Origin of the sequence: Roseomonas sp. KE0001, from assembly GCF_016107285.1 — a bacterium.
Classification (GTDB): Bacteria; Pseudomonadota; Alphaproteobacteria; order Acetobacterales; family Acetobacteraceae; genus Pseudoroseomonas.
On the sequence record NZ_RCVQ01000008.1, the window covers coordinates 1 to 55,495 of the forward strand.

Annotated in this window: 52 protein-coding genes, 1 pseudogene and 1 riboswitch (1 of these 54 cut by a window edge); of the genes and pseudogenes, 21 read left to right on the top strand and 32 right to left on the bottom strand. The window is 73.4% G+C overall.

What is annotated here, in order from left to right:
- Positions 1 to 32: 32 nt before the first annotated feature.
- Genes D9598_RS15725 through D9598_RS15765 form a run of 9 tightly spaced genes read right to left on the bottom strand, consistent with a single transcriptional unit; the run spans position 33 to position 10,277 of the window.
- Positions 33 to 1,409: an MmgE/PrpD family protein gene (locus D9598_RS15725; RefSeq protein ID WP_198367496.1), complete on the bottom strand. Its 1,377-nt coding sequence runs from the start codon at positions 1,407 to 1,409 to the stop codon at positions 33 to 35.
- 24 nt (positions 1,410 to 1,433) lie between these two features.
- On the bottom strand, positions 1,434 to 2,348 hold the full coding sequence (locus tag D9598_RS15730) for an SDR family NAD(P)-dependent oxidoreductase (RefSeq protein ID WP_370592054.1): 915 nt from the start codon (positions 2,346 to 2,348) through the stop codon (positions 1,434 to 1,436).
- Between the two features lie 21 nt (positions 2,349 to 2,369).
- On the bottom strand, positions 2,370 to 2,768 hold the full coding sequence (locus D9598_RS15735; RefSeq protein WP_198367497.1) for a Zn-ribbon domain-containing OB-fold protein: 399 nt from the start codon (positions 2,766 to 2,768) through the stop codon (positions 2,370 to 2,372).
- 4 nt (positions 2,769 to 2,772) lie between these two features.
- Complete coding sequence (locus tag D9598_RS15740) at positions 2,773 to 3,945, bottom strand: thiolase domain-containing protein (RefSeq protein ID WP_198367498.1); 1,173 nt, start codon at positions 3,943 to 3,945, stop codon at positions 2,773 to 2,775.
- Positions 3,946 to 3,976: 31 nt separating this feature from the next.
- Entirely contained in the window at positions 3,977 to 5,002 is a 1,026-nt protein-coding gene (locus D9598_RS15745) for a tripartite tricarboxylate transporter substrate binding protein (protein WP_198367499.1), read from the bottom strand.
- Between the two features lie 52 nt (positions 5,003 to 5,054).
- A complete protein-coding gene (locus D9598_RS15750; RefSeq protein ID WP_232477316.1) occupies positions 5,055 to 6,230 on the bottom strand; it encodes an acyl-CoA dehydrogenase family protein in 1,176 nt (391 codons plus the stop codon).
- Positions 6,227 to 7,306 carry an acyl-CoA dehydrogenase family protein gene (locus D9598_RS15755; protein WP_198367500.1) on the bottom strand — a complete coding sequence of 360 codons (1,080 nt, stop codon included), beginning with the start codon at positions 7,304 to 7,306 and terminating at the stop codon, positions 6,227 to 6,229. The genes D9598_RS15750 and D9598_RS15755 overlap by 4 nt, the downstream gene beginning before the upstream one ends.
- Positions 7,303 to 8,151, bottom strand: coding sequence for a MaoC/PaaZ C-terminal domain-containing protein (locus D9598_RS15760; RefSeq protein ID WP_198367501.1), 849 nt, complete (start codon positions 8,149 to 8,151; stop codon positions 7,303 to 7,305). Before D9598_RS15760 ends, D9598_RS15755 begins: the two co-directional genes overlap by 4 nt.
- A complete protein-coding gene (locus D9598_RS15765; RefSeq protein ID WP_370592055.1) occupies positions 8,148 to 10,277 on the bottom strand; it encodes an acetate--CoA ligase family protein in 2,130 nt (709 codons plus the stop codon). Before D9598_RS15765 ends, D9598_RS15760 begins: the two co-directional genes overlap by 4 nt.
- A gap of 279 nt (positions 10,278 to 10,556) precedes the next feature.
- Here D9598_RS15765 and D9598_RS15770 point away from each other — a divergent pair, with 279 nt between their 5' ends.
- Positions 10,557 to 11,768, top strand: coding sequence for a serine hydrolase (locus D9598_RS15770; RefSeq protein WP_198367503.1), 1,212 nt, complete (start codon positions 10,557 to 10,559; stop codon positions 11,766 to 11,768).
- A 9-nt stretch (positions 11,769 to 11,777) separates the two neighbouring features.
- Here D9598_RS15770 and D9598_RS15775 read toward each other — a convergent pair whose 3' ends face one another.
- From D9598_RS15775 to coxB, 3 genes are read right to left on the bottom strand one after another with little or no spacing between them, the layout of a single operon-like run.
- Complete coding sequence (locus D9598_RS15775; RefSeq protein WP_198367504.1) at positions 11,778 to 12,152, bottom strand: hypothetical protein; 375 nt, start codon at positions 12,150 to 12,152, stop codon at positions 11,778 to 11,780.
- Positions 12,149 to 14,659, bottom strand: coding sequence for a cytochrome c oxidase subunit I (ctaD, locus tag D9598_RS15780; protein ID WP_198367505.1), 2,511 nt, complete (start codon positions 14,657 to 14,659; stop codon positions 12,149 to 12,151). The genes D9598_RS15775 and ctaD overlap by 4 nt, the downstream gene beginning before the upstream one ends.
- Positions 14,656 to 15,387, bottom strand: a complete 732-nt coding sequence (gene coxB / locus D9598_RS15785) for a cytochrome c oxidase subunit II (RefSeq protein WP_198367506.1) — start codon at positions 15,385 to 15,387, stop codon at positions 14,656 to 14,658. The genes ctaD and coxB overlap by 4 nt, the downstream gene beginning before the upstream one ends.
- A gap of 30 nt (positions 15,388 to 15,417) precedes the next feature.
- Here coxB and D9598_RS15790 point away from each other — a divergent pair, with 30 nt between their 5' ends.
- Entirely contained in the window at positions 15,418 to 15,912 is a 495-nt protein-coding gene (locus tag D9598_RS15790; RefSeq protein ID WP_198367507.1) for a DUF2231 domain-containing protein, read from the top strand.
- Here D9598_RS15790 and D9598_RS15795 read toward each other — a convergent pair.
- Both D9598_RS15795 and D9598_RS15800 read right to left on the bottom strand, forming a co-directional pair.
- Positions 15,879 to 16,382, bottom strand: coding sequence for a CopD family protein (locus D9598_RS15795; protein ID WP_198367508.1), 504 nt, complete (start codon positions 16,380 to 16,382; stop codon positions 15,879 to 15,881). The genes D9598_RS15790 and D9598_RS15795 overlap by 34 nt on opposite strands.
- 1 nt (position 16,383) lies before the next feature.
- Positions 16,384 to 17,118, bottom strand: coding sequence for a cytochrome c oxidase assembly protein (locus D9598_RS15800; protein WP_198367509.1), 735 nt, complete (start codon positions 17,116 to 17,118; stop codon positions 16,384 to 16,386).
- Between the two features lie 174 nt (positions 17,119 to 17,292).
- Here D9598_RS15800 and D9598_RS15805 point away from each other — a divergent pair, with 174 nt between their 5' ends.
- Positions 17,293 to 18,621 carry a carbohydrate porin gene (locus D9598_RS15805; RefSeq protein ID WP_198367510.1) on the top strand — a complete coding sequence of 443 codons (1,329 nt, stop codon included), beginning with the start codon at positions 17,293 to 17,295 and terminating at the stop codon, positions 18,619 to 18,621.
- Here the strand turns inward: D9598_RS15805 and D9598_RS15810 are convergent.
- The 3 genes from D9598_RS15810 to cobD all read right to left on the bottom strand — a co-directional run bounded on the left by D9598_RS15810 (position 18,618) and on the right by cobD (position 22,430).
- Entirely contained in the window at positions 18,618 to 21,041 is a 2,424-nt protein-coding gene (locus D9598_RS15810) for a helicase-related protein (RefSeq protein ID WP_198367511.1), read from the bottom strand. The two genes, D9598_RS15805 and D9598_RS15810, sit on opposite strands and share 4 nt — an antisense overlap.
- A gap of 52 nt (positions 21,042 to 21,093) precedes the next feature.
- A complete protein-coding gene (locus D9598_RS15815; RefSeq protein WP_198367512.1) occupies positions 21,094 to 21,303 on the bottom strand; it encodes a hypothetical protein in 210 nt (69 codons plus the stop codon).
- Positions 21,304 to 21,419: 116 nt separating this feature from the next.
- Complete coding sequence (gene cobD, locus D9598_RS15820) at positions 21,420 to 22,430, bottom strand: threonine-phosphate decarboxylase CobD (RefSeq protein ID WP_198367513.1); 1,011 nt, start codon at positions 22,428 to 22,430, stop codon at positions 21,420 to 21,422.
- A 21-nt stretch (positions 22,431 to 22,451) separates the two neighbouring features.
- Here cobD and cbiB point away from each other — a divergent pair, with 21 nt between their 5' ends.
- From cbiB to ggpS, 4 genes are all read left to right on the top strand, one after another.
- A complete protein-coding gene (gene cbiB, locus D9598_RS15825; protein WP_198367514.1) occupies positions 22,452 to 23,444 on the top strand; it encodes an adenosylcobinamide-phosphate synthase CbiB in 993 nt (330 codons plus the stop codon).
- 401 nt (positions 23,445 to 23,845) lie between these two features.
- Positions 23,846 to 24,949 (top strand): NAD(P)H-dependent glycerol-3-phosphate dehydrogenase, encoded by a 1,104-nt coding sequence (locus D9598_RS15830; protein WP_198367706.1) that lies wholly within the window; start codon positions 23,846 to 23,848, stop codon positions 24,947 to 24,949.
- Positions 24,946 to 25,695: an HAD-IIB family hydrolase gene (locus D9598_RS15835; protein ID WP_198367515.1), complete on the top strand. Its 750-nt coding sequence runs from the start codon at positions 24,946 to 24,948 to the stop codon at positions 25,693 to 25,695. Before D9598_RS15830 ends, D9598_RS15835 begins: the two co-directional genes overlap by 4 nt.
- On the top strand, positions 25,692 to 27,218 hold the full coding sequence (gene ggpS, locus D9598_RS15840) for a glucosylglycerol-phosphate synthase (RefSeq protein WP_198367516.1): 1,527 nt from the start codon (positions 25,692 to 25,694) through the stop codon (positions 27,216 to 27,218). The genes D9598_RS15835 and ggpS overlap by 4 nt, the downstream gene beginning before the upstream one ends.
- A 28-nt stretch (positions 27,219 to 27,246) precedes the next feature.
- Here ggpS and D9598_RS15845 read toward each other — a convergent pair whose 3' ends face one another.
- The 6 genes from D9598_RS15845 to D9598_RS15865 all read right to left on the bottom strand — a co-directional run bounded on the left by D9598_RS15845 (position 27,247) and on the right by D9598_RS15865 (position 32,235).
- Positions 27,247 to 28,002: an aspartate/glutamate racemase family protein gene (locus D9598_RS15845; RefSeq protein ID WP_198367517.1), complete on the bottom strand. Its 756-nt coding sequence runs from the start codon at positions 28,000 to 28,002 to the stop codon at positions 27,247 to 27,249.
- A 13-nt stretch (positions 28,003 to 28,015) separates the two neighbouring features.
- Positions 28,016 to 29,050 carry a transporter substrate-binding domain-containing protein gene (locus D9598_RS15850; protein ID WP_198367518.1) on the bottom strand — a complete coding sequence of 345 codons (1,035 nt, stop codon included), beginning with the start codon at positions 29,048 to 29,050 and terminating at the stop codon, positions 28,016 to 28,018.
- Between the two features lie 70 nt (positions 29,051 to 29,120).
- Positions 29,121 to 30,386, bottom strand: coding sequence for an FAD-binding oxidoreductase (locus D9598_RS15855; protein WP_198367519.1), 1,266 nt, complete (start codon positions 30,384 to 30,386; stop codon positions 29,121 to 29,123).
- Positions 30,383 to 30,511, bottom strand: a complete 129-nt coding sequence (locus D9598_RS21415; protein ID WP_255528779.1) for a hypothetical protein — start codon at positions 30,509 to 30,511, stop codon at positions 30,383 to 30,385. Before D9598_RS21415 ends, D9598_RS15855 begins: the two co-directional genes overlap by 4 nt.
- Before the next feature lie 13 nt (positions 30,512 to 30,524).
- Positions 30,525 to 31,493, bottom strand: coding sequence for a D-2-hydroxyacid dehydrogenase (locus D9598_RS15860; protein ID WP_370592056.1), 969 nt, complete (start codon positions 31,491 to 31,493; stop codon positions 30,525 to 30,527).
- Between the two features lie 34 nt (positions 31,494 to 31,527).
- Entirely contained in the window at positions 31,528 to 32,235 is a 708-nt protein-coding gene (locus D9598_RS15865; RefSeq protein WP_198367520.1) for a GntR family transcriptional regulator, read from the bottom strand.
- 497 nt (positions 32,236 to 32,732) lie between these two features.
- On the opposite strand from D9598_RS15865, the gene D9598_RS15870 reads away from it, so the two are divergent.
- Positions 32,733 to 34,316: an ABC transporter substrate-binding protein gene (locus D9598_RS15870; protein ID WP_198367521.1), complete on the top strand. Its 1,584-nt coding sequence runs from the start codon at positions 32,733 to 32,735 to the stop codon at positions 34,314 to 34,316.
- A gap of 26 nt (positions 34,317 to 34,342) precedes the next feature.
- The gene (locus tag D9598_RS15875) at positions 34,343 to 34,540 is read left to right on the top strand and encodes a hypothetical protein (protein WP_198367522.1); all 198 of its coding nucleotides are present in this window, start codon (positions 34,343 to 34,345) and stop codon (positions 34,538 to 34,540) included.
- 11 nt (positions 34,541 to 34,551) lie between these two features.
- Here the strand turns inward: D9598_RS15875 and D9598_RS15880 are convergent, their stop codons facing one another.
- From D9598_RS15880 to cobU, 3 genes are read right to left on the bottom strand one after another with little or no spacing between them, the layout of a single operon-like run.
- The gene (locus D9598_RS15880) at positions 34,552 to 36,015 is read right to left on the bottom strand and encodes a cobyric acid synthase (RefSeq protein ID WP_198367523.1); all 1,464 of its coding nucleotides are present in this window, start codon (positions 36,013 to 36,015) and stop codon (positions 34,552 to 34,554) included.
- Between the two features lie 5 nt (positions 36,016 to 36,020).
- Positions 36,021 to 36,629: a cob(I)yrinic acid a,c-diamide adenosyltransferase gene (gene cobO, locus D9598_RS15885; RefSeq protein WP_198367524.1), complete on the bottom strand. Its 609-nt coding sequence runs from the start codon at positions 36,627 to 36,629 to the stop codon at positions 36,021 to 36,023.
- A 10-nt stretch (positions 36,630 to 36,639) separates the two neighbouring features.
- Positions 36,640 to 37,149 (bottom strand): bifunctional adenosylcobinamide kinase/adenosylcobinamide-phosphate guanylyltransferase, encoded by a 510-nt coding sequence (gene cobU, locus D9598_RS15890; RefSeq protein ID WP_198367525.1) that lies wholly within the window; start codon positions 37,147 to 37,149, stop codon positions 36,640 to 36,642.
- 114 nt (positions 37,150 to 37,263) lie between these two features.
- Between cobU and D9598_RS15895 the strand changes: the two genes are divergently transcribed.
- Positions 37,264 to 37,506, top strand: a complete 243-nt coding sequence (locus tag D9598_RS15895; RefSeq protein WP_198367526.1) for a DUF3297 family protein — start codon at positions 37,264 to 37,266, stop codon at positions 37,504 to 37,506.
- Positions 37,507 to 37,637: 131 nt separating this feature from the next.
- Here D9598_RS15895 and D9598_RS15900 read toward each other — a convergent pair whose 3' ends face one another.
- The 3 genes from D9598_RS15900 to proV all read right to left on the bottom strand — a co-directional run bounded on the left by D9598_RS15900 (position 37,638) and on the right by proV (position 40,729).
- Positions 37,638 to 38,519, bottom strand: coding sequence for a glycine betaine ABC transporter substrate-binding protein (locus tag D9598_RS15900; protein WP_198367527.1), 882 nt, complete (start codon positions 38,517 to 38,519; stop codon positions 37,638 to 37,640).
- A gap of 73 nt (positions 38,520 to 38,592) precedes the next feature.
- Positions 38,593 to 39,504 carry a proline/glycine betaine ABC transporter permease gene (locus tag D9598_RS15905; RefSeq protein ID WP_198367528.1) on the bottom strand — a complete coding sequence of 304 codons (912 nt, stop codon included), beginning with the start codon at positions 39,502 to 39,504 and terminating at the stop codon, positions 38,593 to 38,595.
- 16 nt (positions 39,505 to 39,520) lie between these two features.
- Entirely contained in the window at positions 39,521 to 40,729 is a 1,209-nt protein-coding gene (proV, locus tag D9598_RS15910) for a glycine betaine/L-proline ABC transporter ATP-binding protein ProV (RefSeq protein WP_198367708.1), read from the bottom strand.
- A gap of 566 nt (positions 40,730 to 41,295) precedes the next feature.
- Positions 41,296 to 41,525: riboswitch (cobalamin riboswitch) on the top strand.
- A 133-nt stretch (positions 41,526 to 41,658) separates the two neighbouring features.
- On the opposite strand from proV, the gene D9598_RS15915 reads away from it, so the two are divergent.
- From D9598_RS15915 to cobJ, 7 genes are all read left to right on the top strand, one after another.
- Entirely contained in the window at positions 41,659 to 42,060 is a 402-nt protein-coding gene (locus D9598_RS15915; RefSeq protein WP_198367529.1) for a DUF1636 domain-containing protein, read from the top strand.
- A complete protein-coding gene (cobW, locus tag D9598_RS15920) occupies positions 42,057 to 43,088 on the top strand; it encodes a cobalamin biosynthesis protein CobW (protein ID WP_198367530.1) in 1,032 nt (343 codons plus the stop codon). The genes D9598_RS15915 and cobW overlap by 4 nt, the downstream gene beginning before the upstream one ends.
- Positions 43,089 to 43,181: 93 nt before the next feature.
- Positions 43,182 to 46,532 (top strand): cobaltochelatase subunit CobN, encoded by a 3,351-nt coding sequence (gene cobN, locus D9598_RS15925; protein ID WP_198367531.1) that lies wholly within the window; start codon positions 43,182 to 43,184, stop codon positions 46,530 to 46,532.
- A 10-nt stretch (positions 46,533 to 46,542) separates the two neighbouring features.
- On the top strand, positions 46,543 to 47,730 hold the full coding sequence (locus D9598_RS15930) for a precorrin-3B synthase (protein WP_198367532.1): 1,188 nt from the start codon (positions 46,543 to 46,545) through the stop codon (positions 47,728 to 47,730).
- The gene (locus D9598_RS15935; protein ID WP_198367533.1) at positions 47,727 to 48,359 is read left to right on the top strand and encodes a precorrin-8X methylmutase; all 633 of its coding nucleotides are present in this window, start codon (positions 47,727 to 47,729) and stop codon (positions 48,357 to 48,359) included. Before D9598_RS15930 ends, D9598_RS15935 begins: the two co-directional genes overlap by 4 nt.
- Entirely contained in the window at positions 48,356 to 49,138 is a 783-nt protein-coding gene (locus D9598_RS15940) for a precorrin-2 C(20)-methyltransferase (RefSeq protein ID WP_198367534.1), read from the top strand. Before D9598_RS15935 ends, D9598_RS15940 begins: the two co-directional genes overlap by 4 nt.
- Positions 49,135 to 49,884 carry a precorrin-3B C(17)-methyltransferase gene (cobJ, locus tag D9598_RS15945; protein ID WP_198367535.1) on the top strand — a complete coding sequence of 250 codons (750 nt, stop codon included), beginning with the start codon at positions 49,135 to 49,137 and terminating at the stop codon, positions 49,882 to 49,884. The genes D9598_RS15940 and cobJ overlap by 4 nt, the downstream gene beginning before the upstream one ends.
- Here the strand turns inward: cobJ and D9598_RS15950 are convergent.
- Positions 49,857 to 50,636, bottom strand: coding sequence for a cobalt-precorrin-6A reductase (locus D9598_RS15950; RefSeq protein WP_198367536.1), 780 nt, complete (start codon positions 50,634 to 50,636; stop codon positions 49,857 to 49,859). The genes cobJ and D9598_RS15950 overlap by 28 nt on opposite strands.
- Between D9598_RS15950 and cbiE the strand changes: the two are divergent.
- The 3 genes and pseudogenes from cbiE to cobM all read left to right on the top strand — a co-directional run.
- Positions 50,624 to 51,832, top strand: a pseudogene (gene cbiE / locus D9598_RS15955) (precorrin-6y C5,15-methyltransferase (decarboxylating) subunit CbiE); the annotation flags it as partial. The gene D9598_RS15950 and the pseudogene cbiE sit on opposite strands and share 13 nt — an antisense overlap.
- The gene (locus tag D9598_RS21180; protein ID WP_370592063.1) at positions 51,812 to 52,204 is read left to right on the top strand and encodes a cobalamin biosynthesis protein; all 393 of its coding nucleotides are present in this window, start codon (positions 51,812 to 51,814) and stop codon (positions 52,202 to 52,204) included. The pseudogene cbiE and the gene D9598_RS21180, both read left to right, overlap by 21 nt.
- Positions 52,205 to 52,271: 67 nt before the next feature.
- Entirely contained in the window at positions 52,272 to 53,030 is a 759-nt protein-coding gene (gene cobM, locus D9598_RS15960; RefSeq protein WP_198367538.1) for a precorrin-4 C(11)-methyltransferase, read from the top strand.
- A gap of 2 nt (positions 53,031 to 53,032) precedes the next feature.
- Here cobM and D9598_RS15965 read toward each other — a convergent pair whose 3' ends face one another.
- A complete protein-coding gene (locus tag D9598_RS15965; protein ID WP_198367539.1) occupies positions 53,033 to 54,106 on the bottom strand; it encodes a cobalt-precorrin-5B (C(1))-methyltransferase in 1,074 nt (357 codons plus the stop codon).
- A 41-nt stretch (positions 54,107 to 54,147) separates the two neighbouring features.
- Between D9598_RS15965 and cobA the strand changes: the two genes are divergently transcribed.
- The gene (gene cobA / locus D9598_RS15970; protein ID WP_232477317.1) at positions 54,148 to 54,936 is read left to right on the top strand and encodes a uroporphyrinogen-III C-methyltransferase; all 789 of its coding nucleotides are present in this window, start codon (positions 54,148 to 54,150) and stop codon (positions 54,934 to 54,936) included.
- A 45-nt stretch (positions 54,937 to 54,981) separates the two neighbouring features.
- Here the strand turns inward: cobA and D9598_RS15975 are convergent, their stop codons facing one another.
- A protein-coding gene (locus D9598_RS15975) for a hypothetical protein (RefSeq protein ID WP_198367540.1) crosses the window boundary here: on the bottom strand, positions 54,982 to 55,495 show its 3' portion. Its footprint extends 29 nt past the window's final position; the window shows 514 of its 543 coding nt (coding positions 30-543); its start codon lies off the right edge, out of view — the gene reads right to left on this strand; its stop codon occupies positions 54,982 to 54,984.

A 55,495-nucleotide genomic window follows, 5' to 3' on the forward strand; every position in this document is an offset into this window, starting at 1 on the left:
ATCCTCGATCGAATGGTCCATCTCGCTATCCTTCAGAGCGCCTCGGCCGGGCTGCGCAACAGGGGGGAAATGTCGTTCAGGCGATCGAGCCCGGAGATGGTGTCGGCCAGCGCCCCGGCCGCCTGCGGCCCCAGCACGGCATCGGCCAGGCCGCTGAACTTGGCGCGCAGCTCCGCCTCGGTCAAGAAATTGTCCGGCTCGCCCTTGGGCACGATGACCTTGCGCGTGAAGGTCTCGCCGCGCGCCCTGACGGTCAGCTTGCCGGACATATTGGCCGGGAACTCGGCCTCGATCTCGGGGTCGTTCTCGCAGCGCACCTTGCGCATCATGGATCTGATGGAAGGGTCGCGCAGCAGCGCGTAGCTGTCCCAGCCCATGGCGCCGGTGCTCAGCGCCGTGGCGATGACGAAGGGCCCGCTGAACTGGCCATCGACGATGTTCTGCGGATCGGCCTTGCGGTCGGCGGGTTCGCCCACCAGCAGCATGCCGGCGCGGGAAATGCCGAGCGTGACGCCCTCGATCTCCTCGGCCTTCAGGTCATGCTCGGCCCGCAGCGCGAGGGCCGCGTCGATGCCGGCATGGCCCCAGCGGCAACTTGGATAGGGCTTCACGCCGGTCTGCATCAGTTCCCAGACCTGGCCGAGATCCTGCAGCACGCGCCCTGGCTTCGGATCCGGCGCGTAGGAGCGCAGGAAGCCGTGCTTGCCCTCGATGGCATCGGCGGCGCCCTTGAAGCCCTCGCGCGCGAGAGTGGCGGCGGCGAGGCCCGCCATGCCGGCCCAGCCGACCTGGAACCGCTTGGTCCACGCCCCGTTGGCCAGGAACTGCAGGCTGCCGGCGCATTGGCTGAGCGCGATTCCCAGCGCCGAGGCCATGCCCGCCGCATCCAGCCCGAAAACCCGCCCCGCCGCCGCCGCCGCGCCGAAGGCGCCGCAGGTCGCGGAGGGATGGAAGCCCCGATCGTAATGCGCGCCCGCCGGCAGCGCCAGGGCGAGGCGCAGCGCCACCTCGTAGCCGGCGACGATGGCCACCTGCACCTCGGCGCCCGAGGCGCCGGTCATCTCGCCCGCCGCCAGCGCCGCCGGAATGACCGGCGCCCCCGGATGCACCACGGCGACCGCATGCGTGTCGTCGAAATCGAGCGAATGGCCGAGCGTGGCGTTGATCAGCGCCGCCCCGGCCGGGCTGTAGGTCGCCGTATCAGCGAAGACCCGGCTCTCGCCCTTGTCGAGGCCCAGCGCCTTCACCGCGGCGAGGAGGGCCGGGGTGCTCTCGGCCTCCTTCCGGGCGCGGACGATGTTGCCGACCAGATCGAGCACCAGGGCGCGGGTCCGCGCCGCCACCTCGGGTGGCAGCGCCTCGGCCCGCAGACCGGCGGCGAAAGTGGCAAGCTCATGGGTGATGCGCATGGTTTCCTCCGCCGCCAGGATGGATCAGACCGGGTCCCAGGAGAAGACGTCGGGGCTCCGGTCGAGCGGCACGGCATGGCCGCGCAGCGCCGGCCAGGCATGTTCCGCGATGAGCTCCGGCGTCCAGCCTTCCGAGCGGTGGGCGCTGCGCACCGGGCGGGGCTGGCTGAAGATGAAGAGCTCGTTGTTGCGGGCCGCGAAGATCTGGCCGTTCACGTCCTTCGCCGCGTCGCTGGCCAGGAAGACCGCCAGGGTGGCGTTCTTCTCCGGCGTCATGCGCTTCAGCTTCTCGACCCGGGCCTTCTGCTCCGGCGTCTCGGCCGGGATGGAGCTGGTCATGCGGCTCCAGGCGAAGGGCGCGATGCAGTTGGACCGCACGCCGAAGCGCTGCATGTCGAGGGCGATGGACTTGGACAGCGCCGCGATGCCGAGCTTGGCCGCCGAATAGTTCGCCTGGCCGAAATTGCCGATCAGGCCCGAGGTCGAGGTCATGTGCACATAGGCGCCCGAGCCCTGGGCGCGGAAATGCTCGGCCGCGGCGCGGGAGACGAAGAAGCTGCCGTTCAGATGCACGTCGATGACGGCGCGCCACTCCGCCTCGGTCATCTTGTGGAAGATCTGGTCGCGCAGGATGCCGGCATTGTTGACGACGATGTCAACGCGGCCGAAGGCCTCGATGGCCGAGGCGACGATGCGGCGGGCGCTGTCCCAGCCGGCGACGCTGTCGGTGTTGGTCACCGCCGTGCCGCCGCGCTGCTCGATGATGCCCTTGGTCTGCTCGCCCGGCGTGGCGGAGGTATCGCCCTCCCCGCTCAGCGAGGCGCCGATGTCGTTGATCACGACCTTGGCCCCGGCCTGGGCCATGGCCAGGGCGATCTCCCGCCCGATTCCGCCGCCAGCGCCGGTGACGATGGCGACCTTTCCTTCCAGCATGGACATGGATCGTTTCCTCTTCCTGGCTCAGACGGGCGTGAACATGGGCACGGGCTGGCCGTCGCCCTCGCTGGGCACGAAGGTGACGCGCACCTTCTGCCCGACCTCGATCCTGTCGAAGTCGCAATCGACGATATTGGTCATGATGCGCGGCCCCTCGGCCAGCTCCACATAGGCGATGGCATAGGGAACCTTCGCGCGCATGATGCTGAAGGTATAGATCGTGCCCTCGCCGCTGGCCGGCACGAACTCCACCTCGCCCTCATCATCGAAGGGGCAGATGGGGCGCGGCGGGTAGTGCACCTTGCCGGTCTTGGTGTTGCGGCCGATCAGAAGCTTGCCGTCCCGCGCCGCGTCCCAGAAGGGCCTGGTGGAGACGTCCGGGGTCGGGCTCGGCGGCACGCGCTTCGGGGTCTGTTCGCTCATGGCCTCACTCCCTCTCCAGGATCAGCGTCGCGCTGCCATGGCGGGTGCCGAGCGAGCCGCCCGTGCCATGCGCCAGCGCCAGGTCGCAATTCTTCACCTGCACCGCCGGATGCGCCTCGCCGCGCAGCTGACGCACCGCCTCGATCACCTTGGTGATGCCGCCGCGATTGGCCGGGTGGTTGTTGCAGAGCCCGCCGCCATCGGTGTTGAAGGGCAGCTTGCCGACGCCCGAGATCAGGTTGCCGTCGGAGACGAACTTGCCGCCCTGGCCACGCTCGCAGAAACCGAGGTCCTCGAGCTGCAGCAGGACGGTGATGGTGAAGCTGTCGTAGATGCTGGCGTACTTGATGTCCGCCGGCCTGACGCCCGCCATCTCGAAGGCGCGGGCGCCGGAGTAGCGCGCGCCGGTATAGGTCAGGTCGAGCTGCCCGCCCATCTGGTGCTTCACCGTCTCGCCGGCGCCGCGCACCGTGACGACAGGCCGCTTCAGGCTGCGGGCGACCTCCGGGCTGGTGACGATCAGCGCGCCGCCGCCGTCGCTGATGACGCAGCAATCGAGGCGGTGCAGCGGATCGGCCACCAGCGGCGAGTTCACCACATCCTCGACCGTCACCACCTTGCGCAGCATGGCATGCTCATTGTGCTGCGCATGGTGCGAGGCGGCGACCTTGATCCAGGCCAGCTGCTCGCTGGTGGTGCCGAACTCGTACATGTGCCGGCGGGCGCACATGGCGTACATGTTCGCGATCGCCGCGCCATAGGGGTATTCGAACTGCACGTCGGGCTGCGCGGGATTGCCGGCGCGCGGCGCGGTGCCGGTCGCCATGCCCTCGGCGCGCGGCCGCCCGGCCAGCGTGATCAGCGCCACGCTGCACTTGCCGAGGGCGATGGCCTCGGCCGCGTGGGCCACATGCGCCAGATAGGAGCAGCCGCCGAGATCCGTGGCATCGACATGCTTCAGCCGGTCGAGGCCGATATAGTCGGCCATGCTCAGCGGGCCCATGCCGGGCGCGTCGCCGGCACAGAAATAGGCGTCCACGTCGCGGCGGGTCAGCCCGGCGTCGCGCAGCGCCCCCAGCGCCACCTCGGCATGGAGTTGCGCGGTGCTCTTGTCCTCGGCCTTGCGCGTCGGATGCTCATAGGCGCCGACGATGCAGGCCTTGCCTCGGATACTCACAGGCAGCCTCTCCTTCTCATGCGTTCCATACTCATTGCACCACGATACGGCCGGCCCGCGCCACCTCGGCCCAGCGCGCGATCTCCTCGCGGATGAAAACCTCGAAAGCCTGCGGCGTGGTGCCGCCCTCCGGCGTCAGCCGTGGCTGCTCGGCGGCGAAGTCCTGCATCCGCCGGGTCCACCCCGCCTCGCGCACCACCGCATCGATCTCGCGTCCCAGCCGCGCCACGACGGGCGCCGGGGTCCTGGCCGGCGCCTGGATGCCGAACCAGGAGACCGCGTCGAAATCCGCGATCCCCGCCTCCTGCAGCGTCGGCACGTCCGGCAGCACCGGCGAGCGCATGGCGCTGGTCACCGCCAGCGCGCGGATCTGCCCCTCGCGGATGAAGTTGAGCGCCGAGGGGATGTTGTCCATCGCCAGCTCGATCCGGCCGGAGACCAGTTCGGTCAGCATCGGGCCCGAGCCGCGATAGGGCACGTGCTGGATGTCGATGCCGGTGCGCGCCTTAAGCAGCTCCATGCAGGCATGCGGGCTGCCGCCGATGCCGGAGGTGCCGTAGTTCAGCCCGCCGGGGTCCTTCCTCGCCGCCGCGAGCATGCCGGCGATATCGGTGATCGCCATCCCCTTCGCCGCCAGCACGACATTCGCGACGCGCGTCACCAGTCCGACGGCGGCGAGGTCCTTCGGCTGGTAGGGCATGCGCGACCCGTAGGCGGCGTAGTTGATGGCCGCCGTGCCGATCGAGGCCATCAGGATGGTGTAGCCATCGGGCTCCGCCTTGGCGACCGCGTCGGCGCCGATATTGCCGCCCGCCCCGCCGCGGTTCTCGACCACCACCGCCTGGCCGAGCCGCGCCGAGAGCTGCTCGGCCAGCAGGCGACCGATGAGGTCGGTCGTGCCGCCGGGCGGGAAGGGGATGATCATGCGGATGGTCCGCTGCGGCCATGTGCCCCCCTGGGCGTCCGCCGTGGTGCCCGGCTGGGCGCGCGCCACGGCCGGCAGGGCGAGCAGGCCCGCGGCTGTCAGAAGGCCGCGGCGGTTCGGGGCGATCGGCATCATTCCTCCTTCCGCGCGGGGCGGCCTTGTCACCGGCCGCCTCCGCCGCGCATCAGCCGGGCAGCTCCAGCACGTTCTTGGCCAGGATGCCGCGCTGGATCTCGGAGCTGCCGCCGTAGATCGTCGTCGGCCGCGCCTCGATGAACTGGCCGGAGGGGTGGAGATCCCGGTTGCCGCCCATCGGCTCCAGCAGGCCGGCATTCTCTCCGGCGATGTCCATCATCACCTCGGTGATGCGCTGGAACAGCTCGGCCTGATGCAGCTTCAGCATGGACACGTCGGGGCCAAGCGATTCGCCGCGCCGCAGGATGGCGACATAGGTCTCGTAGAGCGCCTTGTGGTCCTCGAGATCCAGCCGCAGCCTCGTGTAGCGCTCCTGGAAGTCCGGCTCGTCGAACACGCCCATCCGCTCGGCCAGGTTCTTCAGGCGGCCCAGCGCGTAGCCCGACTGGCGCGGCGAGCCCAGGAAGATGCGCTCGAAGCCGAGCAGCGCCTTGGCCATGCTCCAGCCCTTGTTCGGCTGGCCGACCAGGTTCTCCCGCGGCACGCGGACATTGTCGAAGAACACCTCGCAGAACTCGTCATGCAGGCCGAGATTGATGATCGGCCGCACCGTCACGCCCGGCGTCTTCATGTCGATCAGCAGGAAGCTGATGCCTTCCTGCTTCTTCGCCGTCTTGTCGGTGCGGACCAGGCAGAAGATCCAGTTGGCGTCGGTGGCCAGCGTGGTCCAGATCTTCTGGCCGTTGACCACGTAGTGGTCGCCATCCAGCACCGCCTCGGTGCGCAGCGAGGCGAGGTCGGAACCCGCGCCCGGCTCGGAATAGCCCTGGCACCAGATGTCCTCGCCCGCCAGGATGCGCGGCAGGAAGCGGCTCCGCTGCGCCTCGGTGCCGAAGCGGATCAGCAGGGGGCCGAGCATGATCACGCCGTGATCGGGCAGGCGCGCCACGCCATGCCGCTCATACTCCTCGATCAGGATGATCTGCTTGGCGGCGCTGAGGCCCATGCCGCCCAGCTCGCGCGGCCAGCCCGGCGCCACCCACCCCTTGGCCTTGACCTTCTCGAACCAAGCCTGGCCCTGCTCCCAGTGCAGCCGGTGCTGCGGATTCCGCAGCTCGGCGGGATACTCGCTCTCGACGAAGCGCCGCACCTCGGCGCGGAATTCCTCGTCCGACAGCGCATCCCAGTTGGTGCCGGCGGAACTCATCTCGGCGGACTGGCTCATGCCTCTTCCTCCCGCGCCTCGGCGGCAAAGCGGCGGCGGTGCAGCGCCGCCGGGCCGAACTGGTTGAACAGCACCATGGTCTTGCGGAGATAGAGGCTGATGTCGGCCTCGTCGGTGTAGCCGATGCCGCCGTGAAGCTGGATCGACTGCTTGGTCACCAGCATCGCCGTGTCCGAGGCGCGTGCCTTGGCGCGGGAGACGGCGGCGCGGCGCGCGGCGCGCGGCGAACCCTCCCGGTCCAGCGTGGCGGCGGCGGATTCGATGCTGGCGCGCGTCAGGGCGAGCTGGATCTTGAGATCGGCGGCGCGGTGCTGCAGCGCCTGGAAGCTGCCGATCGGCTTGCCGAACTGCTGCCGCGTGCGGAGATAGTCCAGCGTGACCGTGAAGGCCTGATCGGCGACGCCGAGCAGGTAGGCGGCGGTGCCGAGGGCCGCCTCGTCCAGCGCGTCCTCCACCTCCGCCACGGCGACCGTGCCGAGACTCTCCCCGCCGGACGGGCGCAGCGTGCCGAAGAACCCGCCATCCTGCGTCTTCTCCAGCGTCAGGTCGGCCCCCGCGCGCGGCTGCAGGCGCAGCGACAGCCCGTCGCCCTCGCGCACCGGCACCAGGAAGGCCTCGGCGCCGCCGGCCTGGCCGATGAACAGGCGCGGCGCATCGGCGGTGCCCGGCACATCCAGCCGCCCGGCGGCCTCCTGCCAGGCGGTCAGCACCAGGGCCTCGCCGGAGAGCAGCCGCGCCAGCGGCGCCTCCGCGCCCACGGCCGAGAGCAGCCGGGCCGACAGCGCCGCGCCGACCAGCGGCTCCGGCGCCAGGGCCGCGCCGAGTTCCTCGGCCACGGCGCAGAACTCGCTCATGCCGAGCCCGGCGCCCCCCCGCTCCTCGGGCACGCGAAGGCCGATCCAGCCCTGCTCGCCCATCTGCCGAAGCACGCCGGCATCGAAGCCCGGCGCCTCGAAGCGCAGGGCGCGGATGCGCTTGCGGTCACCACCGCGCGGCGCGAGGCCGGCCGCGCTGTCGCGGATCATGCGAATCGATTCGGCCCGCTCCTCCGCCGCCTGATCGAGCGCCGCGCTCATGCGAAATCCGCCTTGCCGTTGTTGACCACCACCACGTCGCGCTCGACCACACGGGCGCGGAAGGCGCCGCTCTTCCAGATCTCGGTGCGGATCGTCTCCCCGGGATAGACCGGCGAGGAGAAGCGCAGCGCCAGGCCCTTCATCGCCGCCGCATCGTAGTTGCCGAGTTCGCGCACCAGCGCGTGCGTCACCACGCCGAGTGTGCAGAGCCCGTGCAGGATTGGCCGCGGGAAGCCCGCGCGCGCCGCGATATCGGGGTCGGCGTGCAGCGGATTGTCATCGCCGTTCAGCCGGTAGTACAGCGCCTGTTCCGGCCGCGTCGCCAGGTCCAGCGTGATGTCGGGCGCCGTCTCCGGCACCGGATGGACCGGCTGCACCGGGCCCGCCGGGCCGCCGAAGCCGCCGTCGCCGCGCAGGAAGGTGGTGCTGCCCGTCACCGCCAGCAGCGCGCCGGTCGCCGCGTCGGTGATCTCCTTCTCGGAATAGAGCAGCGCGCCCTTGCCCTCGCCCTTGTCGACGATGCCGGTGACGCGGGTGCGGCCGATGACCTCGCCATCGACCGGCAGCGGGCAGTGCAGGGTGATGCGCTGCTCGCCATGCACCACCTTGACCGCATCGACACCGGTCTCGGGATTGGCCAGCCAGAAGCCGGGATGGGCGATCACCACCGCCATCGAGGGCATCACGCGCAGGGCGCGGTGCGCGTCGACATAGTCGAGCTGCCGCTTGTCCATCGGGTCCTGGCCGAGCCCGATGGACAGGGCGTAGAACACGGCGTCGCGCGGCGTCACGCGCTGCCGCACCTCGGGGATCGGGAAGTTGAGAAGCTTCTCGTAGTCGATCACGCTTGGTCCTCCGCGATGTCGATCACCGCATCGGCGGCGAAGGCGCCCTGCCCCTCGGGCATGGCGAAGACGGGGTTGAGGTCGATGCCGGCCAGGCCGGGGCCGGCCTGGTGGGCGAAGACGGACAGGCGCGAGAGCATGGCGGCCAGCGCCTTGATGTCGGCCGGCGGGCGGCCGCGGGCACCCTGCAGCAGCGGCGCGCCGCGGATCGAGCGGATCAGCGCCTCGGCCTCCGCCTCGCCAAAGGGGCAGCGGCGGAAGGCGACGTCCTTCAGCACCTCGACGAAGATGCCGCCCAGGCCGAACATGGCGACCGGGCCGAAGACCGGGTCGCGATGCACGCCGAGGATGCATTCGACGCCGCCCGAGAGCTGCTTCGCCACCAGCACGCCCTCGATGCGCGCCCGCGGCGCCGCCTCCGCCGCGCGCCGCTTCAGCAGGGCGAAGCCCTCGCGCACCGCCTCGGCCCCGGTCACGTTCAGCAGCACGCCGCCGATCTCGGACTTGTGCAGGATGTCGGGCGAGAGGATCTTCAGCACCACCGGATAGCCGAAGCCCTCGGCGGCGGCGACCGCCTCCTCCACCGTGGCGCAGGCGCGCTCGGGCGCGGCGGCGATGCCGGCCTCGCCCAGGATGCGCTTGGCCTCGGCCTCGCTCGGCGTGCTGGACGGCAGGGCGACGGGCGGCAGGGCCGGTGGCGCCGCGGGCGCGGCGGCGGCGAAGGCGTCGCCGAAGCGGCCCATGGCCTGGATCGCCACCACGGCGCGCGAGGGATCCTCGAAGACGGTGAAGCCGTCGCTCTCGAACTCGCGGATCTGGTCGGGATTGGCGAGGATGGACAGGACGAAGAGCCGGTCCGGATGCGCGCGGCGCACCGCGCCCAGCTCGCGCCGGAGATGCGGCGCGACCGAGGCGGCGCCGCCGGTGTGGGTGAAGAAGCAGAGCGCCGACTTGTAGCCGCCATCGACCACCATGGACTCGGCGAAGCGGCCGACCAGCGTCAGGTCGTTCAGCGCCTGGGCCGTGCAGTCCACCGGGTTCTGCGGCGCCGAGAAGGGCACCAGGCCGCGCAGCTTCTCCTGCGCCGCCTGCGGCATGGGCGGCATGGCGAGGCCGGCGGCCTCAGCCGCGTCCGAGATCAGCACGCCCGCCCCGCCGCTGATGGTCAGCACGCCGAGCGTGTTGCCCACCGGATAGATGCGCTGCGTCGCGAGCCGCGCGATGTCGAGCAGTTCCTCCGTGGTGCGGGCGCGCACCACGCCGTACTCGGCCAGCACCGCGTCGGTCACGGCGTCGTCGCCGGCGATGGAGGCGGTGTGCGACTTGGCGGCGGCGCTGCCCACGGTGCTGCGCCCGACCTTCATCATCACCACCGGCTTGCGGTTCCGGCGCGCCAGCTCCAGCGCGGCGAGGAAGCTCTTCGCGTCGCGGATGCCCTCCGAATAGGCGGCGATCACCTCGGTCCCGTCATCCTGCGCCATCCAGCCGATCATGTCGCCGACATTGAGGTCGGCCTCGTTGCCGGTGGTGACGCAGCAGGAGATGCCGAGCCCGTGGTCGCGCGCCATGCCGAAAAGGTGCATGCCATAGGCGCCGGACTGGCTGGCGATGCCGATCGGGCCCGGGGTCGGCATGCCGCGCTCGAGGCTGGTCGAGAAGGTGCCGAAGAAGGCGGTGCGGGCATTGAACAGGCCGAGGCAGTTCGGCCCCAGCACGCGCATGCCGTCGGCGCGGGCCCGGGCCACGATGCGCGCCTCGGCCTCGGCGCCCGCCTCGCCCATCTCGGCGAAGCCGGCGCTGAACATGATGGCCGCCTTGACGCCGCGCGCGCCCAGCTCCGCCATGGTCGGCGCCACGGCGGCGGCCGGCACGGCGACGATGGCGACGTCCGGAACCTCCGGCAAGGCCGCGACCGACTGCCAGGCGGGCAGGCCCTGGATCAATCCGCTCTTGGGGTTCACCGGCAGGATCTTGCCCTGGTAGCCGGCCTCCAGCATCGAGGCGATGGGGCGACCGCCGATGCGCGTGGCATCGGCCGAGGCCCCGACCACCGCCACCGAGCGTGGCGAGAGCAGGGCCGAGAGCGCCTCCATGGGCAGCGCGTCCTGGGCAGTCGTGTCTGGCACCGGCGGCATCCTTGTCCGGGCGGGAGGCCGCGCCGCGCCCTCGGCCCGGCCGCCGCCACCCGCCTGCTTTCCTTCCCCGGGCCCGCCCGGCTGTGGACCGGCCCCTCTGAACTTGGCGCGCAGGCTAGACGCCTCCCCGCATCTATTCAATATGCGGAATACCATTCCGATGCGGGAAGATCGGGGCTCTCAAAGCCCCCCTTGGGGCCCCGTGGGCTCGACGCGGCGAAGCGGCTGGCGCAGGATCCTCCTCCCTCTTTCCGGCCGTGGAGCCCGCCCATGGATCTCGTCCCGCCCGAGAGGCTCGGCCTCTGCCCGCAGCGCCTGCGCCGGATCGAGGGATGGGCGGAGCGGCTGGTGGCCGAAGGCAAGCTGCCCGGCCTCACCACCATGGTCGCCCGGCGGGGGCGGGTCGCGCATCTGCACAGCACGGGCCTGGCCGAGATCGCGTCCGGCACGCCGATGCGGCCGGAGACCATCTTCCGCATCTATTCCATGACCAAGCCGCTCACCAGCCTGGCCATCCTGATGCTCTATGAGGAAGGCGGTTTCCAGCTCGACGATCCCATCACCCGCTTCCTGCCGGACTTCGCGAACATGCGCGTCTGCACCGGCGGCGCGCGCGGCCGGCTGGAGACGGTGCCGGCGCGGCGCGACATCACCTTCCGCGACCTGCTGACCCACACCTCCGGCCTGACCTACGGCTTCATGCAGGCGACACTGGTCGACGCGCTCTACCGGGAGCGCGGCGTGGACTTCCAGACCGCCGAGAGCAGCCTGGCCGCGGTGGTGGCCGAGGCCGCGCGGCTGCCGCTGATCGCCCAGCCTGGCGAGGCCTGGAACTACAGCATCGCCACCGACGTGCTGGGCCATCTGGTGGCGGTGATCTCGGGCGAACCCTTCGAGGTCTTCCTGCGCCGGCGCGTCATCGAGCCGCTCGGCATGGTGGATACCGACTTCCACGTGCCGCCGGAGAAGCATCACCGCCTCGCCGCCAACTACGCCCACGGCCCGGACGGCCTTGCCGTCATCGATGCGCCGGCCGGCAGCCGCTACCTCCGGCCGCGCGCGGTCTGCTCGGGCGGCGGCGGCCTGGTCTCCACCGTCGCCGACTACTGGCGCTTCTGCCAGCTCATGCTGAACAAGGGGGCGCTCGAGGGCACCCGCCTGCTCGGCCGCAAGACGGTGGCGCTGATGACCGCCAACCACCTGAACGGCGACATGGCGGCGATGGGCCAGGCGCGCTGGTCGGAATCCACGGCCGAGGGCATCGGCTTCGGGCTGGGCTTCTCGGTCATGCTCGATCCGGCCCGGGCGCAGATCCTCGGCACGCCGGGCGAATATGCCTGGGGCGGTGCCGCCTCCACCGCCTTCTGGATCGATCCAGCGGAGGAGATGGCGGTGATCCTGATGACCCAGCTCACCCCTTCCTCGACCTGGCCGATCCGGCGCGAGCTGCGCGTGCTGAGCTATCAGGCGGTGATCGACTGAGGGGCGCCCTCACAGGCAGTCGGAGGCCAGGAACACCGGGAGCCCCGTCCAGAGCGTCGCCATCAGGCCGAAGGCCGCGCCGCCGATGGCGAGGACGCGGCGGAACTGGCGCTCGCCATTGTCGAGCGGCCCGGGCGCCCAGGCCCAGGCCAGCAGCCCCGCCAGCAGCAGCAGGTGCAGGCCCCAGACACCCAGCGCCACCAGCCGCTGCAGGCTGAGGCCGAACCCGCCCGCCCCGTCCCAGGGCCGGTCCCAGCCCCAGGCGCAGCCCAGCGAGACGGCGACGTAGAGCGCCAGGAAGGCGAGGCTCCAGAGGATGAAGGCCCCGGTGGCGACCAGGATGCCCGGAACGCGGCTCTGGACGGTGCGCCCCGGCGCGCTCATGGCGCGGCCAGCCAGGGCCAGAGTTGCAGCAGCAGCAGCGCCGCCACGCCGGAGAGGGCCGTATAGCCCTGCCACAGCCCGGTGTTGCGCGGCGCCAAGTCCCGCAGCGCCGAGACATAGCCCGCCCGGCAGCGCGCCAGGGTGAAGCCCGCCATCACCGCCCCCAGCCCGGCATGCAGCGCGACGTACAGGCCGAGGACCAGCGCCGTCGCCGCATAGGCATGGCCGGTGAAGTCCTGCCCCCGCCAGAGCGGCAGGGCCGCGAAGGCGAAGGCGGCCAGCAGCCCGGCCAGGGCGCCGAGGCCCATGAGCCAGGAACAGGCCCCGGTTCCGCCGCGGCGCAGGCTGGCCCGGGCCAGCAGCGTCGCCAGCGGCGCCGCCAGCAGCCCGGCGAGGCCGAGAGCGGAGAGCCAGGGATCGAAGGCCAGCAGCGCCGGCGGCGGCCAGCCGGGCGCGACCAGGGCGAGGAACAGCGCGCCGAAGGCCAGCGAGGCGAAGAAGGCGGCATCGGCCACCAGTAGCAGCCCCATGCCGAGGAAGCCCGGCTGGGCCGGCGCCACCATGTGCAGCGGCAGGAAGAGCCCCTCCCCCGCCGCCACCCGCGCCGGATCGCGCCGCGCCCCCAGGCTCCAGCACCAGATCCAGCCGACCGTCAGCACGCCGGCGAGGCCGAGGCCGGTCAGCCAATAGGCCTTGAGCAGCAGGCCCAGGAAGCAGAGGGCCGTGGCCAGGCCAAGCGCCAGCGGCAGGAAGCTCGGGCGCGGCAGCAGGATGACCTGCTCCGGCCGCCCGCTCACCGCCTCGACGCCCAGCGTCTCCATCCAGCCATGCCGGGGCGTGCCGAGGACGTGCATCCCCACCGCCGCCTCCTGGCCGAGGCGCGGGCGGTCCGCCAGCGGGTCGCGGCTCTCGGCGGGCGGCAGGCTGGCGAAGTTGTAGCTCGGCGGCGGCAGCGGCATGGCCCATTCCAGCGTCTCCGCGCCCCAGGGGTTGCGCGGCGCGCGGCGGCCGAAGCGGCGCAGCAGCAGCATGTCCACGGCGAAGAGGGCGAAGCCGATGGCGCTGAGGAAGCCGCCCACGGAGGAGAGCAGGTTCAGCCAGTCCCAGCCGATGCCGGCCGGATAGGTATAGACCCGGCGCGGCATGCCGAGCAGCCCGGTCAGGTGCATCAGCAGGAAGGTCATGTTGACGCCGATGAAGACCAGCCAGAAGGCGGCATGGCCCAGATGGTAGATGGGCATCCGCCCGGTGACGTGCGGCAGCCAGTAGTAGGCGCCCGCCATCAGCGGGAAGACGAAGCCGCCGATCAGCACGTAGTGCAGGTGCGCGACGACGAAGTAGCTGTCATGCACCTGCCAGTCGAAGGGCACGGCGGCGACCATCACCCCGGTCAGCCCGCCATTGACGAAGATGAAGAAGAAGCCGAGCAGATAGAGCATCGGCAGGTCGAAGCGCGGCCGGCCCTTCAGCAGCGTGGCCAGCCAGGCGAAGATCTGCACCGCCGTGGGGATCGCCACCGCCATGCTGGCCGCGGAGAAGAAGCCCAGCGCCATGTGCGGGATGCCGACGGCGAACATGTGGTGCACCCAGAGGCCGAAGCTCAGGAACCCCATGGCGACCAGGGCCAGCACGATCCAGTTGTAGCCGACCAGCCGGTGGCGGGCGAAGACCGGCAGGATGGTCGAGATCACCCCCGCCGCCGGCAGGAAGATGATGTAGACCTCCGGATGGCCGAACAGCCAGAAGAGGTGCTGCCAGAGCAGGGGGTCGCCGCCGCGCGTCGGGTCGAAGAAGGGCAGGCCGAAGGCGCGCTCCACCTCCAGCAGGATGCTGCCGAGGATCAGCGGCGGGAAGCCCACCAGCATCATCACCGCCGTCACCAGCATGTACCAGGCGAAGATCGGCATCCGCGCCAGCGACATGCCCGGCGCGCGCATCTTCAGGATGCTGGCGGTGATCTCCACCGCCGCGCTGACCGCCGAGATCTCGACGAAGGTGATGCCGAGCAGCCAGACATCGGCGTTGATTCCCGGCGTGTAGGTCGAGGAGGAAAGCGGCGTGTACATGAACCAGCCGCCATCGGGCGCGATGCCCAGCAGCATGGCGAGGATGATGAAGCCGCCGCCCAGCAGGTAGCACCAGTAGCCATAGGCGGAGAGGCGCGGGAAGGCGAGGTCGCGCGCGCCAAGCATCTTCGGCAGCAGGTACATCGCCAGCCCTTCGAGCATCGGGATGGCGAAGAGGAACATCATTACCGTGCCGTGCATGGTGAAGACCTGGTTGTAGAGGCCGGGCGGCATGAAGGTGTTGCCCGGCGTCGCCAGCTGGGCGCGGATCAGCATGGCCAGCACGCCGCCGATGGCGAAGAAGACGAAGGCCGTGACCATGAAGCGCAGCCCGACCACCGTGTGGTTCACGGCGGCGAGGCGGCCGAGGCCGGGCGGCGTGCCCCAGATCGCCTCCAGCGCGCGGTGGCGGCGGATCGGGTCGGGCGGAAGGGCGTTCATGGGCTGCGCTCCGGCACCGGATTGGCGGTCGGGGTGAGGCGCAGCCCGGCCAGGGCGGCGGCATAGTCCTCGGGCGCGTGGGCGCGCACGCGGAAGCGCATCCGCGTGTGCTCCAGGCCGCAGAACTCGGCGCATTGCCCCTCGTAGAGGCCGGGCGCGTCGGCCTGCAGGCGCAGCAGGTTCTCATGGCCCGGAATGGCGTCCAGCTTGCCGGCCAGGCGCGGCACCCAGAAGCTGTGGATCACATCCGCCGCCGTCAGCCGCAGGTCGACCGGCACGCCCACCGGGATGTGCAGCTCGTCGGTGGTGCGGATGGCGCGCCCCGCCGCGTCGTACTGCGTGAAGGTCCAGAACCACTGCCGCGCCTCGCCCTCGGCGCGCACCACGCGCGGGCCGGGATGCGGCAGCAAGGCCTCCCCCGCGCGCAGCGAGACGACCAGCAGCACGGCCAGCACCGCCAGCGGGAAGGCCAGCCCGCCACCGGCCAGGAAGCGCCCGGCATCCAGGCCGCGCCCGCGCCGGCGCGGCAGCACGGCATAGAGCGCGAGGCCGCAGACGCCGAGCAGGATCAAGCTGGCGCCGGCGAACATCACCCACCAGAGCGTGGCCACCGCCGCCGCGCCGGGCCCCGCCGGGTCGAGCACCGACTGGGGGCCGGAGCAGGCGGCGAGAAGCGGCAGGGCCGCCGGCAACCCCACCCGCCAGCCGCCGCTTAAAGCCGCATCCACGCCACGCCGCAGCCGGGAGGGCCGTGCCTCATGTCGAATTCGATTCCTGAACTCAGCGGCGACGCCGTCGGCTCCAAGGTCGCCGTCGCGGGTCATCCGATCCATGCCATGCTGGTCGCCTTTCCGATCGCGCTGGTGATGGCGACACTGGCCTGCGACGTTTTCTACTGGTGGTCGGCCGATCCCTTCTGGGTCCGGGCCGGGCTGTGGGCCAGCGGCGCCGCCTTCGGGCTTGGCCTGCTCGCCGGCCTGTCCGGCACCGCCGAGCTGCTGCTGGTGCGCGACATCCGCCGCCACAGCGCCGGATGGACCCATTTCGTGGCCGCGGTGATGCTGCTCTCCGTCGCCGGCGCCAACTGGGCGCTGCGGCTGTTCGAGGGGGGGCCGGCCGAGCTCGGCACGCCCCTGCCCTGGGGTCTGTTCCTCTCGGTCCTGGCCGCGGTCTTCGTCGGGCTGGCGGGCTGGCATGGCGGCAAGCTGGTGTTCGAGCATCAGATCGGCCTCATGCTCTCGGGCGACGACTGATAGAGCTCCTGCCCCTTCCCCGGCTGGCGCAGCCAGTCGGGGAAGACGCCGTCGCCGATCCCGGGCTTGCCCAGCACCAGCAGCAGCACCACCAGGATCAGCAGGCAGGCGGTGACGATCATCAGGATGCTGCGCCAGCGCGCGTAGCAGCGCTCCGGCTCCGCCAGCAGCCCGAGCACATGGCCGCAGTACATGTGCAGCGCCACCATCCCCCCCACCACCATCAGCTTCAGGAAGAGCCAGGGCACCAGCACGCCATAGGCGAAGATCAGCCCGGTGCCGGTGGTGATGGCCAGCACCGCCGCCGGCGAGACGATGGCGCGGTAGCCGACCCAGGTGAACTTCCAGAGCTGCCTCAGTTGCGGCCCGGACGGATGGCGGGCACGGCCGATGAAGAGGCTCGGCAGGAAGATCAGCCCGGCGCACCAGACGCAGAGCGTGGCGATATGCGCGGCCTTCAGCCAGGCCATCTCAGGCATCCCGCTCAGGCGCCGCCTCGTCCAGCCAGCGTCCGGCGCGAACCAGGGCGGCGAGCAGGTAGATCAGGCTGGCCGGCACCCACATGATCAGCCCGGCGAGCTGCTGGTCCTGCAGGGGCGAGAAGCCCCAGGCCTGGGTGGTGGCGAGATGCGGCGCGTAGAGCGCGGCGGGGGCGAAGGTGATCAGCGCGCCGAGCAGGCCCATCTGCGCCATCATCGCCAGCAGGCCGGAGACATAGGGCCAGGCCTCGTCCCGCCGGCCGAGGGCGGCGGCCCAGAACGTCAGCGCGCTGCCCAGCAGCGTGGCCTGCATGCCCCAGTAGACCGCGTCGCCCGACAGCGCGGCGGCATAGGCGGGCGGCGCGTGCCAGAGCCAGAGGATGACGACATGCAGAGGCAGCGCCAGGGACAGCCAGGCCCCGGCCCGCCGCCGGGTGCCGTCGCGCAGCGCCAGGGCGAGAAGCGGCGCCGCGACCCCGATCAGCAGGACATGATGCAGCGTGCGGGCGGCGAACAGAGCCGAGCTCAGCGCGCAGAGCGGCGAGACGAAGGCGACGACCAGGACCAACCAGGCCAGCAGCGCCATGCCACGCCGCGGGGCCGGCCGCAGCAGCGCCCACCCCAGGAGCAGCGCCAGGCCGGTCAGCAGGAGTGGGTCCGTGTTCCAGCGACTCCAGGCCTCGGCCGGCCCGGGCCCCGCGCCGCAATAGGGGATCGCATCCCACACCTCGCCTCTCCCCCGACTCTGCGTATCCTGGCGGCCAATGCGAGGCGGCGATGAAAGTTGCGGAAGCTTAAGTTTTAACCTCAGGTTGCTTTATGCTGGAATAATGCACGCGCCTTCACCGCCACCGGGGGCGCCCCCTTGGCCTGCCGCCGTCCGTATCGGGAACCGACCTCCATGCCGATCTCCACCGGGAGCCGCCGAGGCGCGCGTCGTGCCACCCTGCTCGTCGCGGTGGGCCTCGCCGTGCTGCTGGCGCCGCCGCTGCGGGCGCAGGAAGCCCCCGATCCCACCGAGGCCTGCGACGATCATGTCCTGGCCTCCGGCCTCTGCCTGGGCGCCGAAGCCCTGGCGGACGGCTTCGTCAATCTCGACGGCGGCCTGCGGCGGGGCGCCGCGGCGCTGGGGCAGGTGAAGCTGACCCTGCTGGCGGATCTGGACCGGATGGCGGGCCTGCGGGGCTGGAGCATCGGCCTCGGCGCCTATGCGCTGGTGGGGCGCCGCCCGACCGAGACCCTCACCGGCGGCCTGGCCCCGGCCAGCGGCGCCGAGGCGCTGCCGACCACCGCCCTGGCCGATGCCTGGGTGCAGTACGCGGTGCCGGGCCGGGCCTCGCTGCGGGTCGGGCAGATGGCGGCGGACAACGAGTTCGCCCGCGCCGACGCCGCGGAATACCTGGTGAACAGCACCTTCAGCTGGCCGGTCGCGCTCACCGAGGCGCTGCCCTCGGGCGGCCCGGCCTATCCTTTCGCCGCCCCCGGCCTCCGGCTCAGCCTGGCCGATCCCGACCAGGGCAGCGGCCTGCGCCTGGCGCTGTTCTCCGGCGATCCGGGCGGGCGCTATGGCGAGGAGACGGAGCCGCAGCGGCACAACCGCTACGGTATCAACCCGAGCTTCACCGGCGGCGCGCTGATGCTGGCGGAAGCCGTGGTCGGCGCCGACAGGCCGGGCGAGGCCCCCCGCCCCTGGGTGCTGCGGCTGGGCGGCTGGTACCACAATGGCGGCTTCGACGATGTGCGGCGCGACAGCGCGGGGCGTTCCCTCGCCGATCCGCGCGCCGGCGCGCCGCGCCGCTACGGGCAGAACTATGGCGGCTATGCCATCGGCGAGGTCGCCCTCGGCCCGGTCGCGATCTTCGCGCGCGGCTTCTACGCGCCGCCCGGCCGCAACACGGTGACGGCGCAGGGCGATCTCGGCCTGGCCTGGCGCGACCTGCCCTGGCGGCCGCAGGACACCCTCTCGCTCGGCGTCTCGCAGGCGCATATCGGCCGCGAGGCGCGGCGGCTGGACCGCGAGACCGCCTTCGTCACCCGCTCCGCCTGGCCGGAGCGCAGCCACGAGACGGTCGTCGAGGTCAACTACAACCTCCCCCTCGGCGCGGTGGAGATCCGCCCCCTGGTGCAATGGATGCTGAACCCGGCGGCGGGAGCGGCGGAAGAGCGGCGGGGCAACCGCGCCCTGTCCGATTCGCTGCTGGTCGGCCTGCGCCTGCAGATCACGCTCTAGGACCGGGGGGCGCTCCGGCCGGCCCGATCCGGCGCGCTCCGCCCCACCGCCTTGCCGCGCCGCTGCTGGCGCAGCACGGCCTCGATCCAGTCGTCGAGCCGCGCCGTCTCCAGCTCCGCCTCATCCCGGTCCGGATAGGCGGCGGCGAAGCGCAGCGCCAGCCAGCGCCAGGCGACCAGGCGCTTGTGCACCTTCTCGGCCTTCTGCAGCTCCTCGCCGCTGGCCTTGTCCGGCGGCGGCAGGCGCCCGGCCAGCGGCGGCCGCACCGGCCGCCCGGCGCCATGATCCACCGCCCAGCGCGCCAGGCGGGTGATGCCGTTGTCGCGCTCGTCCACCGGGCAGAGGGCATAGGTCCAGCGATCCATCAGCGACAGGCCGGCGACGCCGTCGATGGCGGCGGCGATGGCCATGGGCTGCGTCAGGTCGGCCAGGCGGTAGTTGGGATCGTCCTTGCGCAGAACGGCGCGCTTGATGCGCGCCAGCACGCCGAACAGGCTGTCCGAGCCGATCTCCTCGGCGACCGCGGCGATGATCTCCGCATCCGGCTGCACCTGCGGGCGCAGTTCGGCGGGCGGCGCGGGCGGCGCCTCCAGCATGGCGCGCACGAAGTCCGGGCTGCCGGCCCCGGACAGCACCGCGACCACGCCGCCCTCATGGTGGCCGAAGCGCCCGGCGCGGCCGCCGATCTGCTTCACCTCCTGGCTGGTCAGGTCGCGCCGCTCCTCGCCATCGAACTTGCGCAGGGTGGAGAAGACGACGCGGCGGATCGGCAGGTTCAGCCCCATGCCGATGGCATCCGTCGCCACCAGCAGGTCGGCCTCGCCCTCCCGGAAGCGCGCCGCCTCGGCGCGCCGCACCTCGGGCGAAAGCGCGCCGTAGACCACGGCGACCTTGCGGCCGCGCTTCACCAGTTCCTCGCGCAGGTCCATCACGTCGCGGCGCGAGAAGGCCACCAGCGCGTCCCCGGCGCGCAGCGTGCCGAAGCCGACCGGCCCGCCGGCGGCATGCAGCGGGCTCTTGCGCTGGAGCGAGATCTCCTCGACCTCGTCGCCGCAGAGCGCGGCGATGCGGCGGACCATCGGGATGCATTCCGGCGCGCCCAGCACGAAGAGCTGGCGTGCCGGCACACCCATGATGGCGGCGGTCCAGGCGGCGCCGCGGTCGCGGTCGTGCAGCAGCTGCGCCTCGTCGACGATGGCGACGTCGACCGGCATGTGGAAGGGGCACATCTCCACCGTGGCGGCGAGGTGGCGGCTGCCGGGGGCCGGGATGCGCTCCTCGCCCGTGGTCAGCGCCGCCGCCACGCCCCGCGCCGCCAGCGCCTCGCGGAACTCGTGCGCCAGCAGGCGCAGCGGCGCCAGGGCCAGGCCGCTCTCCGCCGCCGCCAGCCGGTCGAGCGCCAGGTGGCTCTTGCCGCTGTTGGTCGGGCCGGTGACGATGGTGATGCGGCGGATCATCGCCCGCGCGGTGACGAAATGCGCCGCGTAGCGGTCCAGCGCGGCGACGCGGGCGATGGCGGCATTGGCCAGCTTGCCGCCCTTGCCGGCGGCGGCCTCGGCCCGGGCCAGGGCCCGGGGGTCGAGCCGCTCGCCGCCCGACCGGCCGGGCCGGGCCGGCTCGGCCGACGGAGCGGCGGCGCGCTCGGCCTCGCGCCAGGAGAACACCTCACGGCGCAGCGGCGCGATCTCGGCCGGGTCGAACTCCCAGCGCTCGCGCCGGCCCTTCGCCTCGCGCACGCGGCGCGCCACCGGAACCAGCCCGGCGCCGACCCAGCGCAGCGCCTCCCGCTCGGAGCAGCGCAGCAGGCCGGGCAGCGCCTCGATGCCGACGAGGCTCTTCTCCCAGGCCCGCAGCCGCGCCACCTCCTCGCGCCGCTTCGAGCGGGCGGCCGTCTCGGCGGCGCGCAGATCCCGCCGGCGCCCCTCCTCGAGCCGCTGCGAATCGAGCACGAAGCGCGCGGCCGTGGCGGCATCGAGCCCGTGCGCCTGGGCCACGGCGAGGGCCAGCGCCGCATGGCGCTCGGCCGGGAGGGCGGTGCCGGCATCGGCCAGATCACCGGCCACCGCCTCCAGCGCCAGCTCGGGCGTCCGGCCGGCGGCGCGCAGCCGGGCGGCGCCGGCGGCCTCCAGCGCGAGGCGCAGGTCGGCCTCGTGCGGCTCGGGGTCGGTCAGGGTGGCGGCGGCGGCCTCGGCCTCCTGGGGGCGCAGCCAGGGCTGGCCGGCGCGGCCGGCCATGTCGCGCATCGCCGCCGCCCAGCTCTTGCGCCGCACCTCCGCCAGCGCCTCGCGCACCGCCGCGGCATCGGCCGGCAGGCGGCGGGCGACGCGGCGGATGAGCTGCGGCATCTCCCGCTTCTCGACCCGCAGGCCGGAGGCCTGGATGGCGGCCTCCGCGGGATGGACGGGGATGTCATCGGTCATGCGGGGGTCTTATCGAAAACGCCCCCGCCTCGCCATGGCGGTCTCGGTGGGCTCAGGCGGATGCGTGCGCCTCTCTCGCGTGCCCCCCTGGCGACGACGCGGCGGCGCGGCTGTCCGCCTCTCCCCCGGCGGCGGCCGAGAGGGCCTCCAGCAGCCGGTCGATATCCTTCTGGCACAGGCCGGTCGCGGCCTTCCGCGCGTCGCGATGCGCGGCCATCAGCGCGACGATCTGGGCGGCGCCGCAGGAACGGTGATGGAACATGACGGGCTTCCCCTTCCGGTGAGGCGATGGGGCCATGCTAAGCGATAATGAGAATTACTCGCAATAACTTTCGGCGAGGACCCGGCGCTGCGCGAAGGGTCGTGAAGCGAATCGGTTCAGCCGCTTCCGGCGGGGCGCAGCGCCGCCTCCAGCCGCGCCCAGCCCGCCTCGTTCCCCGGCAGGCCGAAGCGCAGCCAGTCCGGCCGGGCGGCGAAGGCGCGGGTCAGGATGCCGGCCCGGCCCAGCCGCGCATGCCAGGCGCCGGCCTCGCCCCGCGCCAGCCGGAACAGCCGGGTGCCGCCCACCACCCGCAGCCCCGCGTCTTCCAGCAACCCGTCGAGCCGCGCCGCGTCCCCCGCCAGCCGTGCCGCGGCCGCCCGGCGCCAGGCCGCGTCCGGCAGGGCCGCCCGCCCGATCGCCAGCGCCGGGCCCGACACCGCCCAGGGGCCGAGCGCCGCGCGGATCGCCATCGCCCGTTCGGGCGCGGCCAGGGCGAAGCCCAGTCGCAGCCCGGCCAGCCCGTAGCTCTTGCCGAAGGACCGCAGCAGGATCAGCGCCGGGTGCGGCAGCAGCGCGGCGGCCGGCTCCGCCTCGCCGGGCTCCAGGTCGGCGAAGGCCTCGTCCACCACCAGCAGCCCGCCCCGCTCCGCCATGCGGTCGGCCAGGGCCCACAGGGCGGCGCGCGGCAGGCGGCGACCATCGGGGTTGTTGGGATTGCAAAGCAGGGCCGCGCCGCCGCCCGCCAGCGCGGCGGCCTCCTCGACCTCCTCGACCACCGTACCGGCGGCGCGCCAGCAGGCGGCGTGCTCGGCATAGGTCGGCCCGAGGACGCGCAGCCGGGGTTGCGGGAACAGTCGCGGCAGCAGCTGGATCAGCAGCTGCGTGCCCGGCGCCGCCGCGACCATCGCGGGGTCGGCGGCGCCATAGGCCGCGGCGGCCACGGCCCGCAGCGCCGCCTCGGCCTCCGGCTCGGGCAGGCGCGTGAAGGCCGTGGGCGGCAGGGGCGGCAGGGGCCAGGGGACGGGGTTGATCCCGGTCGAGAGATCCAGGAAGGGCTCCGGCGCGCCGGGAAAGCGCCGCCGCGCCGCGTCCAGCCGCCCGCCATGTTCCAAGCCATCCCGCGTCATGTTAGCCCCCCTTCCCGCGCCATGATCCTTCCCCCGCCCCCCGACTCGCTGCTGATCCTGGCCGGGGCGCTGCTCGCCGAGGCGGCTCTCGGCTACCCCAGGCCGCTCTTCGCCGCCATCCGCCATCCGGTGGTCTGGATGGGCGCGCTGATCGGCGGGCTGGACCGCCGGCTCAACCGGGAGGACCTGTCCTTCCGCCGCCGGCGCCGCCGCGGCGTGCTGGCGGTGGGCCTGCTGCTCCTGGCCTGCGGCCTTCCGGCCCTGCTGCTGCAGGCGGCGATCTTGGCCGGGCTGCCGAAGCCGGCGGCGCTCGGCCTGCTGGCCCTGCTCGCCGCCAGCCTGCCGGCCCAGCGCAGCCTGCACCAGCATGTGCTGGCGGTGGCCGAGGGGCTGGAGGACGGCGGCCTGGAGGGCGGACGGGCCGCGGTCGCCATGATCGTCGGCCGCAACCCCGAGACGCTGGACGAGGCGGGGGTCTGCCGCGCCGCCATCGAGAGCCTGGCGGAGAACTTCTCCGACGGGGTGGTGGCGCCCGCCTTCTGGCTGGGCGCCGGGGGCCTGCCGGGCGCCGTGCTCTACAAGGCGGTGAACACGGCGGACAGCATGATCGGCCATCGCTCGCCCCGACACGAGGCGTTCGGCTGGGCCGCGGCGCGGCTCGACGACGGGGTGAACCTTCCCGCCTCCCGCCTCGCCGCGCTCTGGCTCGTCCTGGCCGCCTGGCTCTCCCCCGGCTTCGACGCGGCGGGCGCCTGGCGGGCGGTGCGCCGGGATGCCGGCCGCCACCGCTCGCCCAATGCCGGCTGGCCGGAGGCGGCGATGGCCGGCGCGCTGGGCCTGCGCCTCGCCGGACCGCGCGTCTATGGCACGGAGCGGGTCGAGGACGCCTGGATGGGCGAGGGACGCGCCCGGGCCGGGGTGGAGGACCTGCGGCGGGCCCTCCTGCTGTACCGCCGGGCCTGCAAGCTGCAGCTCCTGGCAGTGCTGGGGATGGCAGCCCTGCTGATGGGCTGACTCAGGCAGCAGAGACCTCGCCATTTATTCAGAGTAAATACCAACAAACGAACGCCATTACCCTAGAAATCATGTCATGTAACAACCAGAAATTTCGAAATTCCATCACCTTGTCTGCATTGCACCGCACCAAGTCAGAGATTTGACGGGATCGCGCTGAAAAGTTCTTTGTTGTATATTTCAAGTAATAACCAAATTGTACGCGTTCAGTTCATGAATTGTGGCATTCATGCCCGAATTTTCTTGAAATCGGGCAACGGATGCAACAAGTTTGCCGCTCCGCAACATCGAGCGAGTGACCATCCATAGCGGCCGTGTGCCGCCTCACCCGATCCTGTCCATCGCGGCGCCATGCCGCCCCAGCAATGGAGGGCCCATCCGTGGACGCCAACGGAGCCGCCATGCCGAGTGTCGATCTTCATGAACCGCTGCCCTATGCGCGCGTCGCCGTCATCGGCGGCGGGGCCTGGGGCAGCGCCCTGGCGCTGACCGCGCACCGCGCCGGCCGCCACACCAGCCTCTGGGTCCGCGAGGCCGATGCCGTGGCCGAGATCGCCAGCACCCGCCGCAACCCCTTCCTCCCCGACCATCCCCTGGCGCGCGACCTCCGCGTCACCGGCGCGCTGTCCGACGCCCTCGACGGCGCCGGGATGGCGATCCTCGTCATCCCCTCCCAGCATCTGCGCGCCGTCGCCGCCCGCGTCGAGGCGCTGCTGCCCGAGGGCGTGCCGGTGGTGGTCTGCGCCAAGGGCGTCGAGGCCGATACCGGCGCGCTGATGACCCAGGTCATCGCCGAGGAGATGCCGGGGCGGCCGCAGGCCGTGCTGTCCGGCCCCTCCTTCGCCGCCGAGGTGGCGGAGAACCAGCCGACCGCCGTGACCATTGCCGCTCCCGCCGGCCCCGGCCTGTTCAGCGGCGACCACCTGGCCGCCCGCGTCGCCGTGACGCTGGCCAGCGAGACCTTCCGCCCCTACCTCTCGGACGACCCGGTCGGCGTCGAGGTCAGCGGCGCGGTGAAGAATGTGCTGGCCGTCGCCTCCGGCATCATCGCGGGGCGCGGCATGGGCTCGAACCCGCGCGCCGCCCTGCTGGCCCGCGGCCTGGCCGAGATCAGCCGCCTCAGCGTGGCCCTCGGCGGCCGCGCCGAGACGGTGCTGGGCCTCTCCGGCGCCGGCGACGTGATGCTGACCTGCTCCTCCGAGCAGTCGCGCAACTTCTCCTTCGGCAAGGCGCTGGGCGAGGGTCATGCCCCGGCGAAGGGCCGCGCGGTGGTCGAGGGCGTGGCCAATGCCCGCTCGGTCCTGGCGCTCGCCCAGCGCCTCGGCGTGCCGATGCCGATCTGCGAGGCGGTGGACCGCATCGTCCATCACGGCCTCCCGATCGACCGCGCCATCGCCGCCCTGCTGACCGGCCCGCTGCGCGCCGAGCCGCGCGCGCTGGAGCACCGCGCCAGCATCGCCCATCCGGCCATCGCCGTGCCGCGCGCGGAGCGCGTCTTCGCATGAGGCCGGTCGCGGGGACCATCAACCTGGTGCTGGCGACCGACCTCGACGGCACTTTCCTGGGCGGCAGCGAGGCGGAGCGCCGCGCGCTCTACGAGGAGCTGCGCGCCCGTGACGACGCGCTGCTGATCTTCGTCACCGGCCGCGACCGCGACTTCCTGCGCCGCCTGGTGGAGCAGCCCGGCATGCCGCGCCCGCACTATGTCATCGGCGATGTCGGCACCTCGGTCTTCGACGGCGCCGACTTCGCGCCGATCGCCACGCTCGAGGCCGAGATCGTGGCGCGCTGGGACGATGCCGGCGACCGCGTGCGCGCCCTGCTGGCGGGGGAGCCCGGGCTGGAGCTGCAGCCCACGCCCTTCCGTCACCGCGTCAGCTACTACTACGATCCGGCCCGGCTGCGGGCGGAGACGGTGGCCAGGATCGAGGCCGCCGGCTTCGACTGCATCACCTCGGCCGATACCTTCCTCGACGTGCTGCCGCGCGGCATCGCCAAGGGCCCGACCCTGCTGCGGCTGGTGCAGGCGCTCGGCCTGCCCGCCGGCCGCGTGCTGGCGGCGGGGGACACGATGAACGACCTGTCGCTGTTCGAGACCGGGCTGAAGGCCGTGGCCGTCGGCAATTCCGAGCCGCGCCTGCGCGCCGCCCTGCCCGAAACGCCCCAGGTGTACCGCGCCCGCGGCCATGGCGCCGCCGGCATCGCCGAGGCCATCCGGCACTTCAACCTGCTTCCGGAGGTGGTGGCATGACCCAGACGAAGTCCTCTCTCCTCATCGTCTATCATCGCCAGCCCTACGAGGAGGTGGTGGTCGAGGGACGCACCGAGTTCCGCCCCAACCGCAGCCCGAACGGCATCGTGCCGACGCTGAAGTCCTTCTTCCGCCGCACCGATCCCGGCGCCGGCGCCTGGGTCGCCTGGAAGCTCGCCAAGCCTGGCGAGAGCTTCGAGCGCGTCGTGCACATCGACGACGTGAACGGCGGCTACGAGGTCTCGCGCCTACCGCTGACGGCGGAGGAGGTGGAGAGCTTCTACCACGTCACCTCCAAGGAGGCGCTGTGGCCGGTGCTGCACTCCTTCCCCTGGCTGTTCAGCTACGACAACGTGGACTGGGACACCTTCCGCGCGGTGAACCGCAAGTTCGCCGAGGCGGCGGCGGCGCAGGCGGCGGATGACGCCGTCATCTGGATCCACGACTACAATCTCTGGCTGGTGCCGGCCTATCTGCGCGCGCTGAAGCCGAAGGCGCGCATCGCCTTCTATCACCACACCCCCTTCCCGGCGGCGGATGTCTTCAACATCCTGCCCTGGCGGCAGGAGATCCTGGACAGCCTGCTGTGCTGCGACCAGGTGGGCTTCCACATCCCGCGCTACGCCCGCAACTTCGCCGAGCTGGCGCGCAGCGGCGCGGGGGCCGAGATCACCGAGACCCGCCCGGTCGATCCCGCCTTCGGCGCCATGGGCCAGGCGCTTTCGGAGCCGGACATGCCGGTGCGGCTGCGTGTCGACGGCCGCGAGGTGGCGCTCGATTCCGCCCCCGTCGGCACCGACGCCGGGCTGATCCGCGAGGTGGTGCGCCGGCCCGAGAGCCGCGCCCTGCAGGCGGAGATCCGCGAGGGCCTGGGCGGCCGCCGCATGATCATGGCGGTCGGCCGCACCGACTACACCAAGGGCATGGTCGAATCCCTGCAATCCTTCGAGCGGCTGCTGGAGCGCCGGCCGGGGCTGATCGGCGAGGTCAAGCTGGTCGTCACCTCGGTGCGCGCGGCGACGGCGATGAAGATCTATGACAGCACACAGCGCGACATCGAGGCACTGGTCGGCCGCATCAACGGCCGCTTCTCCAAGCTCGACTGGACGCCGGTGGTGCTGTTCAGCAACTCGATCCCCTTCGAGACGCTTCTCTCCTACTACCACGAGGCGGATATCTGCCTGACCACGCCGCTGCGCGACGGGCTGAACCTGGTGGCCAAGGAGTATGTCGCCGCCAAGGACCGCACGGCGGGCGCGCTGGTGCTCTCGGAGTTCGCCGGCTGCGCCGTGGAACTGCCGGATGCGGTGCTGACCAATCCCTATTCCCGCCGCAACCTCGACCGCGCGCTGGACGAGGCGCTGGACATGCCGGAGGCGGAGGCGGTGAGGCGCATGCGGCGCATGGACGATGCCGTGCACGGCTGCGACATCGCCTGCTGGGCGGACCATGTCTTCGCCGGCTTCGGCAGGCTCGGCCTGCCCGATCCGGCCGCGCGGGCCCTGCCCGTCGCGGCGGAGTGACGCGGCCGGACGCCGGACCGCCGCGCGATCAGCGCGGCGCGAAGGCGCGCGGCCGGAGGCCCGCGTGGAAGTAGGTGATCATCGAGTAGATGTCATAAACCGGCAGGCCCAGCTCCTGCCGCAGGGCCGCGGCATAGGGCGGCATGTTGGTGCATTCCAGCACGATGGCGCCGACCTCCGGATGCCGGGCGACGAGACGGCGGCCGGCATCGAGGATGTCCTGCTCGGCCAGGTCCACATCCATGTCGTCCTTCTCGGCCCGGATCAGCACGCGGAAGAACTCGCGGCCGCTCTCCGTCCCCTCGCGCGGGATGTCGGACGGGACGCCCGCCGCCTCCAGATGACGCGGCGTCAGCGTCGAGCCACTGACGGTGACGAGGCCGACGCGCTTCCCCGGCGGCAGCATGGCCTGCACCCAGGGCACCTGCATCAGGCTGCTGGTGGCCACCGGCACGCCGACATGCGCCGCCAGCTCCTTCTGGAACAGCGAGAGGAAGCCGCAATTGGTGGTGATGGCCTCGGCGCCCTGGCGCACCAGCTCCTCGGCCGCGTCGAGGAAGTCCTGCAGCAGGCCGGGGGCGCCGTCCAGCACCACCTTCTCCGGGCTGGCGCCGCGCACGACGCGGTAGAGCACGGGGAAGGGCCAGGTGGTGCCATTGCCCATGTCGCCCGGGATGCGCGGGAAGCGCGCCTCCAGCATGAGGATGCCGAGGGGGGCGCCATAGATGGCCTTGCCGCCCCGGGCGATGCCCCGCCGGGCGGCGGGGGTGCTGTCGTTGCTCATCGGTGCTGTGTCCTCAGCGGATCGGCGGCGAATACTGCAGCCCGCCGGCGGTATGGAGCTGGTTCTTGCCGCGCGGGAGGCCCATCGGCGCCACGTGGCGCTCCCAGATCTCGGCGTAGTTGCCGACGGCGCGCAGGATCCGCACCGCCCAGTCGGGCGAGAGGCCGAGCATGGTGCCGAAGTCGCCGCTCTGGCCGAGCAGGCGCTGCACGTCGGGGCGCGTGTCCTGCATCGCGGCGTCGAGCGTCTGTCGGGTGATGCCGAACTCCTCGCCCAGGTGCAGCACGTTCTGGGTCCAGCGCACGACGTCGTAGAAGCGATCATCGCCCTTGCGGACCACGGGGCCGAGCGGCTCCTTGCTGATCAGCTCGGGCAGCACGACGAAGTCCCGCGCGCGGTCGCCGAGGCCGGCGCGGAAGGCCGCCAGGGTCGAGGTGCCGACGGTGAAGGCGTCGCAGCGCCCGCCGATCATGGCGTTGCGGATTTCCTCCACGCTCTCGATCACCACGGGGTTGAGCTTCATGTTGCTGGCGCGGAAGAAGTCGGCCAGGTTCTTCTCGGTCGTGGTGCCGGGCTGCACGCAGACGCTGGCGCCGTCCAGCTCCCTGATGGAGGAGACGCCGAGCTTCCGCGAGACCAGGAAGCCCTGGCCATCATAGAACAGCACACCGGTGAACAGCAGGCCGAGCGAGGCCTCGCGCGGCATGGTCCAGGTGGTGTTGGAGGAGAGGATGTCGATCTCGCCCGACTGCAGCGCCGTCAGCCGGTTGGCATAGGTGGTGGTGATATAGCGCACCTTGGCCGGATCACCGAGGATGGCCGCCCCCAGCGCCTTGCAGAAGTCGATGTAGAGGCCGCTGTACTCCCCCCGCGCGTCCAGCTCGGCGAAGCCCGGCAGGTCGGCGGAGGTGCCGCAGACCAGCGATCCGCGGGCGCGGATGGCGTCGATCGTGGCGGAGCCGCTCGGCTGTTGCGCCGCGGCCGGGGTGCCGGCCAGCCCGGCCAGGGCCGCGAGGCCGGCGAAAGCGGAAAGCAGGAGGCGTCGCATCAGGGCAGTCTTCCTCGTCTCGGATGGTCGGAGCCGCCGGGCGCGGCGTCCCCGGTCGTTCGTGCGCGCCTCAGCGGAAGCGCGTCGGCGCGAAGGGCGCGATGGGGATCTCCGGCGCCCGGCCGGAGAGCAGCTGGGCCACGATCCGCCCGGTGCGCGGGCCGGCCACCAGCCCGACATGCCCATGGCCGAAGGCATGCACCACATCCGGCGTGGCGCTGGCGGGGCCGAGGCAGGGCATGCCGTCCGGCATGCTGGGTCGATGCCCCATCCAGACGCTGACCCGCTCGGCCGGGAAGGGATCGGGCAGGTCGGGGAAGGATTTCAGCAGGTGGTCGCGCAGGATCTCGGCGCGCTTCCAGTTCGGCGCCGCCGCCAGGCCGGCGATCTCCACCTGGCCGGCCGCGCGCAGCCCGTCGCGCATCGGGTTCACCACCATCCGGGCAGCTGAGAGGCTCATCGAATGGCGCGGGCCGATATTCGTGCCCCGCAGCATGACATGGTAGCCCCGCTCGCTCTCCAGCGGCACGCGGTCCCCCGCCTGGGCGGCCAGCGCCACCGAATGCGCGCCGCAGCAGATCGCCGCCGCCTCGCAGTCGAGCTGCGAACCATCGGCCAGCGCGACGCCGCGCAGGCGCCCGCCCTCGATGCGCAGGCCGCGCGCCGCGACGGGGCGCAGCGTGGCACCCTCGCGCTGCGCCTGCGCCACCAGGGCGGCGACATAGGCGCCGGGATCGAGGCAGCGCCCCGCCTCCTCCACCAGCACGCCAAAGCCATAGGCCGGATCGAGATCCGGCTCGACGGCCCGCAGCGCCTCGCCCTCCAGCTCGCGCCAGTCGATGCCCACCTGCCGCCGGATGCGCCAGCCCATCGCCTCGGCCTCGAAGCCGGCGCGCGTGTGGAAGGCGTGGATCAGCCCCTTCCGCTCCACCAGCTCCGGCACCCCCGCCTCCCGCGCCAGGGCCTCGTGCAGCAGCGGCGAATCCTTCAGCAGCGGCCGCAGCGCCTGGGCGATCCGGAGCAGCTTCGCCTCGCTCGCGCCGGCGCTGAGATAGCGCAGGAGCCAGGGCAGCACCTTCGGGAAGTAGCTCCAGCGGATCGCGAGCGGCCCCAGCGGATCGGAGAGGAAGCCCGGCACCTTCCGCCACAGGCCGGGCAGGCTGGGCGGCAGCACCGAATGCGAGGAGAACCAGCCGGCATTGCCGAAGCTCGCCGCCTGCTCGCCGCCCGGCCGACCCGGATCGAGCAGGGTGACGCGATGGCCGGCGCGCAGCAGCGCGAGGGCGCTGCAGGCGCCCTCGATGCCGGCGCCGATGACCGCGACGTGCCGGCTCACAGCGGCGCCCCCTCCGGCATGTCACGCCCGACGGACAGCGCCCGCGGGTCGGGGAAGCGGTGCGGCATGGCTACCCTGCCGGAGGCGCCGGCATGGCCACAGGCGCGGCGGTCGGTCCCGTTCATCCCCTTCGCCGCCTCAGACGATCTGGTTGCGCAGCGTGGCCTCGCCGCGCCGCAGCCGGTCGAGATTCTCCATCAGGATGTCGATCACATTGTCCTCGTAACGCTGCGTCTCGCCGGCGCTGTGCGGCGTGATGAAGACGTTCGGCAGGTCCCAGAGCGGCGAGGCCTCCGGCAGGGGCTCCTCCACCACCACGTCCAGCGCGGCGCCGGCGAGACGGCCCTCGGTCAGCGCCGCGCTCAGCGCCGCCTCGTCCACCACCTTGCCGCGCGCCACGTTCACCAGCCGCGCGGTGGGCTTCATCGCCGCCAGCGCCTCGGCGCCGATCAGGCCGGTGGTCTCGGGCGTCAGCGGGCAGGTCAGCGCCACGACGTCGGCCTGCGGCAGCCACTGGTGCAGGGCCGAGATGGCATGCACCTCGTCCGCCCCCTCGGCGCCCGCCGCCGGATCGCGCCGCAGGCCGATCACGCGCATGCCGAAGGCCTTGGCCAGCCGCGCCAGCCGGCCGCCAATGCGGCCGAGACCCACCACCAGCAGCGTCTTGCCGCCCAGCTCGTCCTCGCGCCGGGCGATCTCGCCGATCATGCCGCGCCAGTGGCGCTTCGCCTGGTTGTCGCGCGCCTGCGGCAGCAGCCGCGCCATGGCCAGGATCAGCGACATGGCATGCTCGGAGACGGCATTGGCGTTGACGCCCTGGGCGCTGGCCAGCCGCACGCCATGGGCGCGGAAGGCCGCCTGGTCGTACTGGTCGACGCCGGCGCTGATCGACTGCACGAAGCGCAGCCTCGGCGCCCGCTCCAGCAGCGCGTTGTTCCACAGGCCCGAGACGACGACGACATCCGCCTCTCCCACCCGGGCCGCCAGCTCCTCCCTCGACCAGGCCTGGATGGCGCGGATGCCGCTTCCCCGGGCCTCGAAGCGGTCCTGGATCTGGTAGGCGGCATGGGCGAAGAGGACGGTCAGGTCGTCGGGCTTGTCGAACACGCGGTGGTCTCCGGTCGGATGCGGAAAGGGGGCGTCAGGCGGCGTCGCCCAGCACATGGGCGGCCAGGGCATTGCCGGTGTAGATCTCGCCATAGCCGATGCGGATCACCTCGGTGATCTGGTCCAGGCGGCGGTTGATGTGGCGCCGCATCAGCGCGCCCGCGGCGGCGCCGTCCCGCGCGATCAGATGCCGGATGATCGCCAGATGCTCGCTCTGGGTGCCGGTGCGGCGGTCCTGCATGTCGATCCAGCGCAGGAAGCGCACGCGCTCGTTGATGCCGCGGATGGCGCGGATGAACTCGTCATTGCCCGAGAGGGCGGCCAGGCGCTCGTGGAACTGCTCGTCCAGGCGCAGCAGGCGCAGCGCCTGCGCGTCCTCGTCCGGCGCGTCGCGGCTCTGCAGGGCGAAGGCCTCGAGCTCGCGGAGCGCGGCATCGGAGGCCCGCTCGCAGGCCAGGGCCAGGCTGCCCACCTCGACGGTCGCGCGGAACTCGTAGAGATGCAGCACATCGGCCGGCGCCAGGGCCTTGAGGCGGTAGCCCTTGTTCAGGGTGGCCACCAGGAAGCCCTCGGAGGCCAGGCGGTTCAGCGCCTCGCGCAGCGGCGTGCGGCTGACCCCGAGCCGGCGCGCCAGCTCCACCTCATTGATCCGCTCCCCGGGCGAGAGGCGGTAGGTGCAGACCATGGCCTTGACCTGCTCGTAGACACGATCGGCGGAGCGGGGCGGAAGATCCGGGGCCATGAGGGCAAGCATATCCCTCGTGCGGGCAGAAGTGAATACACCTCTGCATCACGGCGCCTGCCTTCTCGCTGGCGTCAGCCAGCCCCGTGCCATCAGGACCTCGCGGCGATCAGGGACGACGGGCTCTCGGGCCCCTTCCCTGGCGGCGCCAGACCCAGCAGGTGGAGGACCAGCAGGCATGCGGCGACCGCCAGACCGGCGCGCAACAGCAAAGACATCATGTTCGGTCCCTCAGGGCGGCCAATGCCGTCCCCACGCGGGGGAATACGCCTTGCCCAAACGGGGCATAATACCAATTCTTGATCGTTATATAGAGAGTTCCTTCCATGCCCTCTTCTCCGCCGGCTTCTCCGCCAGCGGTTGGCCATCCAACATCCATCGATGAAGAGCCGCAGATCAAGGCCACGCATTGTCCTTGGCAGTATATTTTGTGGAATTATTGACACACTAGGATTCATCGTTATTAATCCTTCGCGCCACACCGGGAAGGAGCCGCCATGCCTGATCGCCACCGACCCGCCCATGCCCTCTGGCAAGGCGCCCTGCTGTGCCTGGGCGTGGCCTGCGGGGCCCAGGCGCAGGATCTCACCATCGGCGTCGCCAACCCCGTCGCCTCGATCGATCCGCACATCTCGAACACCACCTCGAACTTCGCCCTCACCGGCCATCTGTTCGAGGCCCTGGTGCGGCGCGACGCGAAGCTGAACCTGCGGCCGGGCCTCGCCGAGAGCTGGGAGGCGGTTTCCGACCGCGTCTGGGAGTTCCGCCTGCGCCGCGGCGTCACCTGGCACGACGGCCGCCCCTTCACCGCCGAGGATGTGGCCTTCACCATCGCGCGCGTGCCGACCATCCCGACCGGCGGCGGCTTCTCCTATGCGGTGCGGTCGATCCAGCGCGTCGAGGTCGTGGACGCCCATACCCTCCGCCTGCACACCGAACGGCCCAGCCCACTGCTGCCGAACGATTTCGCCAGTGTGCAGATCGTCGCCCGCCACGCCGTCGACGGCGGGCAGCCGGAGCAGTTCAACAGCGGCCGGGCGGCCATCGGCACCGGGCCGTACCGCTTCGCCGGCTTCAGTCCAGGCCAGGGCGCCCGCTTCACCCGCAACGAGGCCTACTGGGACGGGAAGGAGCCCTGGGCGCGCGTCGACTACCGCTTCCTGCCCAATGACGGCGCGCGCAGCGCCGCCATCCTGGCTGGCGACGTGGATGTCATCGACCAAGTGCCGGCCAACGACCTGGCACGCCTGCGGCGCGAGGCGCGGCTGCGCATCAGCGAGACGCCCGGCGTGCGCGTGATCTACCTGCAGCCCGACTTCTCGCGCCAGGGCGAGGTGCCGACGGTGACCGACCACCAGGGCCGGCCGCTGGAGAGGAACCCGTTCCTCGACCTCCGCGTGCGCCGTGCCCTGGATCTCGCCATCGACCGCGAGGCGCTGGCCGGCCGCGTGATGGAAGGCGCCGCCGTCCCGACCGCGCAATGGCTGCCGGAAGGCACCTATTCCCACAACCCCGAGGTCAAGGTCGGCCACGCCGATCCTGCGGCGGCGAAGCGCCTCCTCGCCGAGGCCGGCTTTCCTGAGGGGTTTCGCCTGACGCTCTCCACCCCGAACGACCGCTATCCCGGGGATGCCAAAAGCGCGCAGGCGGTCGCGCAGTTCTGGACACGCATCGGCGTGCGGACCGAAGTGGAGGCACTGCCCTGGTCCAGCTACCTGACGCGCGGCCGCAACCAGGACTTCGCCTTCCGGCTCGGCGGCTGGGGCAGTTCGACGGGCGAGGCCAGCTACCTGCTGCGCAATGTCGTCGGTACCTATGACCGCGAGAAGGGCTGGGGCTCGCCCAACTTCAGCCGCTACAGCAATCCGGAGCTCGATGCACTGACCGAACGCGCCATCACCACGATGGACGATGCCGCGCGCGAGAGGCTGCTGCGGGAGGCCGTGGCGCTGGAGGCGCGGGAGCTCGGCATCCTGCCCCTCTTCCTGCTGCAGAATGCCTGGGCCACGCGCCAGAGCCTGATCTACGAGGCCCGCGCCGACGAGCAGACCCTCGCCACCGCCGTCCGCCCTCTCCCCTGACGCCGCACCGCCCAAGGAGCATGCCCATGCCCGACCTTTCCCTGGCAACCGCCCCGCAGGCCCTTCCGCTCCCCGCGCCCGGCGCAGCCGTGCGGCGCCTGCTCGCCCGCGCCAGGACCGCCCTCGCCCTGTTGCCACGGCTCGCCGCGCCGGCCACGCCCCGGGCCGGGCTGGCCCCGGCGGGGCCGCCGGAATGCGGCGTCTTCCACGACGGGATCCTCTGACCGCGCCCCGCCTACCGCGCCAGGGCCAGCAGCGCCCCGAGATCCATCGTCGCCTCCAGATGGCGTGCCAGCGCGTCCAGCACCGCCTCCACCTCGGCCTCGTGGTCCCGCGCCGCCGCCGCGTGGCCGAGGCGGGCGAGCCAGGCCCGGCGCTGCGCGTCGGCCTGGAAGAAGCCGTGCACATAGGTGCCGGCGACACGGCCATCGGGGGAGGCGGCGCCCTCCTCGCGGCCATCGGCCAGGCGCAGCAGCGGCCGCGCCGCATCGGCCCCCGCGGTCCGGCCGAGATGCATCTCGTAGCCGGCGAAGGGCAGGCCATCGGCGAGGCTGACGCCCGTGGCCGGCGCGAGCCGTTTCTCCCCCGACAGCACCGTCTCGACATCGAGCAGGCCGAGGCCCTCGACCGCGCCGGCCGGCCCCTCGATCCCCCGCGGATCGGCGATGCGGCGGCCGAGCATCTGGTAGCCGCCGCAGAGGCCCAGCACCCGCCCGCCCCGCCGCCGATGCGCCAGGATGTCGATGTCCCAGCCCTCGGCCCGCAGCGCGGCGAGATCGGCGATGGTGGCCTTGGAGCCGGGCAGGATGACGAGATCCGTCTCGCCCGGCAGGGCCTCGCCCGGGCGCAGCAGGCGGAGATCGACGCCGGGCTCGGCGGCGAGCGGGTCGAGGTCGTCGAAATTGGCGATGCGCGGCAGCACCGGCACGGCGATGCGGCAGGGTGCGCCGGGGCGGCGCGGCAGATGCGTGGCGAGGTCCATCGCGTCCTCGGCCGGCAGGCGGCGGGCGGCGTCGAAGAAGGGCACGAGGCCGAGCGGCGCCCAGCCGGTGCGCGCGGCGATCTGCGCCATGCCCTCCGCGAAGAGGGTCGGGTCGCCGCGCATGCGGTTGACGATGAAGCCGCGCACCAGCGCCGCGTCGCCGGGCGGCAGCACCGCATGGGTGCCGACCAGGGCCGCGATGACGCCGCCACGATCGATGTCGCCCACCACGACGACCGGCGTGCCCGTCGCCCGCGCGAAGCCCATATTGGCGATGTCGCCCTCGCGCAGGTTGATCTCGGAGGCGCTGCCGGCGCCCTCCACCAGCACCAGCTCGGCCCCGGCCCGCAGCCGCGCGAAGCTGTCCAGCACGAAGGGCATCAGCGCGGGCTTCATCGCCTGGTACTCGCGCGCCCGCGCCGTCGCATGGATGCGGCCCCGCACCACCACCTGCGCGCCGGTCTCGCTCTGCGGCTTCAGCAGCACGGGGTTCATGTGCACGCTGGGCGCGACGCCGGCGGCTCGCGCCTGCAGCGCCTGGGCGCGGCCGATCTCGCCCCCCTCCGCCGTCACCGCCGCGTTGTTCGACATGTTCTGCGGCTTGAACGGCCGCACGGCGAGGCCGCGCCGGGCGTAGGCCCGCGCCAGCCCCGCCACCAGCAGCGACTTGCCGACGGAGGAGCCGGTCCCCTGCAGCATCAGCGCGCGGGCGGCCATGGCGCTCAGAACTCGATGCCGGACTGTGCCTTCACCCCGGCGGCGAAGTGGTGCTTCAGCGGCTTCATCTCGGTGACCATGTCGGCAGCCTCGATCAGCTCGGGCGGCGCGTTGCGGCCGGTGACGACGACGTGCAGGCCCTCCGGCCGCGCCGCCAGCCCCGCCAGCACCTCCGCCACGTCGAGATAGCCGTAGCGCAGCGCGATGCAGAGCTCGTCCAGGATCAGCAGGCCGAGATCGCCGCGCGCCATCATCTCCTGCGCGCGGGCCCAGGCCCGGCGGCAGGCGGCGATGTCGCGCGCCCTGTCCTGCGTCTCCCAGGTGAAGCCCTCGCCCATGCTGTGCCACTCCAGCATGGCATAGGCCTCCAGCACGCCGCGCTCGCCGGTGGACCAGGCGCCCTTGATGAACTGCACCACGCCGACGCGCCGCTCGCGCCCCAGCATGCGCAGCGCCAGGCCGAAGGCGGCGGTGGACTTGCCCTTGCCGGCACCGGTGTGGAGCATCAGCAGCCCCTTCTCGACGGTCTTGGAAGCCACCTCGGCATCCTGCACCGCCTTGCGCCGCGCCATCTTCTCGCGGTGGCGCGCGGCCTCCTCGTCGTCCTGCGTCATGTCGTCCTCCTCACGCCTCGCCCTTCAGCACCATCGGCAGGCCGGCCGCGACGAAATGCACCGACCCCGCCCGTTCCGCCATCCGCTGGTTCAGCAGCCCCGCCTGGTCGCGGAAGGCGCGGGCCAGGGCGTTGTCGGGCACGATGCCGAGCCCGACCTCGCTCGCCACCAGCACGGTGGCCGCCCGGCGCCGCGCCAGCGCCGACTCCAGCGCCTGGATGGCGCCCTCCACGTCATGCTGCCCCAGCATCAGGTTGGTCAGCCAGAGCGTTAGGCAATCCACCAGGGCCGGGCGCAGCGCATGGCGGTCCAGCGCCCCGGGAAGGTCGAGCGGCACGTTCACGGTGGCCCAGCCGGCGGCGCGGCGGGCGCGGTGCGCCTCGATGCGGGCGCGCATCTCCTCGTCCCAGGCCTCGGCGGTGGCGAGGTAGGACCAGGGGGCGGGGTGGCGCGCGATCAGCGCCTCCGCGTGGCGGGACTTGCCCGAGCGGGCGCCGCCGAGGACCAGGGTGAAGCTCATGGCCAGAGGGTTAGCGAAGCCCGGCGGCGCTGGCGAGGGGGAGAGCGGCGGTTGGCCTCGGCGCCCGGCTTGGCTATCACCCGCCGGACCACGACATTGCGACGGGAGCCGCCGATGACCGACACTCCGCCCGACCGACTCTCCGCCGATCCGGCGAGCCCCTTCTACGACGCGGCCCTGCTGGAGCGCGGCATCGGCGTGCGCTTCAAGGGCGTCGAGAAGAACAATGTCGAGGAATACTGCGTCAGCGAGGGCTGGGTGCGGCTCTCGGTCGGCAAGTCGCTGGACCGCAGGGGCAAGCCGATGACCATGAAGCTGCAGGGCACGGTCGAGCCCTATTTCCGCGACGCCGGCTGAGGCCGCGGGGCGCGCCGGAGCGCCCCTTCCCCTCCCCGCCGGCGCCCCGGCCCGCCCGGGACGCGTGGCGGGAGGGGACGGCGCACCGGGGAAGGGCCGGCGCCCCTCCCGCCGGGAAGGCGCGCCGCCGCTCAGGCCGGCAGCCAGCCCTTCACGCGCTCGCCATGCTCCGCGATGTACTGGGACACGGCGGTGTCGAAGTCCTTCTCCTGCGCCAGCAGCATGGACCGCTCCAGCTCGTCCAGCGGCAGGTTCAGGCGGGAGAGGAAGGCCGCGACCTTGGGGACCGCCTCGGTGAGGCCGGGACGGCCGAGGGCCAGAACCTGCTCCTCGCCGCCCAGCGCCTGCTTCGGGTCCGCCAGGTAGCGCAGCTCGTACTTGCCGAACATCCAGTGCGGGCTCCAGGCCGTGGCGACGATCCAACGCTCGCCCCGGATGCTGCGGTCCAGCATGCTGAGCATGGCGGCCTCGCTCGATTCCTGTAGCGTGTAGTCGAGCTCGTAGGCCTTCACGGCCTCCTGCGACAGGCGCGTCAGGCCGGCACCGGGCTCGATGCCCTGGACGCGGCCGCCGAGCCTGCCGCGCACCTCGGGCTTCGCCAGATCGGCAATCGAGGCGAGCTCGGCCTCCGGCACATACTTCGGCACCACCCAGCCCAGCTTGGCGCCGGTGTAGAGCGTGCCGAGCTTCTCCACCTTCCCCTCGACGCGCTTGAAGTAGTCGGCATGGGTCTGCGGCAGCCAGCACATCAGCATGGCATCGACATCGCCGCGCGTGATGCCCTGGTAGAGCGGCGCCACGTCGGTCTGCACCAGCTCGACCTTGTGGCCCAGCCGGTCCTCGATCAGCCGGGCGGCGAGGCGGGTGATGAACTCCGCGTCTGCCCAGGGGGCGAAGCCCAGCTTGATGGTGGCGCCCGACTGGGCGCGCGCGGGGCGGGGCAGGCTCATCGGCAGGGCGGCGGCACCGAGGCCGGCGGACAGGGTCAGGAAGGCGCGCTTGTTCAGCAGCATTCTGGCGTTCTTTCTTCTCTGTTGCGGATTTGCGGAATGGCGGAGGTGGGCCGCCGGTGCGGCCTCGCCGGTCTCAGCCGCGGGCGGCCGGCGCCGCGGCGGGCGCCTCCGAACGGCCGGCGAAGAGCTGGCGCAGGCTGAAGCCCAAACCCTTCCGGCCCTCCTGCTGGCCGAAGCTCTGCGTGATGCGGTCGAGCAGCACGGCGAGCACGACGACGGCCAGGCCACCCTCGAAGCCGGTGCCGACATCGAGCCGCTGGATGCCGGTGAGCACGGTGTTGCCGAGGCCACCGGCGCCGATCATCGAGGCGATGACGACCATCGACAGCGACAGCATGATGGTCTGGTTGATGCCGGCCATGATCGAGGGCAGCGCGTTCGGGATCTGCACCTTCCAGAGCAGCTGCGAGGGGGTGCAGCCGAAGGCGAGACCGGCCTCGATGAACTCCGCATGCACCTGGCGGATGCCGAGGTTGGTCAGGCGCACCACCGGCGGCATGGCGAAGATGACGGTCGCGATGGTGCCCGGCACGGCGCCGAGGCCGAAGAACATGGCGGCCGGGATCAGGTAGACGAAGGCCGGCATGGTCTGCATCAGGTCGAGCGTCGGGCGCAGCAGCATCTGCCCGAGCCCGCTGCGCGCCATGGCGATGCCGAGGGGGACGCCCATGACGATGGCGATGACGGTCGCCGCCAGCACCAGGCCGAGCGTCTCCATCATCCGGTCCCACAGCCCCATGCCGGTGATCAGCAGCAGCGCCGCGACGGCGAAGACGGCGAACCTCCAGCCCACGCGCCACAGCGCCAGCAGCGCGATGATCGCGATCATCGCCGGGGCCGGCAGCAGATGCAGCCCGGACTGGATGCCGCCGGTGACGAAGCCGATGACGGCCGCGATGGCGTCCAGCGCGGGGGTGAAGTGGTCGAGCACATAGTTGACGACGGCATCGGCACCCTCGCCGATGCGCAGATCCATACCCTGCATGATCTCTCCTCCCCCCTCAGTTGCCGGACCGGTCGAGCGTGCTGAGCAGCGCCGACTTGCTGATGGAGCCGAGGTAGCGGCGGCTCTCGTCCACCACCGGCACCGGGAAGGGGCTTTGCGCCACGCGGCCCATCACGTCGGACAGGGTCTCGGCGGCGGCGATGGGCTCCACCTCCGGCAGGAAGGCGCGGTGATAGGGGTCCGCCCCGCCGTCACGCGCCGCGCGGGCGAGGGATTCGGCGCTGACCATGCCGTGGTAGCGCTTGTCCCGCCCGACGATGATGGCGACGTCGCGGTCGTGCCGGCGCATCCGCTCCAGCGCCGCATGCACCGCCATGCCGCGCCGGTCGATCAGCGTCACCTGCGTCTCGCGCGCGATGTCGCCGGCGCGGAAGACCTGCGACACATCCACGTTGCGGAAGAAGGAGCGGACATAGTCGTTGGCCGGGTTGGTCACGATCTCGTCCGGCGTGCCGACCTGCACGACATTGCCGTGCTGCATGATGGCGATGCGGTCGCCGATGCGCATGGCCTCGTCGAGATCGTGGCTGACGAAGATGATGGTGCGGCTCTGCTCGGACTGCAGACGCAGCAGCTCGTCCTGCATCTCGGTGCGGATCAGCGGATCGAGCGCCGAGAAGGCCTCGTCCATCAGCAGCACGCTGGGCTCGCTCGCCAGGGCGCGGGCGAGGCCGACGCGCTGCTTCATGCCGCCCGAGAGCTGGTCCGGCCGGCTCTCGGCATAGGCGGCGAGGCCGACGCCCTCCAGCGCCGCCATGGCCTTGCGCCGCCGCTCCGCCTCGCCGATGCCGGCCACCTCCAGCCCGAAGGCCGCGTTGTCGATCACCGTGCGGTTGGGCAGCAGGGCGAAGGACTGGAAGACCATGCTCATGTCGCGGCGGCGCAGCTCGATCAGCTCGCGCTTCGACATCTTCGTGATGTCCTGGCCGTCGATGAGGATCTCGCCGGCCGAGGGTTCGATCAGCCGGTTCAGCAGCCGCAGCAGGGTGGATTTGCCGGAGCCGGAGAGGCCCATGATGACGAAGATCTCGCCGGCATGGATGTCGAAGCTGGCGTCGTTGACGCCGAGGGTGCAGCCGGTCTCGGCCTTGATGGTGTCCTTGTCGCGGCCCTGCCGCACCATGCGGAGCGCGGCGTCGGGATCGTCGCCGAACACCTTGTAGACATGCCGGAGGGCGATCTTCACCGGGGCCTGCTCGGCCATCGGGTCGGTGGTGGCCCCGCCGGGCCGGTCGGCCGGGATCGCCGCCGGGGATGACGGGGGGGTCTGCGCTGGATTGTCCATGTGTCTGCCTTGCGGTCTGCCCTCCGCCGGGCGGGGGCGGACACCTCCATGATCGGTTCCGAGGGGTGGCGGCCACGAGGGGCCAGGCCCGGCCAGTTTCAGCCGCGCCGCCCCGAAAATGACACAATTCTGTGCCGCCACGTCTATTGGTGAGGAAACCTAATACAGCCTCGTCTCAGAGTCTACCAAAAATCGCATTTCCGGCCGCGCCGCCGAATGGATTACCGCGATAACGCCGCCCTGGTAACATAGACTCTTCGTGATTTCTTTCGGAATCTTCCTATTCAAGTAATTTACACTTTATCCCTATTACATATTGCCGCGCTTGTTCCATTCCCGAAGTCATGGAAACTTCGCGGCCAAGCTGCGCCCGGAGGCGGGCCGGATCGAATTGTGTCCTTCGCCCGGGGCTGACCCGTTGTGGCGGCGGCGTCGCGGTTTCAGCCGGGCGGGGTGGCGGCGATTGACTCGCCGCCACCCCGCCGCCTAGGAGACGGCCAGATGGTCTCCCGCCATCGGCGGCTGCCGGGGCGGGGGTGAAAAGGGAATGCGGTGCGGGCTCCCCGGGGCCCCAGGCCGCGGCTGCCCCCGCAACTGTAGGCGGAGAGCGGCCCGCCGACATGCCACTGGCCGCGCCGCGAGGGGTGGCCGGGAAGGCCGGCGGGGCGCGCCCGATCCGTGAGCCAGGAGACCTGCCATCCCCATCGGATCGTGCCACCGGGCGGGGTGCCCCGGCGGGCGGCGATGTGTCCGGGGGTTCCGTCCTCCCGGCGCCTCGACCCGGTCGCCGCATGGCGCCGGGCGGTCGGCACTCCGTGACCGCCTCGCGACGGAGGACCGCCGTGCCGATGATCGAGCCGAACCGGGAGCCGCCCACGCTGCTGGTCTGTGTCACCTGCCGCGCCGACCGGCCGCTCGCCGAGGGTGAGACGCCGCCCGGCCGCCGGCTGCACGACGCCGTGGCGGCGGCGCTGGCCGCCCATCCCGCGCCGCCGGTCGCGCTGCGCCCCGTCACCTGCCTGGCCGTCTGCGAGCGCGGCTGCGCCGCCGCCATGACCGCGCCGGGCAAGTGGAGCTATCTGCTCGGCCATCTGGAGGCGGGGCAGGCCGCCGACCTGCTGGCCTATGGCGCCACCTACGCCGCCCATCCCAGCGGCGCCGTGCTGCCCTCCCGCCGCCCCGAATCGCTGCGCCGCGCCGTGCTCGGCCGGCTGCCCTCCCTCCTTCCCGCCCCGGAGTCCGCCGCATGAGCACGCTGGAGAAGACCCCCGCCACCATCGTCACCGGCTTCCTCGGCGCCGGGAAGACGACGCTGCTGCGCCAGGTGATGGCGCAGGCGGAGGGGCGGCGCATCGCCATCATCGTCAACGAGTTCGGCGCGCTCGGCATCGATGGGGAGACGCTGAAGAGCTGCGGCATCCCGGGCTGCGCCGAGGAGAACATCGTCGAGCTGGCCAATGGCTGCCTCTGCTGCACCGTGGCCGACGACTTCATCCCGACCATGCAGGCACTGCTCGACCGGCCGGAGCCGCCGGAGCACATCCTGATCGAGACCTCCGGCCTCGCCCTGCCGAAGCCGCTGATCAAGGCCTTCAACTGGCCCGGCATCCGCTCCCGCGTCACCGTCGATGGCGTGATCACCGTGGTCGACGGCCCCGCCGTGGCCGAGGGCCGCTTCGCCGACGACCCCGCGGCGGTCGCGGCGCAGCGCGCGGCCGACCCGTCGCTCGATCACGACAACCCGCTGGCCGAGGTCTACGAGGACCAGCTCGCCAGCGCCGACCTCGTGGTGCTGAACAAGGCCGATCTGCTGGATGCCGCCGCGCTGGAGCGGCTGACCGGCGAGATCGCCGCCGGCCTGCCGCGCGCCGTCAAGGTGGTGCCGGCCCGGGAAGGGGCGCTGGATGCGGCGCTGCTGCTCGGCCTCGGCGCCGCGGCCGAGGACGACCTCGCCGCCCGCCCCTCGCACCACGATGCCGAGGACGGCGCGCACGAGCATGACGACTTCGACAGCTTCGTCATCGTCCTGCCCGAGATCGCGGAGGCGGACGCGCTGGTGGCGCGCCTGCGGCGGGCGGCCGAGGCGCATGACGTGCTGCGGATGAAGGGCTTCGTGCGCCTGGCGGGCAAGCCGATGCGGCTGGTCGTGCAGGGCGTCGGCACCCGCTTCCGGCAGGAGTTCGACCGCCCCTGGCCGGACGACCGCGACGGCCATGTCGTCATCATCGGCCGCAGCGGGATGGACCAGGACGGCATCGCCCGGATCATCCTGGGCTGAGCACCCGCGGGGAGGCGGCCTTGGGGATGACCACCGGTCCGGCCCTCCCCAGATGCGGATGGATCGCCTGAACCTCGGGAGCGCCCCGGCACCGTGCATCTCCTCCCCCGCGAGACCCGATCCCTGGACGAGGCCGAGGCCGCCATCGACCTCGGCCAGAGCCCGGCCGAGCTGGTGCTGCTCTCCTTCACCGACAGCGACCTCGCCGCCGCCGCCGCGGCCTGGGACAGCCTGCCCGCCCCGCGCCCCTCGCTGCGGCTGGCCAGCCTGGCCCGGCTGCGCCACCCGCTCTCGGTCGATCTCTATGCCGAGAGCGTGCTGGAGCGGGCGCGCTGCATCGTCATCCGCCTGCTCGGCGGGCTGGACTACTGGCGCTACGGCGCCGAGGAGGTGGCGGCGCTCTGCCGCGCCCGCGGCATCCCGCTGGCCCTGCTGCCGGGGGATGGGCGGGCGGATGCGCGGCTCGACGCCCTCTCCACCCTGGCGGCGCCGCTGCGGACGCGGCTGGACGCGCTGCTGCGCGCCGGCGGCCCGGCCAACCATGCCGCCGCCCTGCGCCTCGCCGCCCATGCCGCCGGCCTCGGCCCGGATGACGGCGCGCGGCCGGCGCCGCTGCCCGCCGCCGGCGAGCACCCGCTGGGGGCGGAGGAGCCCGACCCCGAGGCGGTGGTCGTCTTCTACCGGGCGCATCTCCTGGCCGGGGACATGGCGCCCTTCGAAGCGCTGGCGGCGGCGCTGCGGGCCCGCGGCCTGCGGGTCCGCGGCCTCCACGCCGCCAGCCTGAAGGAGCCTGAATCGGCCGGCCTCGTCGCCGGCTGCCTCGCCGCCTGGCGTCCCGCCGTCGTGCTCAACGCCACCGCCTTCGCCGCCCGGCAGCAGGGCGCCTCGCCGCTGGAGGCGGCCGGCGCGCCGGTGCTGCAGCTCGTGCTCTCCGGCGTGCCGCGCCCGGTGTGGGAGGCCTCCTCGCGCGGCCTCTCGCAGAGCGACCTCGCCATGCAGGTGGCGCTGCCCGAGCTGGACGGGCGGCTGCTGACCACGGCCATCGCCTTCAAGGCCGAGGCCGAGCCGCATCCGGCGCTGGAATACGCCCCCACCCTGCTGCGCCCGGACCCGGAGGGCATCGCCCTCGTCGCCGACCGGGCGCTCGGATGGGCGCGGCTCGCCGCCACGCCGCGCGCGGCGCGCCGCCTCGCCGTGCTGCTCTCCGACTATCCCGGCGTGCCGGGGCGGGAGTCCGGCCAGGCCGGCCATGCGGTGGGGCTCGACAGCTTCGCCAGCCTCGCCGCGCTGATCGAGGATCTGACGGCCGCGGGCTACACCATCGGCACACCGCCGCCGTCCTCGGAGGACCTCGCCCGCGCCCTGACCACCGCGCCGCCGGCGCCCTTCCTCTCCCTGGAGGCCTACCGCGCCGGTCTGGCCACGCTCCCCGCCGCGCTGCGCGAGGCCGTCGAGGCCGCCTGGGGCCCACCCGAGGCCGATCCGCTGCTGCGCGACGGCGCCTTCCATCTTCGCCATCTCCGCCTCGGCCACCTGCTGCTCGCGGTGCAGCCCGAGCGCGGCGCCCGGCTGGACCGCAAGGCCGGCTACCACGACCCCGACACGCCGCCGCGCCACGGCTACATCGCCTTCTACCTGGCGCTGCGGGACGTGGCCGATGTCCTGCTGCACCTCGGCACCCATGGCACGCTGGAATGGCTGCCGGGCAAGGCGACGGCGCTCTCCGCCGCCTGCGCGCCCGCCGCCCTGCTGCGCGGCCTGCCCGTCGTCTATCCCTTCATCGTCAACAATCCGGGCGAGGCGGCGGTGGCCAAGCGGCGGCTCGGCGCCGTCACCCTCGGCCACCTGACCCCGCCGCTGACCCGCGCCGGGCATCACGGCGCCGGGCTGGAGCTGGAGCGGCTGATCGACGAATACGCCGCCGCCGACGGGCTGGACCGCCGCCGCACCGCCCTGCTGCGCCGCGCCATCCTGGAGCGCGCCGAGGCGGCCGGACTGCTGGCCGAGAGCGCCATTCCGCGCGGCCTGCCCGAGGAGGAGACGCTCGCCCGGCTCGACGCCTGGCTCTGCGACGTGAAGGAGATGCAGATCCGCGACGGGCTGCATGTCCTGGGCCGCGCGCCCGAGCCGGAGCGCCGCGCCGCGCTGCTCGACGCCCTCTGCCACGCCAGCCCTGCCCTGCCGCGCGCCGCGCTGGCCGAGCGGCTCGACGCCTCGGCCCGCGGCGAGCGGCAGGCGCTGCTGGCGACGCTGGATGGCCGCTTCGCCGAGCCGGGCCCGGCCGGCGCGCCGAGCCGCGGCCGCGCCGACGTGCTGCCCACCGGCCGCAACCTCTACGCCATCGATCCGCGCAACATCCCCACCCGCTCGGCCCTCGCCCTGGCGGAGCGGGCCGCCGCCGAGCTGCTGCGCCGCCACCGGCAGGACCATGGCGACTGGCCCCGCTCCCTGGTGATCGATCTCTGGGGCAGCGCCACGCTGCGCACCGGCGGCGAGGACCTCGCCCTGGCCCTGCTGCTGATCGGCGCCCGGCCGCTCTGGGACGAGGGCTCGGCCCGCGTCACCGGTATCGAGATCCTGCCGCTGGCCGAGATGGCGCATCCCCGGCTCGACGTCACGCTGCGCATCTCCGGCCTGTTCCGCGACGCCTTTCCCGGCCAGATCGCGCTGTTCGACGAGGCGGTGCGCGCCATCGCGGCGCGCGACGAGGCGGCCGACTGGAACCCGCTCGCCGCCGCCGCGCGCGGCCTCGAGGGCGCGGCCTGGCGCCAGGCCACCGCCCGCGTCTTCGGCGCCGCCCCCGGTCGCTACGGCGCCGGGGTGGAGGAGAAGCTGGCGCGCGGCGCCTGGTCGGACGCCGACGAGCTGGGCCAGGACTGGCTCGCCGCCTCGGCCAGCGCCTACGGGAAGGGGCTGGAGGGCACCCCGCTGCCGGAAGCGCTGCGCCGCCAGCTCGGCCGCGCCGAGGCCTATCTGCACAGCCAGGACCATGCCGAGGCCGACCTGCTGGACAGCCCGGACTACGCCGCCCATGCCGGCGGGCTGGCCGCCGCCGCGCGCGGCCTCGGCGCCGCCCCCGCCCTCTACCACGCCGACACCAGCCGGCCCGAGGCGCCGCGCCTGCGCGCCCTGGCCGAGGAGGTGGCGCGCGCGGTGCGCGGCCGCGCCGCCAATCCGGCCTGGATCGCCGGGATGATGCGGCACGGCCATCGCGGCGCGGCCGAGATCGCGCGGCCGGTGGAGGCGCTGCTGGCCTTCGCCGCCACCCTGCCGGCACGCTTCGACCGCCAGTTCGAGCTGATCCATGCCGCGACGCTGGGCGATGCGGCGGTCGCCGCCTTCCTGGCCGCGCACAACCCCGCCGCGCTCGCCGCGCTGCGCGCCCGGCTGGAGGAGGCGCGGGAGCGGGGGTTGTGGCGGCCCCTGCGGAACGACGTGCCGTGAGCGGGGGCCCGTGACCCGCATCCGGGGCTGGTGCCCCTCCCTCTACGATCCCATGGAAAGCGGGGACGGCCTGCTGGTCCGCGTCAAGCCGCCGCTGGCCCGGCTCTCGGCGGAGCAGGCGCTGGTTCTGGCCGAGGCCGCCGGCGCGGCGGGAAACGGGCGGATCGAGCTGACCCAGCGGGCCAATCTGCAGGTCCGGGGCCTGACCGCCGCCCGCCTGCCCGGCTTCGTCGCGGCCCTGCGCGGCGCCGGGCTGGCCGATCCCGATCCGGGCGTGGAGCGCCGCCGCAACCTGATCCCGCCGCCCCTGCCCTCCCCGGCGGCCGAGGCCCTGTGCCGGGCGCTGGAGGCGGTGCTGGCCGCCGCCCCCGCGGCCCTGCCGGGCAAGTTCGGCCTCGCCCTGGCCGAGGCGGCGGAGCCCTGCCCCGGCGCCGACATCATGCTGCGGCTCGCGGCCGGCGGCGTCACGCTACGGCTGGCGGGGGGCGAGGCGGTGGCGCGCAGCGCGGCGGCGGAGGCCCCCGCGGCGGTCGCCCGGCTGATCGCGGCGCTGCTCGACGGGCCGCCGGGCCGCATGGCCCAGGCGGTGCGCGAGCAGGGCGCCGCCGCGCTGTTCGCGCGGGCCGGGCTGACGGCCGGCGCGTCGCCGCCGCCTGAGGAAGCGCCAGCCGGGCCGCCAGTCGGGCCATCAGTCGGGCCATCAGTCGGGCCATCAGTCGGCGCCCTGGCGGGCGGCTTCGGCCTCGGCCTGCCCTTCGGCGTCATGACGGTGCCGGCGTTGCGGGAACTGGCCGCGCTGGCCGCGGCGGAGGGCGATGGCAGCCTGCGCCTGACGCCCTGGCGCAGCGTGCTGCTGCCCGGGGTTCGCCGGGCGGCGGTCCCCGGCCTGATCGACGATCCCGCCGATCCGCGCCTGGCGCTCCGCGCCTGCCCGGGCAGCGAGGGCTGCGCCAGCGGCCGCGCCCCAGTGCGGCGCGAGGCGCTGGCCCTGCTGGGGCTGTTGCGGGCGCCGCCGCCGGGCTTGCTGCATCTCTCCGGTTGCGCCAAAGGCTGCGCGCATCCCGGCCCGGCGGCGCTGGTGCTGGTGGCCGAGGCGCCGGGGCGCTACGCCCTGGTCCGCCACGGCCGCGCCGGGGATGCGCCGCTGGCCGCCGGCCTCTCCCTGGCCGAGGCGGCGGCGAGGATGGAAGAGAGATGAGCGGACCCTACGACTACATCCGCGACGGCGCGGCCATCTACGCCAAGTCCTTCGCCACCATCCGCGCCGAGGCCGACCTCGCCGGCCTCACGCCGGAGCAGGCGCGCGTCGCGGTGCGCGTCATCCATGCCTGCGGCCAGGTCGAGGTGGCACGGTCGCTGCGCTTCCATCCTGCCTTCGCCGCCGCCGCCCGCGCCGCGCTGCTGGCCGGCGCGCCCATCCTCTGCGACGCGCAGATGGTGGCGCATGGCATCACCCGCGCCCGCCTGCCGGCCGGCAACGCGGTGGTCTGCACCCTGTCGGAGCCGGAGGTGCCGGAGCTGGCGCGGCGCCTCGGCAACACCCGCTCGGCGGCCGCGCTGCATCTCTGGGGGGACCGGCTCGGCGGCGCGCTGGTCGCCATCGGCAACGCGCCCACCGCGCTGTTCCATCTGCTGGAGCGGATCGAGGCCGGCGCGCCGCCGCCCGCCGCCATCATCGGCCTGCCGGTCGGCTTCGTCGGCGCGGCGGAATCCAAGGCGGCGCTGGCGGCGCAGGACCGCATCCCCTGGATGATCGCCGAGGGGCGGATCGGCGGCAGCGCCATGGCGGTGGCCGCCGTCAACGCCCTGGCCTCGGAGCGGGAATGAGCGCAGCCCTCCACATCCTGGGCCTCGGCCCCGGCGATCCCGACCTCGTCACGCTGAAGGCCGCCCGCATCCTGGGCCGCGCGCCGGTTGTCGCCGGCTTCGCCAAGCGCGGGCGGGCGGGCCACGCCTGGAGCATCGCCGCGCCGCACCTCGACCCGGCCGCCGAGCGGCTGCGCTTCGACTATCCCTTCACCGTCGATGTCGGGGTGGCGGAGCCGCGCTACGCGCGCGAGATGGGCGCCTTCTACGACGATTGCGCCGCCGCCATCGCCGCGCATCTCGCCGCCGGGCGCGAGGTGGCGCTGCTCTGCGAGGGCGACCCCTTCCTCTACGGCTCGGCCATGTACCTCTTCGACCGGCTGCGGGCGCGGCATCCGGTCGAGGTGGTGCCGGGCATCATGGCCATGGCCGGCTGCTGGGCACGGGCCGGGGTGCCGATGGTGCAGGGGGACGAGACGCTGCGCGTGCTGCCCGCCACCCTGCCGGAGGCGGCGCTGGCCGCGGCGCTGGCCGGCACGGAGGCGGCGGTGATCATGAAGGTGGGGCGCCACCTGCCGAAGCTGCGCGCCGTGCTGGAGCGGGCCGGGCTGCTGGCGCGCGCCGTCTATGTCGAGCGCGGCACCCAGGCGGGCGAGGCGATCCAGCCCCTGGCCCTGCGGGACGACAGCCCGGCGCCCTATTTCTCCCTGGTGCTGGTGCCGGGCCGGCTGCCGCCCAGTGGGATGTCGGGCGGGATGTCGGGCGGGATGTCGGGCGGGATATCGGGCGGGGCGCCATGAGCCTCGACGTCATCGGCCTCGGCCCCGGCGATGCCGCGCTCCGCACTCCGGAGGCCGAGGCGGCGCTGGCCGCCGCCACCGACATCCTGGGCTATGGCCCCTATGTCGCGCGGGTACCGCCCCGGCCCGGCCAGCGGCGGCACGCCACCGACAACCGGCAGGAGCTGGAGCGCGCGCGCCACGCGCTGGAACTGGCGGCGGAGGGCGCGCGGGTGGCGGTGGTCTCCTCCGGCGATGCCGGCGTCTTCGCCATGGCCAGCGCGGTCTTCGAGGCGCTGGAGGCCGGGCCCGAGGCCTGGCGGGCGCTGGAGATCCGCGTGCTCCCCGGCATCTCCGCCATGTTCGCCGCCGCCGCCCGGCTGGGCGCGCCGCTCGGCCACGACTTCTGCGCCATCTCCCTCTCCGACAACCTCAAGCCCTGGGCGCTGGTGGAGAGGCGGCTGCGCCTGGCCGCCGAGGCCGGCTTCGTCCTGGCGCTCTACAACCCCATCTCCCGCGCCCGTCCCTGGCAGCTCGGCCGCGCCTTCGCGCTGCTGGCCGAGACCCTGCCCGGTACCACCCCGCTGGCCTTCGCCACCGCCATCTCCCGGCCCGAGGAGCGGATCGAGATCCGCGCCCTGGCCGAGGCCGACCCGGCCCTGGCCGACATGCGGACCCTGGTGCTGGTCGGCTCGGCCGCCACGCGGCTGATCCCGCGCCCGGGCGGGCGGCCCTGGCTCTACGCGCCGCGCTCGGTCCCGGCATGACGGCGCGCCAGCCAGTCCAGCGCCGCCCCGGCCTCCGCCACGGCCCCGAGCCCCGGCGGCGCGGCGGGGCGGGCCAGGAGATGCACCGGCAGGCCCAGCGCGCGCGCCGCCGCGAGCTTCGCCGCCACCGCCGTGCCGCCGGAATTCTTCGCCACCAGCACCTCGATGCGGGCTTCCCGCAGCAGGGCCAGTTCCGCCTCCGGGGCGAAGGGGCCGGTGTCCACGATCACCCGCGCGCGCGGTGGCAGGGCCTCGGCCGGGGGCGGATCGACGCTGCGGATCAGGTAGTCGTGCCAGGGCGCGGCGCGGAAGGCGGCCAGGTCCTTCCGCCCGACCGTCAGGAACACGCGGCGCGGCGCGGGGCCCAGGGCGGCCGCCAGCGCCTCCGGCGTGGCGTGCTCGCGCCAGTCGTCGCCGGGAACGGGGCGCCAGGGCGGGCGCTCCAGCCGCAGCAGGGGCGTGCCGGTCTCCGCCGCCGCCGCCAGCGCCTGGCGTGTCATGGCGGCGGCGAAGGGATGCGTGGCATCGACCAGCGCGCCGATGCCCTCCGCGCGCAGGAACTCCGCCAGCCCCGCCGCCCCGCCGAAGCCGCCGATCCGCAGCGGCACCGGCTGCGGCAGCGGCCGGCGCGTCACCCCGGCGAGCGACAGCAGGGGGGCGAAGCGGGCATCGCCCGCCACCGCGCGGGCGAGGTCCGACGCCTCGGTGGTGCCGCCCAGGATCAGCAGGCGCAAAGGGGATGAGCGGGCCATGGCTCGCCATCCTGGGGCTGGGCGAGGAGGGCGTCGAGGGCCTCTCTCCCGCCGCCGCCGCCCTGCTCTCCGGCGCCGAGGCGGTGTTCGGCGGCGCCCGCCACCTGGCGTTGGCCGCGCCGTTGCTGCGCGGCGCGGCGCATCCCTGGCCGAGCCCGCTCGACCTCGCTCCGCTGCTCGCCCTGCGCGGCCGGCGCGTGGCGGTGCTCGCCTCGGGCGATCCCTTCTGCTTCGGCATCGGCGCGCTGCTGGCGCGGCAGGTGCCGCCGGAGGAATTCCTCTGCCACCCGGCGCCCTCCGCCTTCGCCCTGGCCTGCGCCCGGCTCGGCTGGGCGCTGCAGGACTGCGCGACCATCTCCTTCTGCGGCCGGCCGCTGGCGCCGCTGCGGCCGCTGCTGCAGCCGGGCGCGCGCATCCTCGCCCTCTCGGCCGATGCCGCGACGCCCGCCGCCGTCGCGGCGCTGATGACCGGCCTCGGCTTCGGTCCCAGCCGCCTGCACCTGCTGGAGGCACTGGGCGGCCCGCGCGAGTGCATCTCCCGCACCACCGCCGGCGACTTCGCGGGCCACCCCGATCCGCTGAACATGCTGGCCATCGAGGTCGTTCCCGGCCCCTCGGCGCGGCCGCTGCCGCTGGCCGCCGGGCTGGCGGAGGATTTCTTCGAGCAGGACGGGCAGATCACCAAGCGCGAGGCCCGCGCCGCCGCCCTGGCCGCGCTGGCGCCCCATCCGGGCGAGCTGCTCTGGGACATCGGCGCCGGCAGTGGCTCGATCGGCATCGAATGGATGCTGCGCCACCCGGCCAACCGCGCCCTCGGCCTGGAGCCGAGGCCGGAGCGCCTGGCGCGGGCGGCGCGCAACGCCCTCACCCTTGGCGTGCCGGGCTACCGCCTGCTGCCTCTCGCGGCGCCGGCGGGGCTGGAGGGGCTGCCCACGCCGGACGCCATCTTCCTGGGCGGCGGCGCGGCCGCGCCGGGGGTGCTGGAGGCCGCCTGGGCGGCGCTGCGCCCCGGCGGGCGCCTGGTCGCCCATGCGGTGACGGTGGAGACCGAGGCGCGGCTCTTCGAGGCCGAGGCGCTGTGGGGCGGCGGGCTGACCCGGCTCTCGGTGGCGCGGCTGGCGCGGATCGGGCAGCGGCGCGGCTTCCGCCCGGCCATGACCGTCACGCAATACGCGGTGGAGAAGCCCCGCGCCGCCGAGGCGCCCACCGCCCTGGCCGGCCTCGGCTGCCGCCCCGGCGCCAGTGCCGAGGCCGTGCTGGCGCTGCTGCGCGAGGCGGAGGGGCGCAGCGGCCGGCGCATCGTCCGCCTGGCCGCGCCCTTCTTCCGCCAGGGCATGCCGGCGCTGGAGGAGGCCGCCCGGCGCCTCGGCCTGCCGCTCGACTGGATCGGCCATGCCGCCCTGCTGGCGGTGCAGCCCCGTTGCCCGACCCGCTCCGAGGCGGCGTTGCGCGCCACCGGCCTGGCCAGCGTGGCGGAAGGCTGCGCCCTGGCGGCGGGCGGGGCGCTGCTGCTGCCCCGCATCGCCGAAGGCGGGGTGAGCTGCGCGCTGGCCGAGCCGCCGCCATGATCCCGGCAGGCGCGGCGGCGCCGGACCATCGTCTTCCCCCGGCCTTCCGCAGAGCCCCGCAGACAGCATGACCGTGCATTTCATCGGCGCCGGCCCCGGCGCCCCCGACCTCATCACCCTGCGCGGGCGCGACCTGCTGGCCGCCTGTCCGGTCTGCCTCTATGCCGGCTCCGTCGTGCCGCCGGCGCTGCTGGCGCATTGCCCGCCTGGCGCCCGGCTGGTCGATACCGCGCCGCTCGACCTCGACGGCATCGAGGCGGAGTACCGCCGCGCCCATGCCGCGGGGCTGGATGTGGCGCGGCTGCATTCGGGCGATCTCTCGGTCTGGTCGGCGGTCGCCGAGCAGGCGCGGCGGCTGGAGCGGCTCGGCATCCCCTATACCCTCACCCCCGGCGTGCCGGCCTTCGCCGCCGCCGCCGCCGCGCTGGGGCGGGAGCTGACCCTGCCGGGCGTGGCGCAGAGCCTGGTGCTGACGCGAGTCTCCGGCCGCGCCTCGCCGATGCCGCCGGGCGAGACGCTGGAGGCCTTCGGCGCCACCGGGACGACGCTCGCCCTGCATCTCGCCATCCATGCGCTGGAGGAGATCGTCACCCGCCTGACGCCGCTCTACGGCGCCGATTGCCCGGTGGCCATCGTCATCCGCGCCTCCTGGCCGGAGCAGCGGGTGCTGCGCGGCCGGCTCGGCGACATCGTGGCGAAGCTGGCGGCCGAGCCGGCGGAACGGACGGCGCTGATCCTCGTCGGCCCGGCGCTGGAGGCCGGGGATTTCCGCGACAGCGCGCTCTACGACACGGACTACCAGCGCCGCTTCCGGGGGCGGGCATGAGCTCACCCGGCCTCGGCCAGCAACCGCCCGTCCCGCCCGAAGAGCGCGACATCGACCCGCACCGGCGCGCCCTCGACCACCGCCTGCGCCACGGCGCGGGCGCGCCCGGCCACCGCCGCCGGGAGGGCGAGGCCGGCCGCCCCGGCCAGGGTGAAGGCCTCCAGCGCGGTGTTCGCGCCTTCGATGCGGGCGGCCAGGGCGGCATCGGCGCCCGCCGCGCGGGCCAGCCCGGCCAAGGCCTCCAGATCCACCGCGCCGCGCCGCGAATGCAGGTCGAGCCGGCCCTGGGCCAGCTTGGTCAGCTTGGCGGGGCCGCCGGCGATGGTGACGCGCGGCACCGGATGGGCGCGCAGGTACTTCAGCATGCCGCCGACGAAATCGCCCATGTCGATCAGCGCCTGCTCCGGCAGGCGGTGCAGGGCGCGCACCGCCGCCTCGCTGGTGCTGCCGGTGGCGCCGGCGACATGCGTCAGGCCGGCGGCGCGGGCGACGTCGATGCCGCGATGGATGGAGTGGATCCAGGCCGAGCAGGAATAGGGCACCACCACCCCGGTCGTGCCCAGCACGGAGAGGCCGCCCAGGATGCCGAGGCGCGGGTTCATGGTGCGCCGCGCCAGCGCCTCGCCGCCGGGGATGGCGATCTCGACGCGCGCATCGACCGCACCGCCCGCCACCGCCTCCAGCGCGGCGCGGATCATCTGGCGCGGCACCGGGTTGATGGCCGGCTCGCCCGGCGGCAGCGGCAGGCCCGGCAGGGTGACGGTGCCGACCCCCTCGCCGGCGACGAAGACCAGGCCGCCGCCGGGCGGCAGGGGATGCACGGTGGCGCGGATCAGTGCGCCATGCGTCACGTCCGGATCGTCCCCCGCATCCTTGACCACCGCCGCCCAGGCGCCGCCATCCCCGGTGAAGCCATGCCCGGCCAGGGCGAAGGCGGGCGCCTCGCCCCGCGGCAGCCGGATGGTCACGGGATCGGGGAAGGCGCCGTGGCGCAGCGCGGCGAAGGCCGCCCCGGCCGCCGCCGTGGCACAGGCGCCGGTGGTCCAGCCCCGGCGGAGAGACGCGTCCTGCTGCACGCCGGGAGGTTTAGCGCCCGCCGGGGCCCGGGGCGAGCGGCATGAACCGCCTCGCCGCGCTGGAGGCCGCCATGGGCCGCGCCGCCCCGGTGCTGGAGCCCGGCCATGTCTGGCTCGCCGGGGCCGGGCCGGGCGATCCCGGCATGCTGACGCTCGACGTGCTGGCCGGCCTCGCCCAGGCCGAGGTGGTGGTGCATGACGATCTGGTCGATCCGCGCATCCTGGCCATGGCCCCCGCAACGGCCGAGCTGCGCTTCGTCGGCAAGCGCGGCGGGCGGCCCTCGACGCCGCAGGCCGCCATTCTCGGCCTGCTGGCCGAGCTGGCGCTGGCCGGGCGGCGCGTCCTGCGGCTCAAGGGTGGCGATCCCTTCGTCTTCGGGCGCGGCGGGGAGGAGGCGCTGGCGCTGGCCGCCGCCGGCATCCCGCACCGCATCCTGCCCGGACTGACGGCGGGGCTGGCCGGATTGGCGGCGGCCGGCATCCCGGCGACGCATCGCGGCGTCAACCAGGCGGTGGTGCTGGCCACCGGACATGCGGCCGAGGGCGCCGAGGACGCGCTGGACTGGACGGCGCTGGCCCGGCTCGGCCAGCCGCTGCTGCTCTACATGGCGATGCGGCGGCTGGAGGCGGTGACGGCGGCGCTGCTGCGCGGCGGCCTGCCGCCCGGAACGCCGGTCGCGGTGGTGACGGAGGCGACCCGGCCCGGCCAGCGCAAGCTGGTCTCGACCCTGGCGGAGGTGGCGGAGGCGGTGCGCGGGGCCGGGCTGGACGCGCCGGCGATCATCGCCATCGGCGGCATCGTCGGCGTGCTGGGCGGGAGCGGGCGCTGAACGAAATTCCCCCGGGAAGCGGACTTCCCGGGGGAGGAGGGCGACTCAGCGCGCGCGGCGCGTCGTGCCGCCGCGCTGCGGGGTGGCGGCCTTCGTGTCCGGCGGCGGCGGCGCGACGCGGGGCGCGACCGGCGCGGCGGCCGGCGTCACCGCCGCGGCGCCGGGCTGCACCGTCACATTGACCTTCACCGTGGTGGAACCCGGCAGCAGGCGCACCGTGAAGCTGTCGGTGCCGCTGAAGCCGGGCAGCGGCGTGTAGTCGATGCGGGTGTAGTCCCCGACGCTGTGCACATACACCCGGCCGTTCTCGGCGCGGGCGCTCAGCAGGCCGGCGTCGAAGGGCTCCGGGCCGGGGCGGGCGACGCGCAGAGCGCACCAGCCGCCGTCATTCACCACGGTCATCGGCGCCACGGTCTCGCGGCCGTCGATCAGCCGGGGGTTGTCATCCACCGTGCAGGACTTGGCCGCGCCGATCATGTCGATGGCATAGACCGGGCGACGGGAGGTCTCGACGGCGCGCTGCGGCTGGGCACAGGCGGCGAGCAGCGCGGGCAGGGCC

Coding starts and splice junctions, on each gene's coding strand:
- D9598_RS15905 (WP_198367528.1), bottom strand. CDS start 39,504: ATGCAGGGTATGGATCTGCGCATCGGCGAGGGTGCCGATGCCGTCGTC.
- D9598_RS15830 (WP_198367706.1), top strand. CDS start 23,846: ATGCCGAGTGTCGATCTTCATGAACCGCTGCCCTATGCGCGCGTCGCC.
- D9598_RS15870 (WP_198367521.1), top strand. CDS start 32,733: ATGCCTGATCGCCACCGACCCGCCCATGCCCTCTGGCAAGGCGCCCTG.
- D9598_RS15940 (WP_198367534.1), top strand. CDS start 48,356: ATGAGCGCAGCCCTCCACATCCTGGGCCTCGGCCCCGGCGATCCCGAC.
- D9598_RS15895 (WP_198367526.1), top strand. CDS start 37,264: ATGACCGACACTCCGCCCGACCGACTCTCCGCCGATCCGGCGAGCCCC.
- D9598_RS15900 (WP_198367527.1), bottom strand. CDS start 38,519: ATGCTGCTGAACAAGCGCGCCTTCCTGACCCTGTCCGCCGGCCTCGGT.
- D9598_RS15835 (WP_198367515.1), top strand. CDS start 24,946: ATGAGGCCGGTCGCGGGGACCATCAACCTGGTGCTGGCGACCGACCTC.
- cbiB (WP_198367514.1), top strand. CDS start 22,452: ATGATCCTTCCCCCGCCCCCCGACTCGCTGCTGATCCTGGCCGGGGCG.
- D9598_RS15865 (WP_198367520.1), bottom strand. CDS start 32,235: ATGGCCCCGGATCTTCCGCCCCGCTCCGCCGATCGTGTCTACGAGCAG.
- proV (WP_198367708.1), bottom strand. CDS start 40,729: ATGGCCGAGCAGGCCCCGGTGAAGATCGCCCTCCGGCATGTCTACAAG.
- D9598_RS15775 (WP_198367504.1), bottom strand. CDS start 12,152: ATGAGCGCGCCGGGGCGCACCGTCCAGAGCCGCGTTCCGGGCATCCTG.
- D9598_RS15915 (WP_198367529.1), top strand. CDS start 41,659: ATGATCGAGCCGAACCGGGAGCCGCCCACGCTGCTGGTCTGTGTCACC.
- D9598_RS15750 (WP_232477316.1), bottom strand. CDS start 6,230: ATGAGCCAGTCCGCCGAGATGAGTTCCGCCGGCACCAACTGGGATGCG.
- D9598_RS21415 (WP_255528779.1), bottom strand. CDS start 30,511: ATGAACGGGACCGACCGCCGCGCCTGTGGCCATGCCGGCGCCTCCGGC.
- D9598_RS15875 (WP_198367522.1), top strand. CDS start 34,343: ATGCCCGACCTTTCCCTGGCAACCGCCCCGCAGGCCCTTCCGCTCCCC.
- D9598_RS15790 (WP_198367507.1), top strand. CDS start 15,418: ATGTCGAATTCGATTCCTGAACTCAGCGGCGACGCCGTCGGCTCCAAG.
- D9598_RS15745 (WP_198367499.1), bottom strand. CDS start 5,002: ATGCCGATCGCCCCGAACCGCCGCGGCCTTCTGACAGCCGCGGGCCTG.
- cobJ (WP_198367535.1), top strand. CDS start 49,135: ATGAGCCTCGACGTCATCGGCCTCGGCCCCGGCGATGCCGCGCTCCGC.
- cobW (WP_198367530.1), top strand. CDS start 42,057: ATGAGCACGCTGGAGAAGACCCCCGCCACCATCGTCACCGGCTTCCTC.
- D9598_RS15770 (WP_198367503.1), top strand. CDS start 10,557: ATGGATCTCGTCCCGCCCGAGAGGCTCGGCCTCTGCCCGCAGCGCCTG.
- D9598_RS15810 (WP_198367511.1), bottom strand. CDS start 21,041: ATGACCGATGACATCCCCGTCCATCCCGCGGAGGCCGCCATCCAGGCC.
- cobM (WP_198367538.1), top strand. CDS start 52,272: ATGACCGTGCATTTCATCGGCGCCGGCCCCGGCGCCCCCGACCTCATC.
- D9598_RS15795 (WP_198367508.1), bottom strand. CDS start 16,382: ATGGCCTGGCTGAAGGCCGCGCATATCGCCACGCTCTGCGTCTGGTGC.
- cobA (WP_232477317.1), top strand. CDS start 54,148: ATGAACCGCCTCGCCGCGCTGGAGGCCGCCATGGGCCGCGCCGCCCCG.
- D9598_RS15845 (WP_198367517.1), bottom strand. CDS start 28,002: ATGAGCAACGACAGCACCCCCGCCGCCCGGCGGGGCATCGCCCGGGGC.
- D9598_RS15730 (WP_370592054.1), bottom strand. CDS start 2,348: ATGTCCATGCTGGAAGGAAAGGTCGCCATCGTCACCGGCGCTGGCGGC.
- D9598_RS15850 (WP_198367518.1), bottom strand. CDS start 29,050: ATGCGACGCCTCCTGCTTTCCGCTTTCGCCGGCCTCGCGGCCCTGGCC.
- cobD (WP_198367513.1), bottom strand. CDS start 22,430: ATGACGCGGGATGGCTTGGAACATGGCGGGCGGCTGGACGCGGCGCGG.
- D9598_RS15950 (WP_198367536.1), bottom strand. CDS start 50,636: ATGGCCCGCTCATCCCCTTTGCGCCTGCTGATCCTGGGCGGCACCACC.
- D9598_RS15880 (WP_198367523.1), bottom strand. CDS start 36,015: ATGGCCGCCCGCGCGCTGATGCTGCAGGGGACCGGCTCCTCCGTCGGC.
- ctaD (WP_198367505.1), bottom strand. CDS start 14,659: ATGAACGCCCTTCCGCCCGACCCGATCCGCCGCCACCGCGCGCTGGAG.
- D9598_RS15935 (WP_198367533.1), top strand. CDS start 47,727: ATGAGCGGACCCTACGACTACATCCGCGACGGCGCGGCCATCTACGCC.
- D9598_RS15725 (WP_198367496.1), bottom strand. CDS start 1,409: ATGCGCATCACCCATGAGCTTGCCACTTTCGCCGCCGGTCTGCGGGCC.
- ggpS (WP_198367516.1), top strand. CDS start 25,692: ATGACCCAGACGAAGTCCTCTCTCCTCATCGTCTATCATCGCCAGCCC.
- D9598_RS15755 (WP_198367500.1), bottom strand. CDS start 7,306: ATGAGCGCGGCGCTCGATCAGGCGGCGGAGGAGCGGGCCGAATCGATT.
- cobU (WP_198367525.1), bottom strand. CDS start 37,149: ATGAGCTTCACCCTGGTCCTCGGCGGCGCCCGCTCGGGCAAGTCCCGC.
- cobO (WP_198367524.1), bottom strand. CDS start 36,629: ATGACGCAGGACGACGAGGAGGCCGCGCGCCACCGCGAGAAGATGGCG.
- D9598_RS15735 (WP_198367497.1), bottom strand. CDS start 2,768: ATGAGCGAACAGACCCCGAAGCGCGTGCCGCCGAGCCCGACCCCGGAC.
- D9598_RS15805 (WP_198367510.1), top strand. CDS start 17,293: ATGCCGATCTCCACCGGGAGCCGCCGAGGCGCGCGTCGTGCCACCCTG.
- D9598_RS15815 (WP_198367512.1), bottom strand. CDS start 21,303: ATGTTCCATCACCGTTCCTGCGGCGCCGCCCAGATCGTCGCGCTGATG.